Origin of the sequence: Crossiella sp. CA198 (assembly GCF_052078295.1) — a bacterium.
Lineage (GTDB): Bacteria > Actinomycetota > Actinomycetes > Mycobacteriales > Pseudonocardiaceae > Crossiella.
The window spans coordinates 57,672-113,688 of the sequence record NZ_JBQJIM010000011.1; the positions used below are offsets into that span (position 1 = coordinate 57,672).

The window sequence follows — 56,017 nt, forward strand, 5'->3', positions numbered from 1 at the left end:
CCGATCTGGACGGTGAGTTGGCCGATCTGGGACGCCACCTTGGCCGCTGTCGTACAGCGTGTTAGCCGAGGTGGGCCAGTATGGCTGCCCATCCCGGCGGGCCCGCCGGTGTGTGTTCCCGAACGGGAGGCCACGTTCGCGATCCGCCCGGCGGCCGTCGTGCCGGAGTCAGTGGCGGCCGGCCTGGTTGGCGAGCTGGCGGACGGCTTCGGTGACCGCGGCGCAGCGAGCCGAGCGGACCGCGTCGGAGAGCGGCTTCAGCGCCGCCGTGCGGGCGCGGGCGGCCGAGGCGGAAACCGCGCCGCCGTCCGGATCGCTCATCGCCGCCCGCACGATCGCGGCCACCTCCGCGGCCCGCTCCAGCACCCGCAGCGCACGGCCCGGCATGCCGGGCGGCCACGGGGTGCGCGGGCGAGCACGCAGGGCGGCGTCGATCTCGGTGCGCACGCCTGGGCGGTGCCGGGCCACGTCCAGCGACACCAGGGTCGCCGCGGCCGCGCGGACCGCCTCCGTCATGCCGTGTTCGGCCTCGCCGATGCCGATGTACTCCAGGTGCGGGGGAGTGGGCAGGGTGAACACCGACCACCGCACCACACCCTCGGCGACCTCCGCCGGCACCAGCCCCACCGCAGCCGAGGGCAGCACCACGGCCTCCCCGGCCCGCAACGCGGCCACCCCGAACGGCCCCGGCCCGCCAAGCCCACGAACGTCACCCGGCGCGGGCAGCACCAGCGCGCCGGTGCTCGCCCCGGACCGGCGCAGGCAGGCCAGCAGCAGGGCGGGCCCGACCGGGCGATCGCCGGGCAATGGCAGGTCGAACCGTTCGGCGGCGTGTTCGTCGCCCGCGGTGACCTCCTGGAGTTCGCCCCACGCCAGGAGGGCGTCGAGCACGTCATCGGAGGCCGCGGAACCGTTCAGCCACGCGGAGGTCCAGACCGCCATGGTCGCGGAGGCACAAGGCACCACAAAAGGTTACTAGGCCCTGGCCGGGCGGGTCGCCGCCCCGCGCACCCAGCATCCGGCGGCCCCGCTCGGCGCACCCGGCGGCCCGCCCGGCCCAGCCTCCGCCGACCCGCGCAGTCCTGACTCGCGCCGCCCCGACTGGCACCGTCCCGACTGGCGTCGCCCGGCCCGGCCAGCGCGGTCCCGACTCGCGCCGCGCCGCGCCGCCCCGACTCGCGCCGCGCCGCCCCGACTCGCGCCGCCCGGCCCGGCCAGCGCCGTCTAGCTCCGGTCAGCCCCGGCCCGACCCCGCTGGCCGCTCCGACCCACACCATCTTCCCGGCCCGCGTCTTCCCCGCCCCGCCCGCCGCTTCCTCTGCGGAACGCTTTTCGAGCCGAAAAGGTTGCCTTCCGCCCCGGACCATCTCACCAACCGCAGGTCACCGCCCCGCACCAGCCACAACCGCCGCAGATCACCGGCCCACACCGGCCCATCCACCGCAGTGTCAGGGGCCAGCAGTTCGCCGACCTACGCCAGGGCCCCGCCACCGCAGTTCACCGGCCCGCGCTGAGCCCACCCGCCGCAGTCCGCCGAGTCCATCCGCGTCGCGACTACCCTAGCGCCCGTGCGCTCCTCCCCATCCGATCCCTACGGACGTGACGTGCTCGCCGGCGGCCCCAAACGCCGCGCCGTCCCGGAAGTCCCCGCCGACCCGGACCTCGTCGTCGAGGATCCGGCCAGTGGCTTCTGTGGCGCCGTTCTCCGGGTCGAGGGCGCCAACGTCGTGCTGGAGGATCGGCATGGGCGGCAGCGGGTTTTCCCGCTTCGGCCTGCCGCTTTCCTCCTCGACGGGCAGCCGGTGACGCTGGTCAAGCCGGTCGCCGCGCCCGCCAAACCCGCCGCTTCCGCCTCCGGATCGGTCCGGGTCGACGGGTTGCGGGCGAAGACCGCTGCTGCCAGCCGGATCTGGGTCGAGGGCATCCACGACGCGGAACTGGTCGAGCGGGTGTGGGGGCATGACCTTCGGGTGGCGGGGGTGGTGGTCGAACCCCTTGGCGGGATTGACGAGTTGGCCGCGCGGGTGGCCGAGTTCGGGCCTGGGGGGCGGCGGCGGTTGGGGGTGTTGGTGGATCACCTTGTGGTGGGGAGCAAGGAATCTCGGATCGTCGCGGGGGCGGCTCACCCGGATGTGCTTGTCACTGGTCACCCGTACGTGGATATCTGGCAGGCGGTCAAGCCTGGCTCGGTGGGGATCCGGGAGTGGCCGGTGGTTCCCCGGGGACAGGACTGGAAGACCGGGGTGTGTGCTGAGCTGGGGTGGGGGGAACCGGCCGCGGGGTGGCGGCGGGTGCTGTCCGGGGTTCGGGGGTTTCGGGACTTGGAGACGCCGTTGGTCGGTGCGGTGGAACGGCTAATTGACTTCGTCACTGTGGGTTCGCGGGGGTGATCCCGGATCGGGTGAGAACTGTCGCCCGGTAGATCACACGTCGGTCACGGCGGCTGGTCACGGTCGGCAACGGGTGGCGCACTCTGCCACGATGGCGACATGGCCGCCCTGGTCTGGCTGGTAGCCGGAGTCCTGCTTCTGGCAGCGGAAGTGCTTTCTGGTGACTTCGTGCTGCTCATGATCGGCGTCGCGGCCCTGGCGGCCGCCGGATCCGCTGCGGTGATCGACGTGCTGTGGGTCGATGTCGCGGTGTTCGCGGTCAGTTCGGTCGTGTTGCTCGCGGCCGTCCGGCCCGCGCTGCGCCGCCGCATGCTGGCCGGGGACCATGTGAAAACCAACGTGGAAGCGCTGGTCGGCGGCAAGGCAGTAGTACTGTCCACTGTGGACGCCCACGGTGGACAGGTGAAACTCGGTGGCGAGATCTGGTCGGCCCGCGCCTACGACGAGACGCAGGTGATCGAGGTCGGACGGGCCGTCACCGTCATGGATATCGCTGGAGCGACCGCGGTCGTGTGGGCGGAAGGCTGAGGCGTTGGAGGCTGGAGTGGGCGCGGTTGTAGTCGTCGCCGTCATCGTCCTGCTGGTGCTGGTCGCTGTCGTCAAGGCAGTGCTGGTCATCCCGCAGGCGCAGGCGGCGGTCATCGAGCGGCTGGGCCGCTTCCGCACGGTCGCGGCCCCGGGGCTGAACATCCTGGTGCCCTTCCTGGACCGGGTGCGGGCCCGGATCGACCTGCGCGAGCAGGTCGTCTCCTTCCCGCCGCAGCCGGTGATCACCGAGGACAACCTCACGGTGTCCATCGACACGGTGGTCTACTTCCAGGTCACCGACCCGAGGGCGGCGGTCTACGAGATCTCCAACTACATCATCGGCGTCGAGCAGCTCACCACCACCACACTCCGCAACGTGGTCGGCGGCATGAGCCTGGAGCAGACGCTGACCTCGCGTGACTCCATCAACGGCCAGCTGCGCGGCGTGCTCGACGAGGCCACCGGCCGCTGGGGCATCCGGGTCGCCAGGGTCGAGCTGAAGGCGATCGACCCGCCGCCCTCCATCCAGGACTCGATGGAGAAGCAGATGCGCGCCGACCGGGAGAAGCGCGCCATGATCCTCACCGCCGAAGGCCAGCGCGAGTCCTCCATCAAGACCGCCGAAGGCCAGAAGCAGGCCCAGATCCTGGCCGCCGAGGGTGGCAAGCAGGCCGCGATCCTCTCCGCCGAGGGCGAGCGGCAGAGCCGCATCCTCAAGGCGCAGGGCGAGCGGGCCGCGCGCTACCTGCAGGCCCAGGGCCAGGCCAAGGCGATCGAGAAGGTCTTCGCCGCGGTCAAGGCTGGCAGGCCGACGCCGGAACTGCTGGCCTACCAGTACCTCCAGACGCTGCCGCAGATGGCCCAGGGCGACTCCAACACGGTGTGGATGGTGCCCAGCCAGTTCGGCGACGCGCTGCAGGGCTTCGCGAAGATGTTCGGCAGCAAGGGCGAGGACGGCGTCTTCCGCTACGAGGCCCCGCCGCCGGACACCGAGTCCAGGCCGGAGGAGGACGACGAGTCGATCGCCTCCTGGTTCGACACCGCGCCCGACCCGGAGATCGCCCGCGCGGTCAAGGAGGCCACCGCGGTCGCCCAGACCGATGTGCCGCCGCCCGGCCGCGCCTCGGTCGCCGTGGTGCCGCCGGTCATCCCGCCCGCGGTCGTCGACCCGGCGCCCGCGCCGGAACCCCCGGCCACACCGGGCGACTCGACCGAACTCAGCGACGGCGAGACCAAGTAGCGCCAGACCAGGTAATACCAGCCCAGGGACGCCGTCTCCGCGGCAGCGGAGGCGGCGTTTTCCGTTGTGCACCGTATGCACTCATCGCAATACCGCTAACTGTTTCCGACAAAAGTCGGGTACCGCCCACGGTCACGCCCGTTCGACACTCGCCGTGCAGCTGATCGCAACCCTGCGCGATCAGCCCGATCGGGAGGTCCGCGTGAAACTCCGACTCGTTCTCGGCTCGGTGACGGCCACCGCCGCACTGGTCGTCAGCGGCATCGCCGGCACCGCCACCGCGGCCGCGCCCGCCGCGCCGCCGACCATTCCCACCGCGAACATCCAGGCGCACCTCACCGAACTCGGCAAGATCGCCGCGGCCAACGGCGGCAACCGGGCACACGGGCGGCCTGGCTACAAGGCCTCGGTGGACTACGTCAAGGGCAAGCTCGACGCCGCCGGATTCCGCACCACCGTGCACACCTTCACCCAGAGCGGCGCCACCGGCTACAACCTGATCGCCGACTGGCCCGGCGGCGATGAGAACAACACCATCATGTTCGGCGGCCACCTCGACGGCGTCTCCGCGGGCGCGGGCATCAACGACAACGGCACCGGCTCCAGCGGCCTCCTGGAAGTCGCGCTGACCGTGGCCAAGCAGCAGCTCAAGACCACCAAGCACCTGCGTTTCGGCTGGTGGGGCGCGGAGGAACTCGGCCTCATCGGCTCCACCCGCTGGGTGGCCAGCCTGTCCGCGGCGCAGAAGGCCCAGATCAAGGCCTACCTCAACTTCGACATGATCGGCTCGCCCAACCCCGGCTACTTCGTCTACAGCAGCGCAGGCCAGCCCACCGGGTCCGCGGCGCTGACCACGTTGCTGGAGAACTACTTCCGCGGCGCCGGTGTGCAGACCGAGCAGACCAGCGTCGGCGGCCGGTCCGACCACGCCGCCTTCGCCCGCGCGGGCATCGCCACCGGTGGCACCTTCACCGGCGCCGAGGTCCGCAAGAGCGCGGCGCAGGCGCAGAAGTGGGGCGGCACCGCCGGTCAGGCGTTCGACCCGTGCTACCACCGCTCCTGCGACGGGGTGAACAACGTCAACGCGGCCGCGCTCTCCCGCAACACCAACGCGATCGCGCACGCGGTCTGGACGCTGACCGCGCCCGCCGCGCTGCGCTCGGCCGCCTAGTCGCACCTGATTGGGCCACCTGGTCGCATCCGCTGCGCTGAACGGGGTCAAGCCCGCGCGGGAGTGCTCACCCGTGCGGTTTCATCTCCTCGTGGCGGGCCGGGCAGGGGACGAGTTCCACGATGTGGCTGCACTGCGCAGCACCCTCCACGGCTCGCTGTCCCCGCCAGGGCACCAGGACGACACCGCGCACTGGCAACGGTTGCACCAGGTGGTCCAGTCCCTGCACGACCTCGTCTCCGACGGCCGCGCCCAGGAGGCCGTGCAGTTCGCCGAACAGGTCGTCGAGGTGCTCGCCGGGGCCGCGCACCAGGCAGGCGGCCACTGGGACGAACTGGCCGACCTGGCCCAGCGGGCCCTGGTCGCGCACGCCATCGCCTGCCGCCTGGTCCGCCCCGACCCCTACCGGCTGGCCGGCTGGCTGATCCGGCTGCAACTGGCCCACCCCGACGGCCCCGAGGTGCGGCTCACCGAGTACACCGACGCCCTGGGCGCCGCCGGACTCGCCTACTACCGGCAGGGCGCCGAAGCCGCCTGCCGCGGCCTGCCCACCGTGCGCTTCGGCCAGACCGGCCGCTACGACCGGCACCGCGCCGCCGTCACCCGCCTGGTGCACGAACTCGCCGAGCACACCGGCGATCCCGACCTCACCGTGCAGATCCTGGCCACCGACCTGTCCACCGCCTGGCAGTACCTGCGCATCGCCTCCGAACTCGAAGCCGCCGGCCGCAGCGAGCAAGCGCTGGCCTGGGTGGAACGCGGCCTGGTCGCCGCCAAGGGCACCGGCGCGGTGCCCCGCCTGGTCGACCTCGCCGTGGACCAGTGCGTCCGGCTGGGCAGGCTGGACCGCGCGGTCGAACTGCGCCGCACCGCCTTCCGCGCCCGCCCCGGCCTGGACGCCTACCTCCGGCTGCGCGCGGTCGCCGATCACGCCAAAGCCTGGGACCGCGAACGCCAGCGGGTGCTGCGCTGGCTGCGCCAGCCCGGCGAGGACGACCAGCGGCGCAACACCGTGCTGGTGGAGATCCTGCTCTGGGAGGGCGACCGGGACGCAGCCCGCCGCGCCGCCGCCGACCGCGGCTGCGACCCCGGGATCCTGGCCAGGCTCGACCGGCCCGAAGACTAGACACCCTTCTTAGGATGTCCGGCATGCCGCCACCGCTGTCCCGTCGCACGGTCCTGTGTGGACTGCTCGCCCTGGCCGGAACCACCGCCGCCTGCGGCAGCGGGAAACCGCCGCGCACCGGCGGCACCGGCACCGCCAGACCCGGCGCCGAACTGGCCAGGCTCTCCGCGCTGCCCGCCACCGGCGGCGCGCTGGTGGAGACCGAGGGCAACGGCATCCTGCTCATCGTGCGCACCAAGGACGGCACGGTGCGCGCCTTCGACCCGCGCTGCCCGCACCGGGGCAACCTGGTCAGCCCGCCGGTCGGCGGCGTGATCGACTGTCCGACGCACGGCAGCCTCTTCGACGGCGAGACCGGCGAGGTGCGCAAGGGCCCGGCCAAGGCGGGGCTCACCCAGATCCCGGTCAAGGTCGACGGGGAGCGGATCGTACTGATCTAAGCCGACCAGGCGATCCGCTGTCGGTGTGTCGCCGTAGGCTTACGGCGTGCCCGATCCGTCCACCTATCGTCCAGCGCCCGGAACCATCCCGGACTCCTTCGGCGTGTACAAGTTCCGCGACGGCACCGGACGGGTCATCTACGTCGGCAAGGCCAAGAGCCTGCGCAGCCGGCTCTCCTCCTACTTCGCCGACCTGGCAGGCCTGCACCCGCGCACCCGGCAGATGGTCACCACCGCCGCCTCGGTGGAGTGGACCGTGGTGTCCTCCGAGGTCGAGGCGCTGCAACTGGAGTACTCCTGGATCAAGGAGTTCGACCCGCGGTTCAACGTGCGCTACCGGGACGACAAGTCCTACCCGATGCTCGCGGTCACCGTCGGCGAGGAATTCCCGCGGCTCCAGGTCTACCGCGGCCCGCGGCGCAAGGGCGTGCGCTACTTCGGCCCGTACTCGCACGCCTGGGCCCTGCGCGAGACCATCGACCTGCTGCTGCGGGTCTTCCCCGCGCGCACCTGCACCAGCGGACTGTTCAAGCGGCACAGTCAGATCGGCCGCCCCTGCCTGCTCGGCTACATCGACAAATGCGCCGCGCCCTGCGTCGGCAAGGTCAGCGCCGAGGAACACCGGGAGATCGTCGAGGACTTCTGCGACTTCTTCTCCGGCCGCACCGACACCATGATGCGCCGCCTGGAGAAACAAATGCAGGCCGCCGCCGAGGAACTGGAGTTCGAGAAGGCCGCCCGGCTGCGCGATGACCTGGACGCGCTGCGCCGGGCCATGGAGAAACAGGCCGTGGTGCTCGGCGACGGCACCGACGCGGACGTGATCGCCTTCGCCCAGGACGAACTCGCCGCCGCCGTGCAGGTCTTCCACGTGCGCGGCGGCCGGGTCCGCGGCCAGCGCGGCTGGGTCATCGACAAGGTCGAGGAGGTCGACACCCCCGGCCTGGTCGAGCAGTTCCTCACCCAGTTCTACGGCGAACAGGACGAACTCGGCGAGGCGGCCGACGGCGGCGGGGCGGCCGAGGCGGTGCCGCGCGAGGTCCTGGTGCCCGAACTGCCCCCGGATGCCGAAGCGGTCACCGACTGGCTGTCCGGACTGCGCGGCTCCCGGGTGCAGCTGCGGGTGCCCCAGCGCGGGGACAAACGCGCGCTGGCCGAGACCGTGGCCCGCAACGCGGCCGAGGCATTCACCCAGTTCAAACTCCGCCGCTCCGGCGACCTCACGGCCCGATCCCTTGCCCTGCAAGAACTCCAGGACGCGCTCGGCCTGGAGACCGCGCCGCTGCGGATCGAATGCGTGGACGTCAGCCACATCCAGGGCACCGACGTGGTGGCCTCGCTGGTGGTCTTCGAGGACGGCCTGGCCCGCAAATCCGAGTTCCGGCACTTCGCCATCAAGGGCGACGCCGAGACCGGCGATGTCGGCGGCGACGTCGGCTCCATCGCCGAGGTGGTGCGCCGCCGCTTCGCCCGGCACCGCGCCGACGTCGAGGAGATCGCCCGCACCGCACCGGCCACCGGCGAGGTCGACGCCGAGACCGAGGCCAGGCCCGGCATCGATCCCACCACCGGACGACCGCGCCGCTTCGCCTACCCGCCCAACCTGCTCGTCATCGACGGCGGCGCGCCGCAGGTCAACGCCGCCGCCGAGGTGCTGACCCAGCTGGAGATCAGCGATGTCGCGGTGATCGGCATCGCCAAACGCCTGGAGGAGGTCTGGCTGCCCGCCGACCCCGATCCGGTGATCCTGGCCCGTAACAGCGCGGCGATGTACCTGTTGCAGGAGATTCGGGACAAGGCTCACGACTTCGCCATCCGCTACCACCGGCAGAAGCGGTCCAAGCGGATGACCACCTCGGCCCTGGACGAGGTGCCAGGGCTCGGCGAATCCCGCAAGGCCGCGCTGCTCAAGCACTTCGGCTCGGTGCGCAAGCTCCGCGCCGCCACCGTCGAGGCGCTCACCGAGGTGCCGGGGGTGGGCAGGCAGACCGCGCTGGCCGTGCTGGCGGCGTTGCAGGGCACGGAGAACAAGGCCACGCAGAAGACAACCACGGTGACCGAACCGGTCCCGGGACGGCAGGAGGACGGGTGACCGAGGAGAAGACCGGCGTCGAGGTGGCGGTGGTGACCGGCCTGTCCGGGGCCGGCCGCAGCACCGCCGCCAAATGCCTGGAGGACCTGGGCTGGTTCGTGGTGGACAACCTGCCGCCGGAACTGGTCGCCACCATGGTCGAACTGGGCGCCCAGGCCCAGGGCGTCATCTCCCGGGTCGCGGTGGTGATGGACGTGCGCAGCCGCGCGTTCACCGACGACCTGGCCGCGGTGATCAAGGACCTGGACGCCCGCGGCTACAAGCCCAAGGTGCTGTTCCTGGAAGCCACCGACGCGGTGCTGATCCGCCGCTTCGAGCACGTCCGGCGCGGCCACCCGCTGCAGGGCGACGGGCGGCTCTCCGACGGCATCGCCAACGAGCGTAGGCTGCTCACTCCGTTGCGGGAGGAGGCAGACCTGGTGCTGGACACCTCGGCCCTGTCCGTGCACCAGTTGCGCGCCAAGATCGAGGACGCCTTCGGCACCGAGACCTCGGCCAGCACCAGGGTGACCGTGCTGTCCTTCGGCTACAAGTACGGCCTGCCGATGGACGCCGACCTGGTGATGGACGTGCGGTTCCTGCCCAACCCGTTCTGGATCCCGGAACTGCGCGACTTCACCGGCCTGGACGAGGCGGTGCGCAACTACGTGCTCTCCCAGGAGGGCGCGGAGGAGTTCCTGGAGCGCTACCACGAGCTGCTGCGGCTCATCGGCGCCGGGTACCGCCGCGAAGGCAAGCGGTACCTGACCCTGGCGATCGGCTGCACGGGTGGTAAGCACCGCAGTGTGGCGATCTCCGAGCAGCTCGCCGGGTTGCTGGCCAAGGAGGACGGGATGGCGGTCAAGGTCGTGCACCGGGACCTGGGGCGGGAGTGACGCTGGTACCCAACGGAAATCCGGGCAGGCCGATGCGGGCCGTGGCACTGGGCGGCGGCCACGGCCTGCAGGCCACGCTGTCCGCGCTCAAGCGGCTGACCGACGACGTCACCGCCGTGGTCACGGTGGCCGACGACGGCGGCTCCTCCGGGCGGCTGCGCCGGGAACTGGGCCTGCTGCCACCGGGCGACCTGCGCAAGGCGCTGACCGCGCTGGCGGACCCGGACGAAGATCGTCTACTGTGGACGGACGTGTTCCAGCACCGCTTCGGCGGATCGGGCGCGCTGGCCGGGCACGCGGTGGGCAACCTCGTACTGGCCGGGCTCCTGGAAGTCCTCGGCGATCCGGTGGCGGTGCTGGACGAGGTGCGCAAACTGTTGGGAGTGCGTGGACGGGTGCTGCCGATGAGCCGGGTGCCGCTGGACATCGAGGCCGATGTGGTCGGTCTCGACGACGACCCGAAATCGGTGCGCCGGATCCGCGGCCAGGTCGCCGTGGCCAGCACCCCCGGCCGGGTCCAGCGAGTCCGGCTGCAAGGCGCCGCGCCAGGGGCCGAGGCGCCCAAGGCCTGCGAGGAGGCCGTCACCGCGGTCACCGAGGCCGACGTGGTGCTGCTCGGACCCGGCTCCTGGTTCACCAGCGTGCTGCCGCACCTGCTCGTGCCCGAACTGCACGAAGCCCTGGTCGACACCGCCGCGCGCAAGGTCGTCGTGCTCAACCTGGTGCCGCAGCCGGGGGAGACCGAGGGCTTCTCCCCGGAACAGCACCTGCATGTGCTGGCCGAGCACGCGCCGCGGCTGCGGGTGGACGCGGTGGTCGCCGACGTCGACTCGGTGTCCACCCCGGACCGGTTGCGCCGGGCCGCCGCCGCGCTCGGCGCGGTCACCACCCTGCGCAAGATCTGCCACCACGGCGCCCCGGACCGGCACGATCCGGCCGCGCTCGCGGTGAGTCTGCACGAAGCACTAGCCGAGATCCCCGGTCCGCGCGGACCGGGATCCGGCGCACTCAAGGAGGGCCAGCCATGGCGATGACCGCGTCGGTCAAGGACGAGCTGAGCCGTCTCGCTGTCACCAAGACCTGCTGCCGCCGGGCCGAGGTGTCCTCGCTGCTGCGTTTCGCCGGCGGCCTGCACATCGTGGCAGGCCGCGTCGTGGTGGAGGCCGAGATCGACACCGGGTCGGCCGCGCGCAGGCTGCGCAAGGAGATCCAGGAACTGTTCGGGCACATCAGCGACGTGCACGTGATCACCTCGGGGGGGCTGCGCAAGGGCACCCGGTACGTGGTCCGGGTGGTCAAGGACGGCGACGGCCTGGCCCGCCAGACCGGCCTCCTGGATCCCAGGGGCCGTCCGGTGCGTGGCCTGCCCGCGCACGTGGTCAGCGGCGGCACCTGCGACTCCGAGGCCGCCTGGCGGGGCGCCTTCCTCGCACACGGCTCGCTCACCGAACCCGGCCGCTCCTCCGCCCTGGAAGTCACCTGCCCCGGCCCCGAAGCGGCCCTGGCCCTGGTCGGCGCGGCCCGGCGGATGGGCATCCAGGCCAAATCCCGCGAGGTGCGCGGCGCCGACCGGGTCGTGGTCCGCGACGGCGACGCCATCGGCGCGCTGCTCACCCGGCTCGGCGCGCACTCCAGCGTGCTGGCCTGGGAGGAACGCCGGATGCGCCGCGAGGTCAGGGCCACCGCCAACCGGCTGGCCAACTTCGACGACGCCAACCTGCGCCGCTCCGCCCGCGCCGCCGTCGCCGCCGCCGCCAGGGTCGAACGCGCCCTGGACATCCTCGGCGCCGACGTCCCCGACCACCTGGTCGCCGCGGGCGCACTGCGCCTGGCACACCGTCAGGCGTCCCTGGAGGAGCTGGGCCAGCTCGCCGAACCCCCGATGACCAAGGACGCGGTGGCAGGCCGCATAAGGCGTCTCCTGGCGATGGCCGACAAGAAGGCCCGCGAACTCGGCGTCGGCGACACCGAGAGCGTCGTCACCGCGGACATGCTCGACGCCTGAGCAAACCTCGGTCGAGTTGGCCCAACCGGTACGCCCATTTGGGCCAACCGGGCGTACCGGTTGGCCCAACTCATGCTGGGTGGCGGTCCGCGCCGGTAGTGGCGGGCGGCAGTGTGGGTGAATCTTGGCGTGGGCTGTGTCTCTGTCTCGATCAAGCCAGTTCCCCGGGTGGCCGTGACCAGCGACATTCCCGCCCGCTAGGGTGAATGCGCAAACGCCGGTTAGCGCCCGGTCTTGGACGGCCGGGACGAACTTCGAGGAGACGCACCGTGACGGTTCGCGTGGGTGTGAACGGCTTTGGTCGGATCGGCCGCAACTTCTGGCGTGCCCTGGCCGCCAGTGGCCGGGACATCGAGATCGTGGCCTTCAACGACCTGGGTGACGTGGCCACGATGGCGCACCTGCTCAAGTACGACACGATCCTGGGCCGTCTCGACGCCGAGGTGCGGGTGACCGATGAGGGCATCTCGGTCAACGGCAAGGTCATCAAGGCCCTCGCCGAGCGCGACCCCGGCAAGCTGCCGTGGAAGGACCTGGGTGTCGACGTCGTCGTCGAGTCCACCGGGTTCTTCACCAACGCCGATGCCGCGCGCAAGCACATCGACGAGGGTGGCGCCAAGAAGGTCATCATCTCCGCCCCGGCCAAGGGCGAGGACCTGACCGTCGTGCTCGGCGCCAACGACCACCTCTACGACGGGTCGCAGAGCATCATCTCCAACGCCTCCTGCACCACCAACTGCCTGGCGCCGATGGCCAAGGTCCTCAACGACACCTTCGGGATCGAAAAGGGCCTGATGACCACCATCCACGCCTACACGCAGGACCAGAACCTGCAGGACGCCCCGCACTCGGACCTGCGCCGGGCCCGCGCCGCCGCGCTGAACATCGTGCCCACCGGCACCGGCGCGGCCAAGGCCATCGGCCTGGTGCTGCCGGAGCTGAAGGGCAAGCTGGACGGCTACGCGCTGCGCGTGCCGGTGCCCACCGGCTCGGCCACCGACCTCACCGTCGTGGTGGGCAGGGAGACCTCCGTCGAGGAGGTCAACGCCGCGGTCAAGGCGGCGGCCGACGGCCCGCTCAAGGGCATCCTGCGCTACAACACCGACCCGATCGTCTCCTCCGACATCGTCACCGACCCGGCGTCCTGCATCTTCGACGCGCCGCTGACCAAGGTCATCGGCAACCAGGTCAAGGTCGTCGGCTGGTACGACAACGAGTGGGGCTACTCCAACCGCCTGGTCGACCTGACCGCGCTGGTCGCCTCGAAGCTCTGACGGAGAGACAACTGTGAAGACCCTGGCAGATCTGCTCGCCGAGGGTGTTGCCGGTCGGCGCGTGCTGGTGCGCGCCGACCTCAACGTTCCTCTGGACGGCTCCGTCATCACCGACGACGGCCGGGTCCGCGCCTCGCTGCCCACCCTGCGGCAGCTGACCGAGGCCGGGGCCCGCGTGCTCGTCGCGGCACACCTGGGCCGCCCCAAGGGCGAGCCCGACCCCAAGTTCTCCCTCGCCCCGGTCGCGGCCCGGCTGGGCGAGCTGCTCGGCGCTGAGGTGGCCCTGGCCGCCGACGTGACCGGCCCGTCCGCCAAGTCCACTGTGGACGGGCTGACCGACGGCCAGGTGGCGCTGCTGGAGAACGTGCGCTTCGAGGCGCGGGAGACCAGCAAGGACGAGACCGAGCGGGCCGCCTTCGCCGCCGAACTCGCCGCGCTGCTCGGCGCCGACGGCGCGTTCGTCTCCGACGGTTTCGGTGTGGTGCACCGCAAGCAGGCCTCGGTCTACGACGTGGCCAAGCTGCTGCCGCACTACGCGGGCGGCCTGGTGCTGGCCGAGGTCGAGGTGCTGCGCAAGCTCACCACCGACACCGCGCGGCCCTACGTGGTCGTGCTCGGCGGGTCCAAGGTCTCGGACAAGCTCGGCGTGATCGCCAACCTGCTGGCCAAGGTGGACCGGCTGCTCATCGGCGGCGGCATGGCCTACACCTTCCTCAAGGCCCAGGGCCACGAGGTCGGCGACTCGCTGCTGCAGGAGGACCAGCTCGACACCGTGCGCGGCTTCCTCAAGGAGGCGGCCGAGCGCGGCGTGGAACTGGTGCTGCCGGTCGACGTGGCCACCGCCGAACGGTTCCCGGACTTCGGCGCCGCCACCCAGCCCGCCCCCGTGGTGGTGCCGGTGGACGGCATCCCGGCCGGGCGGATGGGCCTGGACATCGGCCCGGACACCGAAGCGCTCTTCGCCGCCAAGCTCGCCGACGCCCAGACCGTGTTCTGGAACGGGCCGATGGGCGTCTTCGAGGTCGCCGAGTACGCGGGCGGCACCCGCGCGGTGGCCCAGGCCCTGGTCGGCTCCTCGGCGTTCACCGTCGTCGGCGGCGGCGACTCCGCGGCCGCGGTGCGCCTGCTCGGCCTGCCGGAGGACGGTTTCTCGCACATCTCCACCGGTGGTGGAGCATCCCTGGAATTCCTTGAGGGCAAGGAACTCCCCGGCGTTTCCGTCCTGGAGGACTGATGGCGCGCAAGCCGTTCATCGCCGGCAACTGGAAGATGAACCTGAACCACCTGGAAGCCATCGCGCTGGTCCAGAAGTTCGCGTTCTCCCTGCCGGACAAGTACTACGACAAGGTCGATGTGGCGGTGCTGCCGCCGTTCGTGGACATCCGCAGCATCCAGACCCTCAAGGACGGCGACAAGCTGCTGCTCACCTATGGTGCGCAGGACCTCTCGCCGTCGGACTCCGGCGCCTACACCGGGGACATCTCGGGTCCGATGCTGGCCAAGCTCGGCTGTGCCTGGGTGGTCGTGGGCCACTCCGAGCGCCGGGAGATCCACGGCGAGACCGACGACCTGGTCAACAAGAAGGTCCGCGCGGCGCTCAAGCACGGTGTCGCGCCGATCTTCTGCATCGGCGAGAAGCTGGAGATCCGCGAGGCGGGCACGCACGTGGAGTACACCACTGACCAGCTCATCGCCGGCCTCAAGGGCCTCAAGGCCGAGCAGGTCCAGCAGGTCGTGGTGGCCTACGAGCCGGTGTGGGCCATCGGCACCGGGCGGGTGGCCAGCGCGGCCGACGCCCAGGAGGTGTGCGGGGCGATCCGGGCCAAGCTCGCGGAGAAGTACGGGCCCGAGGTGGCGGCCTCGGTGCGGGTGCTCTACGGCGGCTCGGTCAAGTCCGGCAACATCGCCGAACTGATCAAGCAGGAGGACATCGACGGCGCCCTGGTCGGCGGGGCCAGCCTGGACGCGGAGGAGTTCGCGAAACTCTGCGCCCTCGCCGCCGGCGGTCCGCTGCCGTAAGGCCGTGACCTGGCCATTACGTAGTGCAATCGCCATTACGTACGGCAATGATCCGGAGGGCGGTCCAAGTCGGCCGCCCTTACCGGTACTCTGTGACGTCTACCGCGGTACGGCGAGGATGAGATGAAGCTGACTCTTCAGATTGTGTTGATCGTGGCCAGCGTGGTGCTGGTGCTCCTGGTGCTGCTGCACCGTGGCCGGGGCGGCGGGCTTTCCTCGCTCTTCGGCGGCGGCATGCAGTCGAGCCTGTCCGGCTCAAGTGTGGTGGAGAAGAACCTGGACCGGCTCACGCTGTTCTTCGGCGCGGTCTGGTTGATCTCCATCATCGGTGTCGGCCTGTTGATGAAGCTCGCCCCAGCAGCGGCAACCTGAGCTGAGGGAACCGGATCCGGGCCTCGGCCGTTCCAACGGTTGACAGTCCGGATCCGGACTTGACAAGTGAACACAGGCACCAGGGGCAAATACATGACGGGGGAAGTGAGGGTCGATGGCTGGCGGTAACGCGATCCGCGGCACCCGAGTCGGTGCTGGCCCGATGGGCGAGTCCGAACGAGGTGAATCGGCGCCGAGGCAACGGGTGGCCTACTTCTGTGCCAACGGGCACGAGGTCCGGCCGTCCTTCGCCTTGGAGGCCGAGGTACCGGAGAGCTGGGACTGCCCGCGCTGCGGGCTCCCGGCAGGTCGCAACGAGCAGGCGCCTCCGGCCGCGCCGCGCAACGAGCCCTACAAGACTCACCTGGCCTACGTGAAGGAGCGCCGCTCCGACGCCGACGGCCAGGCGATCCTGGAGGAAGCCCTAGCGCGGCTGCGGGCCCAGCGCGGCGAGGCCTGACACTCGGCCTGAGAAGCAGCACGACTTGTGGTACGGCCGTGTGGGGCACGGCCGGTTCGAAGCAGGCCGCGATGTCGGAAGCGGCCGGTGGCAGGGGTCAGTAAGACGACCGGCCCGGAGGCCGCCCGCCTCCGGGCCGTCTGCCGTCCCGGGCTCGGTACCGTGCCTGCCATGGCCGAGCACCTGATCGTCACCACCACCCTGGACACCCCCGGGGCCGCGCACGCCCTGGCCGCCGCCGTGGTCGAGGCCCGGCTGGCGGCCTGCGTGCAGATCCTGCCCGTCACCAGCGTCTACCGCTGGCACGGCGCCATCCAGTCCGACCCCGAATGGCGCCTGGAGTGCAAGACCAGCGCCGACCGCCTGGACGCCCTGCTCGCCGAACTGCGGGCCCGGCACAGCTACGAGGAACCCGAACTCATCGCCACCCCCATCGTCGCCGGATCCCCGGGCTACCTGGACTGGGTGATCGCGGAAACCCGCTGAGCCGACCCGGTGAAGGCGGCCACCGCGCCGAAGAACGCGACCGGTTCCTCCAGGTGCCCGAAGTGGCCGCTGTGCTCCAGCAGCACCAGGTGCGCGGTGGGGATGCCGGCGGCCAGCTCCCTGGCCCAGCGCGGGCCGCAGATGAAATCGTGCCTGCCCACCAGGACCAGGGTCGGGGTGTGGATGACATCCAGGTCATCGCGCACGTCCCAGGTCTCCGGGCGGCGGTCCGGGTCGTGCGTGGCGTCCAGGGTGTCCAGCCAGCCGGAGAGGTCGATGGCCGGGTAGTCGGCGAAGTACAGCGGCAGGATGGCGGCCAGGTAGGCGCGGAAGGAGGCGTCGTCGGTGATGGCGGTCTGGCCGAAGGCCGCGGCGGCGCGCTCGGTGTAGCGGTCGCCGGGATGGGCGGCCAGGTGGGCCTGGACGCCCTGGGCGACCTCCGCGTCGAAGTCGGGGGTGTTCATGGTGGGGGCGCCGTCGTAGAGGATCAGCCCGGTCAGGCGTTCCGGGTGGTCCAGGGCGTATTGCAGGCCGACGAAGGCGCCGTGCGAATGGCCGAGGAAGTACACCTCGGGGCCGCCCAGGTGATCGATCACGCCGTCGACGAATTCGGCGTAGCGGCGCACGGTGTACCGGCCGCCGGGCAGCAGGTCGCTCCGGCCGGTGCCCACCGGCTCCAGGTAGACCACGGTCAGGTGGCGCTCCAGCTCGGGCATCCGCAGGTACTCCCAGTGGATGCCGGGTCCGCCGGAGTGCACCAGGCAGAGCGGGCCCGCGCCCGCCACGTGGTAGCGCAGGCGGATGCCGCCGACCTCGATCAGGTGCGATCCGGGGGACAGGACGTCGGTCATGGGCCCAAGCATGAGCCGACCGCGTGCCATCGGACCGCCCTGACCTGGGCTTGTCACCGCGAGGCAGGAATCCCTGCCCCCGTTGTCACTGTGCTGACAGGTGCAGTTCCGCTGGACTGGGTTCCCGCGGCCGGGGATGGCGCAGCATCGCCAGGTGCTCGGCCGAGGCCAGCGCGGACTGCCCGGTCGCGGCGGAATGGGTGCTCCGCCGGGCGGTGACCGGCAGGGGCGCCGGAGCCGCGGTGACCGGGGCCGACGGCGCGGGGCCGTCCGCCGGAGCAGCAGGGGAGGAGACCGGAACCGGGCCAGCGGGGGCCGGTGCGGCCAGGTTCTCCGCGGTGAGCGGGAAACTGGCGTGCACCACGTACCCGCCGTCCTCGGTCGGCTGCGCGGTGAGCGTGCCACCGAGCATCGCCGCCCGCTCGCGCAGGCCCATCAGCCCGTGCCCGCCAGGCGGCAGCGGCGCGAGACCGTCCGAACCACGCGGGCACGCGTTGCGCACCTCCACGTGCAGGCTGCCGCCCGCCAGGCCCAGGTGCACCGTGACCGGCGCGCCCGAGGCGTGTTTGCCGATGTTGGTCAGCGCCTCCTGCACGGTCCGGTACACCGCGCAGCCCAGCTGCGGGGACACCGGACCCGGCATCGGGCCCATGGTCAGCGTGGTCGGCAGGCCGCTGTCGGCGACCAGTTCCGGCACGTCCGCCAGGGTCGGCTGGGCCGCCTCGCAGTCCAGGGTGGAGGAGCGCAGCAGGCCGACCAGGTTGCGCAGTTCCTCCAGGGTGCGGTTGGACAGCCTGCGGATGGTCAGCGCGATCTCCCGGGAATCCGGGTCCTCGGCCACCACCTGCAGCGCGCCTGCCTGGATCGCGATCAGCGTGACCTGGTGCGAGACCACGTCGTGCATCTCGCGGGCCAGCCGGGTCCGCTCCTCGGCGCGCACCGCGTGGTCGTGCAGCTTCTGCTGCCGTTCCCGCCCGGCAGCCAGTTCGGTGAGCCTGCCGGTCAGCTCGCAGCGGGCCCGCACCAGCTGGCCCACCGCGATCGGCGCGCCAGCCAGCAACGCCGCGTACAGCGCGCGCAGGAACGCCTCGTGCACGGCGACATCCGGGAACAACTGCATCGGGCCCAGGGTCAGGCAACCGCCGAAGGCCAGCAGCCCGCAGCCGATGAGCTGCCAGTCCAGGCGACGTGCCCGCGCCACCGAGTACAGCGCCACCATCGCAGCCAGCACGGTGAAACCCACCACCAGGCCGGGAATGGTCAGCAGCAGCGCGGTGCGCGGGAACTCCCTGCGGAACAGCAGTGCCAGACAGGCCAGCACCGGCAGCAGGAACGTGTAGTGCGTCGAGGGTGTCGTGTTGACCACGACATCCAGTCCCGCCAGGGCGATCAGGGCCAGGTCGGTCAGTGTGCGCCGCAGGCAGCGCAGCCCGTCCGGCCCGCGGTCGCCGCGGGTCTCCATGCTCACGTTTGTCCCAGGGGCGGCCTGACGCAAGCCGAGCCCGGACAAGCTCTTCGTGACCAGAGCAGCACCTCCGAGTCACCCGTCCGATCGACCCCACCGTACGGCAGCCTGCTGCCAAAAAACAGGGCCAGTTGACAAGTCTGTCCAGCTTGTCATGATCCTGCTGCAACTGACTCCCCAGACAGCCTGCGGGGTTGTCAAAACTTGTCAGATTGACCGAGTCAGTCGTGACTACGCAGCGTGTTCCCAGTTCGGCCGCTCGACGGGATCGTTGCTCCGAACGTGGGCGTGTCATCAGTTTGACAACTTTGAACCATGTGTCCGGCCATCGAACGGTCCAGTCAAGCCCGCCGTTGACCGCCGAAATGGTACAGACCACTACATCCGGTGGCGGTGTCCGGGAAATTGCCACACAGTTACGGCCGTCCGAGGGAACCGGTAGGCCGCCTGCCCAGTCTGACCGGGGGAGGGCAAGGCAGGGGGGCGAGTGAAAGGTGAATGTTTGTGGACCCCGAAGCGTGGGTAGCGCGCATGGAACGCGAGAACCGTGCCCGGCTGGCGGCGGTGGACGCCGTTTCCGGTGAGCTGCAACAGCTCAGCGGGCGCGCCAGCACCCCTGACGGGAAAATCAGCGTCGAGGTGCACGTCAACGGGTCACTCAAGGACGTGCAGATCCACCCCTCGCTGGTGGACGCCTCGCTGCGCAACCTCGGCCAGCTGCTGGTGCAGCTCGCCCAGCAGGCCCAGGCGCAGGCGGGCAGGCAGCTGGAGGAGGTGGTAACACCGCTGTTCGGCGACGCCACCCAGACCATGGCCATGCTGCGCGGCTACCTGCCGCCCGCCGAGGACGAGGACGCCGCGACCCAACCGGGCCAGCAACGGCCGGAACCGAACACCCCGCCGCGCCCGTCCCAGCAACCGCGGCGGCGGCCGGGCGGGGATGACGACGAGGACGACTTCGGCGGCCCGATCCTGCGCTAACGGGATCGAGGACCGACGGCAGGCAGGGCGAGCACTGGGGAAGTGGGTTATGACGGCTGACAAGTTCACCACCAAGAGCGCGGAGCTGGAGCGGTACGCCGCCACCCTCGCGCGCATCGGCGAAGGCCTGTCCAGGCAAGCGGGCAACGCGGCGAACATCCAGCTCGGCCAGGAGGCCTACGGGATCATCGGCATGCGGTTCGCCGGAGACCTCAACAAGCAGGCCAGCGAGGCCAGGGCGAAGATCGAGGACGGCGCGCAGGGCCTGCAGGACGTGGCGAAATCGCTCAAGGACGCCGCGCTGACCTACCAGGACGCGGAGGACGCGGTGCGCGACTCCTTCGACGGGAAGAAGTGAACTGACCCATGGAGTGGTTTCCCAACTTCGACGGCGCGACCAAGTCCCTGGACGGCTCGGGCGCCATCGGCAGCACCGCGGAGACGGTCTCGGCGCTGGTGCAGGGCGAGTTCCCGGAGGCGGGCGCGTCCGCGGCCGGACTGGCCTTCGACGCGGTCGGCGTGGCCATGGACCCCTTCGGCTCGCTGCTGGAGGCGGGCATCGGCTGGGCCATGGAGCACATCGGCCCGCTCAAGGAATGCCTGGACTACATCAGCGGTGACGACGGCGAGGTCAAGAAGGGCGTGCTGGCCTGGCACAACGTGTCCAAGGACCTCACCGACCTGGCCACCGACACCCGCACCGAGCTGAACGCGCAGATCGGCGGCTGGAGCGGCGACGCGCAGCAGGCCTTCAGCGAGCAGATGACCATCGTCAACGACAGCCTGCTGGCCATCAGCGCCGAAGCCAAGGCCACCTCGGAGGCCGCGGGCGGCCTGGGCGAGGCGATGGCGATCGTGCGCGCGATCGTCCGCGACACCATCTCCATCGTGGTCGCCGAGATCATCAAGGCCATGGTCGCGGCCGGCCTGACCGCCTTCTTCACCTTCGGCGCCTCGATCGCGGCCGGGGTGTCCTGGGTGATCGCCAGGGTCGGCATGGCCGTCTCGAAGATCATGAAGTACTTCACCAAGTTCCTGCGCCTGTGCTCGGGCGTGAACCGGGTGCTCTCCACCATGATCCAGAACATGGCCAAGGCGGCCAGCAAGATCAAGGGCCTCGGCGGCCTCGGCAAATACAGCCGCAGTGGGTTCGACCTGTCCAAGAGCGTGAGCAAGACCAACCAGAGCATGCTGCGCGGACTCAGAGGCAACCGGGGCGACCAGATACCCAGGCTGGACGGGCTGAAGGACGACTACGGGCAGGCCGCCGACTATGGCAAACGAGTCGGCGCGGAGGCAGGCAAGGAATACCTGTGGCAGGCCCCGATCAAGGTGGGCCTGGAGGGCGGCAAGACCTGGGCGAAAGACGACTTCAACCCGGAGAACATCGAGGAGAACGAGAAGAAGGGCTGGTGGGAGAAGTAACTCCCACTGTGCTCTGGTGACCCGGTCCACACGGACCGGGTCACCGCTGGTCTCGCCCGTAGAACCGCCGCGCCCGCCGCCACCCGGCCGGGTTGATCCGCCGGGCCAGCGCGGGCCCGAACCGGCGCGAGCCGCCCAGCGCCAGCAGCAGCCCGCCGATCACCAAGAAGGCGATCCGCAGCCCCCACCGCGGACCCCGCGGCGCGGGCGGGGCGGTGGCGAGTTCGGTACGGCCCCAGAACCCGGGGAAAGGCTTGCGGCCCCACACCTCGATGCCCTGGGCGGCCTGGTCGCGTTCGGCGCGGGTCACGCTCAGCAGTGCGCGTTCGGCGCCGCGGTCATCCCAGGTCACGGTGACCGCGCAGACCCCGGAGGCGCAGGGTTCGGCCAGGGTGGCGCGGCCGTGCGCCGGGGCGGGTTCGGCGCGGAAGGTCAGCGCGCACAGGGCGAGCAGGGCCAGGCCGAGGACGCCGGCGAGCACCCGGCTGACGATGATGGTGACGTAGGCCAGCCGCGGGAAACGGCGGAACCGCTGTTCGTGGTCGGGATGCGCGCCCGGGTATCGCATGAGGACAACCCTGTCACGGCCGGTTCCTGGGGTGCTCTGGGGCGTAGGGTCGGGGCTGGCGGGGACGTCGCGCGCGCCGGCAACCGAGCCGGCGCCGTTTCCGGCGTACACCGACACCGGCCGCGCGCCGCGGCCGGAGACGGGACCACCGGCATGCGCTCGGACCTGAGTCACCATTCCCCGCTCACCCCCAGCGCCGCCCGGCGTGCGCTCCGGCTCCGGCTCAAGCCGCGGGAATCGGCGGTGGGTCTCCTGGACGGCGGCTGGTGGCCGCATACGGGGTGCCTGGCCGTGGAGTTGCCGCCGTTGCTGGAACTGCTCGCGGTGCGGCTGGGGCCGATCGGGCGGGTGGTGTTCAACCCGGAGGCGTTCCGGCCCGCGCCGCGGCGGGTGCTCGCCGGCGGCTGGCCGGTGGTGCTGCGGCGGTCGGCGACCCTGGACCCGGCGATGGTCCTGGTGCTGGGGCGGGCCGGGGGCGGGTTGCGGTTGCTGGTGGTGCCGCCCTCGGTGGCCGAGGAGGCCGGGCGGCGGGTGCTGCTGCGGGCGGCCGGGCGGGAGAACATCGACAGCCCGGCCGAGTTGCTGGCGCCGCGGGCCTGGCTGCGGCTGGTGGTGCCGAGGCAGCGCCAAGGCTGAGCGGACCGGGACGGCGGCGGGCGGCGCTGGCGGGCCTGGCATCGCGGGTCGGCGCGGCGCTGCTGGCCGACGGGTGGTCGCCGGGTGGCGAAGCGGGTCTGCGCGGCGGACTGGCGGGCGGATGCCGGGTGGCGAAGCCGATCGGTCGGCGGCGGTGCCGGATCAGCGGGTGGTGGCTGGGCGACAGCCCGGGTCAGACCTTCGGCGGCAGGAATCCGGCGGGCATCTGGGCGGCGGCGGCCGGGTCCAGCAGCCACAGCGTGCGCTCCGTGCCCCGGGCCCCGGCCGCCGGGATCGCCACCTCGTCGCCCTCGGCCAGGGCCTGCGCCACCGGGCCCGCTTTGCCGTCGCCGGTGGTCATCAGCCACACCTCGCGGGAAGTCCGGATCGCGGGCAGGGTGAGGCTGATCCGGGTGGGCGGGGGCTTGGGGCAGTCGCGGACCGCGACCACGGTGCGGCTGGCCTCCTGCACGGCGGGGGAATCCGGGAAAATCGACGCCGTGTGGCCCTCCTCGCCGACGCCGAGCAGGCACACGTCGAAGGCGGGCACCGCGCCGTAGGGCACCGCGTTCTTGGCCAGGATCTCGGCGTAGGCCTCGGCGGCGGCGTCCGGGTTGTCGCCGAAGCGGCCGTCGCTGGGTTCCATCGCGTGCACCCGGGCGGAGTCCAGGGGGATGTGGTCCAGCAGGGCGGTCCTGGCCTGGGTCTCGTTGCGGTCCGGGTGGCCCGCGGGCAGGAAACGCTCGTCGCCCCAGTACAGGTCCACCCGGCTCCAGTCGACGGCGTCGCGGGCCGGCAGGTCGCGCACGTGTTCCAGGACCGCGTTGCCGGTGCGGCCGCCGGTGAGCACCAGACTGGCGGCGCCCTGACCGGCCTGGGCGTCGACCAGGGCGGTGACCAGGCGGGCGGCGACCGCCGCGGCGAGCAGGTCCGGACTGGCGTGCACGACTACCCGCGGCTGGCTCATGGTCAGACATTCTGGCCTATCGGCCGGTGGCGCCGCCTGCCCGCTCGCCCTAGGCAGGACGCACAGTCTGTCTAGGAGGGACTTCGTCATGCGAGGACGAACCATCGTGCTGCTGACCGCCGCCGCCCTGCTGCTGGTCGGCCCGCAGAGCAGCGCCCTGCCCGAGCCGCCCGCGCCCGAACCCGCCGAGGTGGACGCGCGCGGACCGGCCCCGGACGCGCGGAACGTGGTGCTGGCCGTGCACGGCGGCGCGGGCGGCGGCCTGGTCCGCAAGGACACCAGCCCCGAGGTGGAGCGCGCCTACCGGGACGGCCTGACCGCGGCCTTGCGGGCCGGGCAGAAAGTGTTGCGGGACAAGGGGAACAGCGTGGACGCGGTGGAGGCCGCGGTGAAGGTCCTGGAAGACAACCCGTTGTTCAACGCGGGCAAGGGCGCGGTGTTCACCGAGGACGCCGGGCACGAGCTGGACGCCTCGATCATGCGCGGGAAGGACCTGGCCGCCGGGGCGGTCGCCGGGGTGCGCAGCGTGCGCAACCCGATCTCCGCGGCCCGCCTGGTGATGGAGAAGTCCAAGCACGTGCTGCTGTCCGGGGAGGGCGCGGACGATTTCGCCGCCCGCAATGGCCTGCCCACGGTCACCCAGGACTACTACTGGACCCAGGCCCGCTGGGACTCGCTGATGAAGGCCAAGAACCCGGCCACCCGCGACCTGGCCGACCCCCAAGCACACGGCACGGTCGGCGCGGTCGCCCTGGACCGGGCCCGCGACCTGGCCGCGGCGACCTCCACCGGCGGGCTGAACAACAAGATGACCGGCCGGATCGGCGACTCGCCGGTGATCGGCGCGGGCACCTACGCGCGCAACGACACCGCCGCGATCAGCGCGACCGGCGCCGGTGAGGTGTTCATCCGGGGCTCGGCCGCGGGCACCATCTCGAACCTGGTTGAGTTCGGGCGGCGTTCACTGGCCGAGTCCGCCTTCGAGGTGGTGGTCAAGCGGCTGCCCGCGCTCGGCGGCACCGGCGGCGTGATCGCGCTCAACCGGGCGGGCGAGTTCGACGCGCCGCACAGCACGCCGGGCATGCTGCACGGCTACCTGACCGCGGATGGCCGGGTCGTCACCAAGGTGTTCCTGGACGAGACCCCGGCCAACCGCTGAGTCAGGAGCTGATCAGGACCCGGCGCCCGGGGTGATCTTGATCAGGTCGACCACGAAGATCAGGGTCTCGTTCGGCCCGATGTCGCCCTTGCCCGCCGGGCCGTAACCCAGGTCCGGCGGGACCACCAGCACCCGGCGGGAGCCGGCCTTCTGGCCGATCATGCCCTGGTCCCAGCCCGGGATGACCCGGCCGGCGCCGATCGGCGTGCTGAAGCTCTGCCCGCCGTCGTAGGAGGACTGCTTGAAGGCGCGGTCGGAGAAGGTGGTCAGGTGGTAGTGCGCCTCGACCGTGTCACCGGCCTTCAGCCCGGCGCCGGCGCCAGGGGTGATGTCCTTGGACAGCAGGGTGGTGGGCGCCGAGCAGTCGGTCGGCACGGTCACCTTGGGCTTGGCGTTGGGCGCGCCCTCAAGCTTGAACGCGTCGATGGCGCAGGGCGCGCCCGCGGGCTTGCCCGCTGCGCTGGTGGCGGCCGCGGAGCTGGTGGCCGAGGCCGCGGACGGGGTCGTGTTGGCCTTGGCCAGCTCTTCCAGTCCGGCAGGCGCCTCGCTGGGGGTGCAGCCGGCGACCAGCAGGCCGAGCGCGGTCACCGCGCCCGCGGCCAGCAGGCGGGCCCGGGAGATCGTCAGAGAAAGGGACACGGCACGAAGCCTAGACGGCCCGGTGTGGTGCGCGCCGCCTACTCAGCCGACCAACTGCCGCAGTGCGTCCCCGACGGCGTTCGCCGAGGTCAGTCCCTTGATCAGGGTGCCGCCGGGGGCCACCACGGCGAGCAGTGGCGGTTCGGCCAGCGCGTAGCTACGGCCGATCGTCTGCTGCTGGTCGTCCTGCCCGACCGGGTAGGGCACCTGGTGTTTGTCCAGGTAGCCGCGCAGATCGGTTTCGGTGTCCCGGGCGGCCACGCCGAGGAAGACCACCTTGTCCTTGTACTGGGTGGCGAGTTCGGTGAGTTTGGCCTGCTCGCTGCCGCATTTGGCGCACCAGGAGCTGAAGAACACCACGACGAGTGGCCGGTCTTTCCACAGCGCCGAGGCGGTGACCTTGGTGCCGTCGGTGAGCGGCACGGTGAAGTCCGGCGCGGAGGAGGCTTCCCCGGGTGGTGCCCGGAAGGTCACCCCTGGGGGCAGCGGTCCGGGCAGCGCCGAGGACCCGCCGCGCACCGGGGCCGGTGGCGGAGCGGGGGTGCAGGCGGCCAGGAGCAGGGCGAGCAGCAGGACCAGGGGGGCTCTCACGTGGTCAATCCCACCAGGGGCGCCTGCTCGCCCAGGTTCGGGTCGCGGGCCAGTTCGATCGGCGGCAGGTCGCCGACGTGCAGCCGGTAGCCCGTGGCGGCCGGGACCGTCACGGTGAACTCCAGCTGGCAGAAGGTCGGTTCGCGGGGCACCTTCAGCGGTTCGTCGATGGCCTTGACCGCCTTGCCCGGCGGCAGTTTCCCGTCGGCGAGCTGCTTGCCCTCGGCGTCCAGGACCCGGAATCCGGCGTTGGGGTGGATGGCCTGGTAGGCGCCGGTGCCCGAGCAGTCGCCGCCGACCTCGCGCATCGCCCCGTCCCGGACCAGGAGTTTCACCGGCAGGCCGGTGGCGGCGGGCGTGCTCGCGCAGCCCGCCGCCACCAGCGCCGTGAGCAGGATCAGGACAGGACGGTGCACGTCGCCGTCGCGGTCTTGCCCGGGTCGGACTCGGACACCGCGGTCAGCTTCACCGTGGCGGCCTCGATCTGTTGCGCGGTGGTGCGTTCCACGTTCACCGCCACGTCGACCTTCTCGCCGAATTTGGCGGTGGCCAGGGAGTTGGGCAGCTGGACCTGCCAGCCCGCGCCGCTGACCTCGGCCTTGAGCCGGTAGACGTCCGAACGCAGGTGCGCGGCCGGGTTGCCACTGGCCTTGCCGGTGTTGGTCAGCGGGAAGGAGCAGGCGGTGGCGCCGCGGCGGCCGACCCAGCCGGTGCGCGCGTTGCCCAGGGCCACCCCTCGGGTGTGCGCGCCCGCGCCGTCCAGGGAACGGACCGCGACGGTGTAGGAGAGCACGCCCTTGTTGTCCCGCTTGATGTCCAGGACGTAGAAGTGCAGCCGGTTGTGCGTGTCGGTGTACTCATAGATCGACTTGGATCCGGTGCCCGCCTTGAGCAACGCGTCGGCGAGCTGGCGCGGGTCGCCGATGGTCACCTTCACCGGCGTGCCGTCCGGCTTGTAGTAGTCGACCAGGTTGATGTCCTGCGGGTTGGCGTCGACCACCCACTTGAACGGGGCGGCGTCGGCGTTCTTCGTCTTGGCCAGCAGCACACCGCTGTCCGGGGTGAAGGAGTCCGACCCCATCCGGTCCACGACCTCCAGGGTGTAGTTCTGGTAGCCGCGGCCGTCGCAGAGCGGATCACGGGCCTGACTGCACGCGGGGGCCTTGTCCCCACCCGGCATGACCACGTTGATCCCGGCCAGTCCGGTGGGGCCGGGCTGCACCGAGCGGGCGGTCACCGTGGCCACCGCCAGTCCGGAGGTGGTCAGTGTGCCCCGGTCCAGCCGCAGCACGTTGGCCTCGTCCACGATGCCGAGCTTCATCTTGTTGCGCAGCATGTGCTGCGCGCCCATGGACGCCCCGGCCATCGGCGGGATGAACCAGCGGGTGTGCGTGCCGCCTGGACCGTTGAAGGTGCCGCGGCTGAGCATGTCCCACGGTCCGCTGTAGGCGCGCACCGGCGGATTGCCGAACGGGTTGTTGTAGTTGTCGCCGATGCCCAGGATGTGGCTGAACTCGTGCGCGTACACGCTCTGCCCCGAGCTTTCCGCCTGGGTGGAGGAGCCGCCGCCGGCATTCGGCCAGATGGAGGCCGCGGCCTTCCACGAGGTCCACTCCACGTAACGGGTCTTGGCCCAGTTCGGCAGGTTGGGGTCGGGCGGACCGAAGGAGTCCGGCACGTCCTCCTTCTTCTCGAACATCATCGGCCCGAACTCCTGCCAGGTCCCGGACTCGTCCTGGCCCGCGGAGAGGAAGAAGACGAAGTCGAAGCCCTTGGGCACCTCGGTGCCGACATCCTTGCGCCAGGCCGCGCCCGCGTCGGTGCGCAGGTCCTTGTTACAGCTGGACCCGGCCGGGCAGGCCCCGGAACCCTGGAACTCCATCGCGTACTCGTAGGACTTGCCGGGCAGCCGGTACGCGCCGAAGGCCTTGAGGTCAACGCCGAAGCGCCCGCCGGAGTCCTCCATCCAGTACTCGTTGATGGTGTGCCCGTTGTTGACCTTGCCGGGCTTGTTGAGGAAGTCCTGGTAGAACTGCGCCACCTGGGCCCGCGGGATGTTGTTGGCCAGGTTGGTGGGGTTGCCGAACACGGTGGACTTCGGCGGCTGGGTGACCGCGAACTCCTGGTCCGGGTAGTCGACGAGGACGAGCGCGCCCTTGAACATCCGCTTGGTCGGCTTGAGCGCCGGGTTCGCCCAGTCGGTGCCCGGCGGCTTCTTGTAGTCCGACCACGTCATGTCAGCGGGGTTCTCCCACTGCTGCGGGTCGATCGGCGCGAGCGAGGCCGGTGCGCCCCAGTCCGCCGGTGCGGCGGAGGCCATGCCCGCCATGGACACCGACAGCGCGGCGGCCAGTGCGAGGGCCCCGGTGCGCGAGACCCGGAAACGGCGACGTAGCTGCATGACCTGGGATCCTAGGAACCCCGGCGGGCGCTACCCAGCCGCCGAAGGTACTGATCCACCCGGACGAGGTGTCCGGGCGACCCCGCCCGTGGAGGGTCGCGCTCCAGGGCGGGGCCGTCTCCGCGCCGCGCGCGGTCAGCCGAGCAGTCCGGCCCCGGGGGCATCGGGGTCGGAAGTGGTGAACATTTCCTGCAAGGCTGCCCGGAACTCGGCGTAGTCGATGACGCCGTCGCCGTTCTGATCAATTCGCTCGAACGCCGATTCCGCGATCTCGGCGCTCACCTCCGCCGAGGCGTACATGGCGATGTACTCCTCCCGGCTGATGTTTCCGTCGCCATCGCGGTCGAGCACCTCGAACACGGTTTCCGCGACCTTGGCGTAGGCCTCGTCGAGATAATCCGGATTGTCCGCCAGACCGCGTTCGGTGGCCGCGACGAACTCCTCCCGGCTGACCTGGCCGTCCCCGTCGGTGTCGGCGTCCCGTTCGATCTGCGCCCACCAGCCCAGGAACGCGGTCACGATGTCCTGCCTGCGGTGTTCCTCCGCGTCAGGCACCAGCTGGGCCGCCACCCCCTCGGCCAGCGCGGTGAAATCGGCCGCGGAGATGATCCCGTCCTTGGTGACGTCGAGAGCGTCGAAAACCTTGCCGATGTTGGCGTCCTGCAGAGATGAACCACTCGCCACGATGTGCCTCCCGGTAGCGGACCACTTCGGAGTAAACCGCTTCCGAACAGCGGCACACCAGGGTGATTCACGAGTGCACACATTCGGCCGAATGGCGGTGGATAAACTAGACAAATCGGCGGGACGGCCTAGTTTCCGGGCTTCCAGTCCGGGTGCCCCGGCATGGGCGGAGTGGTGGGGCTGTGCAGCCACTCGCGCAGTACCCCGGCCACCTCCGGACCGGCGACTTCGGCCACCACGCGCTCGAAGTCCGCGGTGTTCGCGGTGGCGTCCCGGTGCCGGTCCAGGAAGGCCCGCAGGATCCGCTGGAAGGTCTGCTCGCCCGCGGCCTGGCGCAGCGCGTAGACCACCAGCGCGCCCCCGGCCCTGGCCAGTCCGAAGATCCCCTTCGGTTCGTTGGAGACCACGATGGAGCCCAGTGCCGTCCGGGCCTCCTGGTCCGCACCGTAGATCCGGCGCAGGCTGTCCGGCACGGACGTGCCGCCGTGCTCCTCCTCCCACAGCTGGCCGAAGTAGGTGGCGAAACCCTCGCTGAGCCAGACGTCGTCGTAGGAGCGGAAGGAGATCGAGTTGCCGAACCACTGGTGCGCGGCCTCGTGCACCATCACCGGTTCGGTGTGTTTCAACTCGGTCAGCGACCGGGTCAGGAAGGTGGACAGGGTCGCGGTCTCCAGGGCGTCGGTCTGCGTTGGCCGGTTGCCGTCCAGGCCCAGCACGCCGTAGGCCTCCAGTGGGAACGGGCGGCCGATGCGCTGCTCCAGCCAGGCCAGGTGCCCGCTGATCCGGTCCAGCGCCGGCCGCACCTGCTCGACCTGGCCCGCGGTGACCGCGCTGCGCAGCGGCAGCCCGTGCGGTCCGGTGCCGGTGACCAGGTCGAACTTGCCGACGGCGAGCTGGGCGACCTGGCTGGTGATCGGGTGCCGGGTGCGGTGGGTGACCACGGTCCGGCCGCCCGCGGTGCGCTCAGCGGTGCGGATCCCGTTGGCCACCACGGTCCAGCCCTCGGGCGCGTCCACCCGGTAGGTGAACCGGGCCTTGTCCGAGGGGTGGTCGTTGACCGGGAAGAACAGGTGCGCCCGGTCCGGCTGCGACCACAGCGCGAACCCGCCGTCGGTGAGGTTGCTCCAGCCCGCGGTCTCATCCACCGGGGACGGCACCTTGGCGGCGCGGTCGGCGGTGTACTCGACCTCGACGGCGAAGTTCCGGCCCGCGCGCAGTGGCCGGGCCGGGGTGATCACCAGCTCCTCGCCCTCGGTGCGGAACTTGGCGCGGCGCCCGTCCACCCGAACCTGGTGCACCACGCCCCCGGCGAAGTCCAGGTTGAACCGGGACAGGTTCTGGGTGGCCTTCGCGGTCATCGCGGTGCGCCCGGCCATCGTGGACACGCCCGGTTCGAACCGGAAGTCCACTGTGTACTCCTCGGCGTCGTAACCACCGTTGCCCAGTCCCGGCAGCAGCCGGTCGCCGACGCCGGGGGAGCCGGGGGTGAAGGTGGGCGCGGCCGAGGCAGGCGCGACACCGATCGTCAGCGCCGAGGCGGTGACGAGCAGCAGTGCGGCGGCCCGGCGGGAACTGCCAGACATCAAGAACCCTTTCCAGCGGCGAACATGGCGTCGTCAGCCTGTTCGCCGCCGCCGGCGGCCACCTCGCCCGTTCGGCCACCAAGATCAGCCGTTCGGCCAAGCCTGCGCGCCCGCACCTCGCCGCCGTGTTGGCCGTTGTCGTACGCAGTCTTGGCCGAACCGGTACGCCAGTCGGCCAACACACCGTCCATAACGGCCAACACACCGTCCGCAACGGCCAAGACACCGTCCATAACGGCCAACACGGCGGCGTGGGTGCTTAGATCCGGCGGCGTAGGTGCAGTAGGTATTCCTTGCGGTCCAGGGGGTTGTGGTCGGTGCGTGGGCGGTCCGGGATGCGGCCGCGGACCGGGCGGTGGTCGGCGAAGGCGCAGTCCAGGACGCCTTCGCCGTGGGTGAGGCCGGGCAGTTGCCGTTGCAGCTCATGGACTCTGGCCGCCGGGATCTCCCCGACCAGGCGGTAGGTGGAGCCGTGCGTGCTGGTCTCGCGCGGCACCGCGTCCAGGCGGGCCAGCACCGGGCGGACCGTGGCGAGGGCGTCGGCCGGGAGGTCCAGCTCGAACCGGTGCAGGGGTTCGAGCACTGTGGTCCCGGCCTGGCGCAGTGCGGACATCAGCACCAGTGGGGTCAGCGACCGGAAATCCCCGGCGGTGCTGAACACGCTGGAGAACCCGGAGTGGGTCAGGGTGATCACGCAGTCGGTGACCGGCCAGCCGCGCAGGCCCTGGCCGAGGGTGGACAGCACGGTGTCCTCGATCGCGGTGAAGAAGGCCAGCGGCAGGGCGCCCAACTCGGTCTCGTAGCTGAAGCGCGGTCCGGAACCCGGTGGCGCGGGGTCGATCCGCAGGCCGACGGTGGCGAAGAACGGGTTGCCCGCGCCCATGACCTCCACGGCCGATCCGGTGCCGCGCACGCGTTCCAGGCAGAGCGTGGTGGTCTCCCGGAACTCCACCGCGAGCCCGGACTCGGCGGCCAGGGTGGCCTCGATGACCTCCTTCTGCACCTCGCCGTAGAGGGAGACCGCGATCTCCTGGCGGGTCTCGTCCCGGCGCAGGTTGATCAGCGGATCGGCCTCGGCGAGCCGGGTGAGCGCCTGGTGCAGCGCGCCCCGGTCGCGCGGATCCCTGGGCAGCACCACGGTTTCCAGGGTGGGCGGGGCGAACTGCGGCCGCAGCGCGGAACGCGGGTGCGGGCGGCCGACCGGGTCGCCGATGCGGATCTCGTCCAGGCCGCGCAGCAGTCCGATCCGGCCCGCGGTCACCGAATCCGCGGGTACGGCGGTGCCCTGCTCGAACACGCTGATCCCGGTGACCTTGCCCCGCCGGTCCCGGCCGAAGTCCAGGTGCTCCCGGACCCGGATGATCCCGGCGAACAGCCGCACATAGGCCAGTTTCTCCCCGGCCGGGCCGCGGTCGATCTTGAACACGGTCCCGGCGGCTGGCGCGGCCGGATCACCAGGGTCGGCGGGCAGCAGCTCGCGGATGCCTTCGATCAGCGCGTCCACGCCCGCGCCGGTGACCGCGGATCCGGCGTACACCGGGTGTACCTGGGCCTGCCGGGTCTGGGCGACCAGCGCGGTGCGCAACCGCTGATAGGGCACCGAGTCCGCATCGGCGACGAAGTCCGCGAGGAGGGTGTCGTCGTGGCCGGTGAGCAGGTCGAGCAGCCGGGTGCGGAACCCGGGATCGGTTGCGGCACAAGGCAGATAGTCGGCATCGTGGGCACCGGGCCGCTCGGCCGAGCCCATCGCCAGGACTGAGGGTGACAGCCGCTCGGTGATCTGCCGCAGCACCCGGTCCAGGCTCGCGCCACGCCGGTCGACCTTGTTGACGAAGATCAGCGTCGGGATGCCGAGCCGCCGCAGCGCACGCAGCAGCACCCGGGTCTGCGCCTGCACGCCCTCCACCGCCGAGACCACCAGCACGGCCCCGTCGAGCACGCACAGCACCCGCTCCACCTCGGCGATGAAATCCGGGTGACCGGGGGTGTCGATCAGGTTGACCGTGGACTCGCCCAGCGTGAAGGAGACCACCGCGGACTTGATGGTGATCCCGCGCTGGCGTTCCAGGGCGAGGGAGTCGGTCTGGGTGTCGCCGTCGTCGACCCGGCCGATCCGGTCGATGACCCCGGCGGCGTGCAGCAGCCGCTCGGTGAGGCTGGTCTTACCGGCGTCGACGTGCGCCAGGATGCCCAGGTTGATCGTGCGTGCCGACAAGTGTCGTGTCCTTGGGGTTGGGGGAGACTCCTTCCAGGGGGAACACGAACGTGCGGCGCATGATCATCTCCTTGTGGTGGCTCTAGGCTCGTCAGCAGAGCAGAGGCCCCGCCCGCCGGGCAACCGAATATCGAGGGAGACCATGAGCGAGGCGTTGCGCACCGCGGCCGAGATCGCCGACACCGTGCTGTTCCCGGCCGCGGCCGTCGTCGACGCCGCCGACCGGGTGCCGGTCAGTCACCTGGACCTGTTGGCGGAGCACGGGTTCTACGGACTGTCCACAGTGGACCTTCCAGATTATTCTTCGGTGCTGCGGCTGGTGGAGATCCTGGCGGGCGGTTGCCTGACCACCACGTTCGTCTGGATGCAGCACCACGGCCCGGTGATGACCCTGGCCCGCTCGGCCAACGAGCCGCTGCGGGAGAAGTGCCTCGACGACCTGATCGCCGGACGGCGGCGGGCCGGGGTAGCGGTGGGCGCGGCAGTGCGTCCCGGGCCGCCGCTGCTGCGGGCCGAACCCGTGGACGGCGGCTACCTCTTCGACGGCAGCGCGCCCTGGGTGTCCGGCTGGGACCTGATCGACACCCTGCACACCGCGGCCAGGGACACCCAGGACCTGCTGGTCTTCGCGCTGCTCGACGCCGTGGCGAGCGACTCCGTGTCGGTCGAGCCCCTGGACCTCCTGGCCGTGCAGGCCAGCCGGACCGTCACGCTCACCTTCACCCGGCACTTCGTGCCAGCGGAACGGATCGTGCACACCGTCCCGCAGGCCGAATACCTGACCGGGGACGCCGAAGCCCAGCGCTTCAACGGCGCACTCGCGCTGGGCGTCGCGGGCCGGGCGATCACCCTGCTCGGTGAGGCGGCAGGCGCCCTGCCCGCCCAACTCGACGCCGCCCGCACCCAGCTGCACACCGCCGCCCCCGAGGACGTCGCCCTGGCCCGCGCCACCGGGTCCGAGCTGGCGCTGCGGGCCGCGAACGCCTGCGCCGTGCACCAGGGCAGCCGCTCGCTGCTGCCCGGCTCCGACACCCAGCGCCTGGTCCGCGAGGCCACCTTCCTGCTGCTGTTCGGCTCCCGCCCGGCGATCCGCACCGCCCTGCTCACCAGGCTGACCGGCTGACTTAGCGCCGCCGGAAGTACCGCCTGCTCGAACCGGGCGCCCACAACAGGAACAGCACCACCGTGGACAACGCCCACCCGGTGGCCAGATCCGCCCTGACCTCCAGGGCTGGGTATGCCATCCAGATGAAGTACCGGCCGACGAACTGCCCGGCGAGCTGGATGGTGATCACAACCCGCCCCCAGTTGCGGCCCTGGTAGACCATCGCGGCCAGCCACAGGTAGAGCACCGCGCTGATCGGGTGGTAGATCGTGCCCGGGTTGAACCCGGCGGCGGCCGGGCTCTCGATCAGCCGCCACACGTCCTGCACCACCGTGCTGACGTGGTTGAACGCGTGCGTGGCGATCCCCGCGGCGGCCACCGCCACCCACGGCGGCGGGCTGACACGCGTGGCCGGAACCTGGCTGATCGTGGTCATCGGGACCTCCCCATCGAGCGCGGCACGATGCCGCCACCCCGAGGACGCCCACGGAGACCCGTCCGGCTGTGTGCACTGGCACACACCTCGGCGCCTCGGTCGACGCCGTCGGAAAGTTGAGGGCCGAAGCCGGTGATTTCCCGACATCCACCCGCATGAGTGGCAGTGCGTCACACCCGCAGGTGGTCTTGTGCCGGAACAGGCTGCCGCCGACCGGCAGCGGACACCCTGGGACGGCATCACATCGAATCACCGTTGAGAGGAACCATCAGCCATGCGTCTACGTGCCGCACTGCTCGCCGTGGCGAGTGTTTGCGCCCTTGGTCTCGCCCTACCGGGCACCGCCTCCGCCGCTGTAGGCGACTTCACCTACCGCTACTACGACGAGAACGAAGAGCTGCAGGTAGGTTCGCTGGTCGACCCGCCCAGCGGCGAATGCATCGAGATCCCGGAGATCGCGGACTGGGATGTGGACGCGTTCCGGCCGCGCAACGACACCGACTCGACCGCGGTGGTGTTCACGGACGACAACTGCGAGAGCGACAGGTACTTCAGTCTCCGGCCCTTTGGCGGCAAGGGCTCGGACCGGCTCAAGCTGAGGTCCGTCACCTTCTCCTGATCCGTCAGAACGGCAGGCCGAGCACCGGCAGCCCGATGGCCGAGTCCACGGCCAGCACCACGAACACCGCGGTCAGATAGGTGTTCGACATGTGGAACAGCTTCATCGGGTTCGCCGGTTCGCCGTCCCGCACCGCCTTGTACAGCCGGTGCGCCAGCAGCAGGAACCAGGCCCCGGCCAGCACCGCCGCCCCGGTGTAGAGCCAGCTGGTGGCGGGCGCGAGCAGCAGCGACCAGGCCACCATCACCCAGGAGTAGATGACGATCTGCTTGGCCACCTGCACCGGCGTGGCCACCACCGGCAGCATCGGCACCCCGGCCGCCGCGTAGTCGTCCTTGAACTTCATCGCCAGGGCCCAGAAGTGCGGCGGGGTCCAGAAGAAGATCACGCCGAACATCACGAAGGCGGGCCAGTCCACCGAGTTGGTCACCGCGGACCAGCCGATCACCACCGGCATGCACCCGGCCGCGCCGCCCCACACGATGTTCTGCGCCGTGCGGCGCTTGAGCACCATCGTGTAGACGAGCACATAGAACAGAATCGCCGCTACCGCCAGGATCGCGGAGAGCAGGTTCGTGGTGGCGTAGAGCCAGGCGAAGCTGGCCACGCCGAGCACGATGCCGAAGATCAGCGCGTTGCGGGTGGGCACCGCGTGCCGGGCCAGCGGCCGGGACTTGGTGCGCTTCATCACCGCGTCGATGTCCGCGTCGGCCACGCAGTTGAGCGCGTTCGCGCTGCCAGCGGCCATGGTGCCGCCGACCAGGGTGGTCAGCACCAGCCACACGCTCGGGATGCCGCGCTGGGCCAGCAGCATCGCCGGGATCGTGGTCACCAGCAGCAGTTCGATGATCCGCGGCTTTGTCAGGGCCACATAGGCCCCGACGGTGGTCTTGAACTTGCCTGGGGAGCGCTGCGCCGGCGCGTCGAGGGTGGCGCTCATCGAACCCTCTTGACCACGGTCACCGGCGGCATCTCGCTCCTCATCGGCCCGGCCGCATCGGTGGGTGGGGGCGGGCCGGGTAGATCCTCGTCAGCTTCGGGAGACCCAGCTTCAGGTCCCATCGGATGGTAGCCGCGCTACCTAAGCGGGGCGCGCACGGGGGTCCGGGCGCGCCAACAACTGGATCGAGTCCGGTGGGTCCGAGGCGGAAGGACTAGGCTGAGCCGAAAGAGGGAAAACAACGGTTCGGGGCTGGTCAGTCCGCCGGTTCCGCCGCTATGGCAACCAAGTTGGGAGCAGCGTCAAGTGTCCGGTTCAGAGGACTCCGTCAACATTTCCGCGTTGACCACCGCGCACCTTCCTGCCGACTGGACCGAGCTGGACAAGCGCGCGGTCGACACGGTCCGGGTACTCGCCGCGGACGCCGTGCAGAAGGTCGGCAACGGTCACCCCGGCACCGCGATGAGCCTGGCCCCCGCCGCGTACACGCTGTTCCAGCGGACCATGCGGCACGACCCCGCCGACCCGGACTGGCCGGGCCGGGACAGGTTCGTGCTCTCCTGCGGGCACTCCAGCCTCACCCTGTACATCCAGCTCTACCTCGCCGGCTACGGCCTGACCCTGGACGACCTCAAGGCGCTGCGCACCTGGGGTTCGGCCACGCCAGGGCACCCCGAGCACCGGCACACCAAGGGCGTGGAGATCACCACCGGCCCGCTGGGCCAGGGCCTGGCCTCCGCCGTCGGCATGGCCATGGCCGCCCGCCGCGAGCGCGGCCTGTTCGACCCCGAGGCCGCGCCAGGGACGAGCCCGTTCGACCACCACGTCTACGTGATCGCCTCCGACGGCGACATCGAGGAGGGCGTCACCTCCGAGGCCTCCTCCATCGCGGGCCACCAGCAGCTCGGCAACCTCGTGGTGATCTACGACGACAACCAGATCAGCATCGAGGACGACACCGCGATCGCGCTGTCGGAGGACGTGGCCAAGCGCTACGAGGCCTACGGCTGGCACGTGCAGACCGTGCTCGGCGGCGAGAACGTGGCGGGTCTCACCCAGGCCCTGGACGCGGCCAAGGCCGAGACCGGCAAGCCGTCGTTCATCCTGCTGCGCACCATCATCGGCTTCCCCGCGCCGACCAAGCAGAACACCGGCAAGATCCACGGCTCCGCGCTCGGCGAGGACGAGGTCGCCAAGGTCAAGGAGATCCTCGGCTTCGACCCGGCGCAGACCTTCCAGGTCGACGCCGAGGTGCTCGCGCACGCCCGCGAGGTGGTCAAGCGCGGCGAGGCGGCCAAGGCCGAGTGGCTCACCGGCTTCGACGCCTGGGCCGCGGCCAACCCCGATCGCAAGGCCCTCTACGACCGGCTGGTCCGCAAGGAACTGCCCGAGGGCTGGGCCGCCAAGCTGCCCAGCTGGCCGGTGGACGCCAAGGGCGTGGCCACCCGCAAGGCCTCCGGCGACACCCTGGCCGCGATCGGCGAGGTGCTGCCCGAGCTGTGGGGCGGCTCGGCCGACCTGGCCGAGAGCAACAACACCACCATCAAGGGCGCCGACTCCTTCGGCCCCGAGAGCAGCTCCACCAAGACCTGGACCGCCAACCCGTACGGCCGGACGCTGCACTTCGGCATCCGCGAGCACGCGATGGGCTCCATCCTCAACGGCATCGCGCTGCACGGCCCGACCCGCCCCTACGGCGGCACCTTCCTCGTCTTCAGCGACTACATGCGCCCCGCGGTGCGCCTGGCCGCGCTGATGAAGTCCCCGGTCATCTACGTGTGGACGCACGACTCCATCGGCCTCGGCGAGGACGGCCCGACCCACCAGCCGATCGAGCACCTGGCCGCGCTGCGCGCCATCCCCGGCCTGTCCGTGGTCCGCCCGGCCGACGCCAACGAGACCGCCTTCGCCTGGAAGAAGGTCCTGGAAACCCAGGACGGCCCCACCGGCCTCGCGCTGACCAGGCAGAACGTGCCCACCCTCGAAGGCACCGACGCCGAGGGCGTGGCCAAGGGTGGCTACGTGCTGGCCGAGGCCGAGGGCGGCGACGCCCAGGCCGTGCTGATCGCCACCGGCTCCGAGGTGCAGATCGCGGTCGCCGCGCGGAAGATCCTCCAGGACGGCGGCGTTCCCACCAGGGTGGTGTCCATGCCGTGCGTGGAGTGGTTCGACCAGCAGGACAAGAACTACCGCGATCAGGTGATCCCGCCCGCGGTCAAGGCGCGGGTGGTCATCGAGGCGGGTATCGCCCAGCCGTGGCACCGCTTCGTCGGCGACGCCGGGGAGATCGTCTCCATCGAGCACTTCGGCGCCTCGGCGGACTACCAGACGCTGTACCGCGAGTTCGGCCTGACCGATGACGCCGTGGTCGCCGCGGCGCAGCGCAGCATCGCGCGAGTGGAGGGAAACAAGTGACCGGCACCAACCCACTGGCCGCGCTGAGCGAGGCCGGCGTCTCCATCTGGCTCGACGACCTGTCCAGGGACCGGCTCAACACCGGCAACCTGGTGTCGCTGATCGAGAACCAGCACGTGGTGGGCGTGACCACCAACCCGACCATCTTCGCCGGCGCGCTGTCCAAGGGCACCGCCTACGACGAGCAGGTCGGCGAGCTGGCCGCCCGCGGCGCCGGCCTGGACCAGGCCGTGCGCGAGCTGACCACCACCGACGTGCGCAACGCCTGTGACGTCTTCCGCGGCGTCTACAGCGGCAGCGACGGCGTGGACGGCCGGGTCTCCATCGAGGTCGACCCGCGGCTGGCACACGACACCGAGCGCACCACCGCCGAGGCGCTCGACCTGTGGAAGACCGTGGACCGGCCCAACCTGATGGTCAAGATCCCGGCCACCGTCGAGGGTCTGCCCGCCATCACCAAGGCCCTGTCCGAGGGCGTCAGCGTCAACGTCACGCTGATCTTCTCGGTGGCCCGCTACCTCGACGTCATGGACGCCTACCTGGCCGGGCTGGAGCAGGCCAAGGCCAACGGCCACGACCTGTCCACGATCTCCTCGGTCGCCTCCTTCTTCGTCTCCCGGGTCGACTCCGAGATCGACAAGCGCCTCGAAGCCAAGGGCACCCCCGAGGCGCAGGCACTGCGCGGCCAGGCCGCCATCGCCAACGCCCGGCTCGCCTACGCCGCCTACGAGGACGTCTTCGGCTCCGAGCGCTGGCAGCGGCTGGAGCAGAACGGCGCCCGCCCGCAGCGGCCGCTCTGGGCCTCCACCGGGGTGAAGGACCCGAACTACTCCGACACCCAGTACGTGGACCAGCTGGTCGCGCCGAACGTGGTCAACACCATGCCGGAGAAGACCCTCTTCGCCGTGCAGGACCACGGGCAGATCATCGGCGACACCGTGCGCGGCACCGCCGAGCAGGCCCAGGAACTCTTCGACGCGCTCGCCGAGGCGGGCATCGACGTGGACGACGTCTACGCCGTGCTGGAGCGCGAGGGCGTGGAGAAGTTCGAGAAGTCCTGGGAAGAACTGCTGCAGACCGTCACCGACCAGCTCGCACGCGCGAAGGGCTGAGACCACACATGACCGAGCAGATCTCGGTTGAGATCGTCCACAGTGGACTGAACGCGGAAGCCGGACCCCTGGCGGCCCAGCTTGCCGAGGAGCAGGTCGCCAGCAAGCTCACCGCGCAGGACCCCACCCTGTGGGGCCCGGAGGCCGAGCCCGAGTCGGCGATCCGGCTGTCCTGGACCACGCTGCACGAGACCTCCCGGCCACTGGTCGCCGAGATCCTCGCGCTGCGCGCCGACCTGCACGCCGAGGGCGTGGACCGGGTGGTCCTCGCGGGCATGGGCGGCTCCTCGCTCGCGCCCGAGGTCATCTGCCAGACCGCGGGTGTCGCCCTGGTCGTGCTGGACACCACCGATCCGGGTCAGGTCGCCGACGCGCTCGCCGGCGACCTCTCCCGCACCGTGCTGGTGGTGTCCTCGAAGTCCGGTGGCACCGTGGAGACCGACAGCCACCGGCGGATCTTCGCCAAGGCCTTCGCCGCCAACGGCATCGAGGCCGCCCGGCGGATCGTCGTGGTCACCGACCCCGGCTCGCCGTTCGAGCAGCTGTCGGCCGAACAGGGCTACCGCAAGGTGTTCCTGGCCGACCCGCACGTCGGCGGCCGCTACTCCGCGCTGACCGCGTTCGGGCTCGTCCCGGCCGGTCTCGCGGGCGCGGACATCGGCGGACTGCTCGACGAGGCGGCCGCGGCGGCGACCGTGCTGTCCCAGGACAGCGCGGACAACCCGGCGCTGCGGCTGGCCGCAGCCTTCGGCGCGGCGCACGCCCGCGGCGCGGAGAAGGTCGTGCTCACCGACACCGGCTCCGGCATCAAGGGCTTCGGCGACTGGGCCGAGCAGCTGGTGGCCGAGTCCACCGGCAAGAACGGCACCGGCCTGCTGCCGGTGGCGGTGGAAAGTCCCGACGCGGCCGGCTTCGCCGATGCGGGCGAGGACGCCACCACCGTGGGCATCGCCCCCGGCACGCCGAACGCGCAGCTCACCACCTCCGGACCGCTCGGCGGGCTGTTCCTGCTGTGGGAGTACGCCACCGCGGTGGCCGGGCGGGTGCTCGGCATCAACCCGTTCGACCAGCCCGACGTGGAAGCGGCGAAGAAGGCGGCCCGCGCGCTGCTGGACGCGCCCACCTCCACGCCCGCTACGCCGTCCTTTGTGGATGGTGCGGTGGAGGTGCACGCCGCGGGGGACTGGCTGCCAGCCGAGGCGGCCACCGTCGCCGACGCGGTGCGCGCGCTGGTCGCCGCCCTGCCCAAGCACGGCTACCTGTCGGTGCAGGCCTACCTGGACCGCCTCGACGACGCCTCCGCCGTGGTGCTGCGCCCGGTGCTGGCCGTGGTCACCGGGGTGCAGACCACCTTCGGCTGGGGCCCCCGGTTCCTGCACTCCACCGGGCAGTACCACAAGGGCGGCCACCAGAACGGGGCCTTCCTGCAGCTCACCGGCGCCAACGAGCAGGACCTCGAAGTGCCGGACCGTCCGTACACGCTCAGCGTGCTCCAGCTCGCGCAGGCGCTGGGCGACGGCTCGGTGCTCGCCGAGCACGGCCGTCCGGTGCTGCGCCTGCACCTGACCGACCGCGCCGCCGGTCTGGCTCAGGTAGTCAAGGCCGTACAGGAGGTCGGCGAATGAGCAGCCGGCAGTGGCAGAACCCCTTGCGGGACCCCAGGGACAAGCGACTCCCGCGGATCGCCGGGCCCTGTGGCCTGGTGATCTTCGGCGTCACCGGTGACCTGTCCCGCAAGAAGCTCATGCCCGCCATCTACGACCTCGCCAACCGCGGCCTGCTGCCGCCCGGCTTCGCGCTCACCGGGTTCGCCCGCCGCGACTGGGCCAACCAGGACTTCGAGCAGGTCGTCTACGAGGCGGTCAAACAGCACGCGCGGACCCCGTTCCGGCAGTCCGTGTGGGACCAGCTCGCCGAAGGCTGCCGGTTCGTGCAGGGCACCTTCGACGACGACGAGTCCTTCGACCGGCTCGCCGGGACCATCAAGGAACTCGACGAACAGCGGGGGACCGGCGGCAACCACGCCTTCTACCTGTCCATCCCGCCCGGCGCGTTCCCCACGGTCTGCAAGCAGCTGGCCCGCTCCGGGCTGTCCGCGCCCGAGCCGGACCAGTGGCGGCGGGTGGTCATCGAGAAGCCGTTCGGCCACGACCTGGCCAGCGCGCGGCAGCTCAACAAGATCGTCAACGAGGTCTTCCCCGAGGAGTCGGTGTTCCGCATCGACCACTACCTCGGCAAGGAGACCGTGCAGAACATCATGGCTCTGCGCTTCGCGAACCAGTTGTTCGAGCCGATCTGGAACGCCAACTACGTCGACCACGTGCAGATCACCATGGCCGAGGACATCGGCCTCGGCGGCCGCGCCGGGTACTACGACGGCATCGGCGCCGCCCGCGACGTCATCCAGAACCACCTCCTCCAGTTGCTCGCCCTGACCGCGATGGAGGAGCCCAGCTCCTTCGCGCCCAAGGACCTGCGCGCGGAGAAGGCCAAGGTCCTGGCCGCCACCGCGCCGATGGCGCCCCTCGCGGAGACCACCGCGCGCGGGCAGTACGTCGGCGGCTGGCAGGGCGGCCAGAAGGTCCCCGGCCTCCTGGAAGAGGGCGGCTTCGCCGAGGACTCGATCACCGAGACCTACGCGGCGATGACCGTGGAGGTCAAGAACCGGCGCTGGGCCGGCGTGCCCTGGTACCTGCGCACCGGCAAGCGCCTCGGCCGCCGCGTCACCGAGATCGCGGTGGTGTTCAAGCGTGCCCCGCACCTGCCCTTCGACTCCACCTCCACCGAGGAACTGGGGCAGAACGCGCTGGTCATCCGGGTCCAGCCGGATGAGGGCATCACCATGCGGTTCGGCTCCAAGGTGCCAGGCACCTCGATGCAGATCCGCGACGTCACCATGGACTTCGGCTACGGCCACGCCTTCACCGAGTCCAGCCCCGAGGCCTACGAGCGGCTGCTGCTGGACGTGCTGCTCGGCGAGCCCTCGCTGTTCCCGGTCAACGACGAGGTCGAGACCTCGTGGGAGATCCTCGAACCAGTGCTGAAGTTCTGGGCCGGTCAGGGCAGGCCCGAGCCGTACCAGGCGGGCACCTGGGGCCCGGAGTCGGCCGACGAGATGATGGCCCGCACCGGACGTCACTGGAGGCGACCGTGATCATCGACCTGCCCTCCACCACCACCTCGGCGGTCAACAAGAAGCTGGTCGACCTGCGCGAGCAGGGCGGCGCGGTCGCGCTGGGCCGGGTGCTGACCCTCGTCATCGTCACCGACGACGGGGAGAGCACCGAGGAGGCCATCGACGCGGCCAACGACGCCAGCCGCGAACACCCCTGCCGGGTGATCGTGCTGGCCCGCGGCGCCCGCAAGGCCGCGCCGCGGCTGGACGCGCAGATCAGGGTCGGCGGCGACGCCGGGGCCAGCGAGGTCATCGTGCTGCGCCTCTACGGCGCGCTCGCCGAGGAAGGGGCCAGCTGCACCATCCCGCTGCTCCTGCCCGACGCGCCGGTGGTCGCCTGGTGGCCCTCGGCCGCCCCGGCGATCCCGGCCCAGGACCCGATCGGCAAACTCGCCCAGCGCCGGATCACCGACTCCGCCGCCGAGCGCCACCCGATCAAGGCACTGGAACAGCGCCGCAAGTCCTACACCGCGGGCGACACCGACCTGGCCTGGACCCGGCTGACCACCTGGCGGGCCGTGCTCGCCGCGGCCCTGGACCTGCCGCCGTACGAGAAGGTCACCGCGGCCACCGTCGCCGGCGCGGGCGACTCGCCGTCCACCGAACTGCTGGCTGCCTGGCTGGCCGCCAGCCTGAAGATCCCGGTGGAGCGGGCCAAGTCCCAGGACGGCCAGGGCATCTGCTCGGTCGTGCTGGAACGCCGCACCGGCAAGGTCGAACTCGTCCGGCCCGACGGCAAGGTCGGCGCGCTCACCCAGGCAGGCCAGCCCGAACGCCGGGTCGCGTTGCAGCGGCGCGAGGTCAGGGACTGCCTGGCCGAGGAACTGCGCAGGCTGGACCCGGACGAGATCTACGACGTCACGCTCAAGGGCCTGTCCAAGGTCGTCAAGTCCGCGGCCAAGCGGACCGTGACCAAGCCCAAGACCGAGGCGAAGCCCGCCGAGGCCAAGTCCGCCGAAGCCAAGGCCGAGGCCAAGTCGGCCGCGAAGTCCGCGGAAGCGAAGCCCGCAGCCAAGGCCGAAGCCAAGCCGGAGGCCAAGGCAGCGGCCAAGTCCGACGCCAAATCCGAGGCCAAGCCGAAGCGCGCGAAGAAGGCCGAAGCCTGATCCCGTTGTGCTGAAACAACTGTGGCGGTCCCGCACCTCGCGGGACCGCCACAGTGCTGTTGTCAGGCCGCGGATTCCTCCGCCAGCCGGTCCATCCCGCTCTGCGTCTTCAACGGGATCGCCCGCAGGAACACCACCGCCACGACCACCAGCAACGCGATCGGCGCGGAGATCAGGAACAGTTCACCGGTGGCCGACCCGTACGCCTCCTGCACCACCTGCCGGGCGGACTCGCTCAAATGCGCCAGGTTCGGCACCGCCTCCCCGCCGCCACCGGGCAGCGCGCTCGCGCCGAGCTTGCCCGCGACGTTGCTGGCCAGCACCGCGCCCAGCGCGCTGACCCCGATGGTGCCGCCCAGGCTGCGGAAGAAGGACAGCACCGAGGTCGCCGTGCCCAGATCCTTGGCGGGCACGTCGTTCTGCGCCGCCAGCACCAGGTTCTGCATCAGCATGCCCATGCCGACCCCGAGCAGCACCAGGCTGGTGTGCGCGTCGATGGTGCCCAGCAGCCCAAGGCCCACCGTCATCAGGGTGGCCCCGGCGACCAGGAAGTGCTTCCACCGCCCGGTTTTGCTGATCCGCTGACCGGCGAGGGTGGAGGAGACCAGCATGCCCACGATCATCGGCAGGCTGAGCAGTCCGGCCACCGTCGGCGTGTGTCCCAGCGCGAGCTGGAAGTACTGGGAGAGGAACACGGTGCCGCCGAACATGGACACGCCGACCAGGAAGCTGGCCACCGTGGTCAGGGTGACGGTGCGGTTGCGGAAGATGGTCAGCGGCACGATCGGCTCGGCCGCCCGCGATTCCACGAACACCGCCAGGGCCAGGATCAGCAGTCCGCCGCCGAGCAGGCCCAGGGTGGCCCCGGACATCCACTCGAACTGCTTGCCCACCAGCGAGGACCACACCAGGGTGAGCGAGACGCCCGCGGTGATCAGGAACGCGCCCAGGTAGTCGATCTTGACCTTGCGTCGGGCCACCGGCAGGTTCAGCGTGCGCTGCAACAGGATGATCGCGGCCACGGCCAGTGGCACGCCGATGAAGAAGCACCAGCGCCAGCCCAGCCAGGAGGTGTCCACCAGCACGCCGCCGATCAGCGGACCGGCCACCGTGCCGACCATGAACACCCCGCCGAACAGCCCGGAGTAGCGGCCCAGTTCCCGCGGCGAGAGGATCGCGGCCATGATCACCTGCGCCAGCGCGGTGAGCCCGCCGGCGCCGATGCCCTGCGCGATCCGGCTGGCGATGAGCACGTCCATGCTCTCGGCGAACCCGGCGACCAGGGAGCCGATCACGAACAGGCCCAGCGAGAGCTGGATCAGCAGTTTCTTGCTGTAGAGGTCGGAAAGCTTGCCCCACAACGGAACCGTGGCGGTCATGGCCAGCAGTTCGGTGGTCACCACCCAGGTGTAGCTGGCCTGCGAGCCGCCCAGTTCGGAGATGATCCGGGGTAACGCGTTGGCCACCACGGTCGAGGCCAGGATCGCGACGAACATGCCCATCATCAGGCCGGACAGCGCTTGCAGCACCGCGCTCTTGTTCGTCGCCACGGACGCCTGTGCCGGCGCCGCCGCGGTTGTAGTCATCGGTTTTTCCTCGGTTCCCAGTGGAGATCGGTCACGTGGTCGCGCCGCGCGGCGTTGCGTCGGCAGGCAGGGGAAGGCCGCGTGCCAAGGCGGCACAGGCGGTGTCGACGAGCGCGACCACCGATTCGGCGCCGTGCACGGCGTACCAGCGGCGCATGGCCGAGCGCACCGCGGCGCCGAAGGTGTAGAGCACCAGCGCCGGGTACTGGTCGTCGGCGGGTAGTCCGCACCAGCGCGCGATGGCCTCGGTCAGCTGCTGCTCACCGGCGGACTCCAGCACCGCGGTGCGGGCCAGCAGTTGCGGGTTGTCGGTGAACACGGTCATCCGCAGCAGCCATTCGTCCCGGTCGGCGTCGATCCGCGCCAGGTCCGGCCGGGCGATCGCCAGCAGCCCCGCCAGCGGATCCGGCCCTGCCGGTGTCTCCGCCAGCCGCTCCACCAGGCGGTCGATCCGGTGCCGGTGGTCGGGGTAGGGGGTGGACAGCGCGTCCTCTTTGGAGCCGAAGTAGTTGAAGAACGTGCGGGAGGAGACGCCGACCTCGCCGGCGATGTCCTCGACCGTCACGTGTTCCAGGCCGCGCTCGGCGATCAGGCGCAACGCGGTCAGCGCGATCGTGCGGTGGGTCTCCTGCCGCTTCCGCTCCCGCAGTCCGGGCGGCCGGTCGGTGGTGGTCACCTCACCAAGGAACCAGAAAACTTCACAACGTGCAAAGTTTCAGACTGTGAAGCAGACGACAACGCCCCCGGCCCAACCGGACCAGGGGGCGCTGTGCTGAAGTCGATCAGCCCACCAGCAGCACCTTCCCGGTGGTGCGCCGCCCCTGGAGGTCCTCATGCGCCTGCCGGGCTTCGCTGAGGGCGTACCGCGCGCCGACCCGGATGTTCAGCGACCCGTCGGCCACTCCGGAGAGCACCTCGGCGGAGCGCCACAGCAGCTCCTCACGGTTGGCGGTGTAGTGCCCGAGGCTGGGCCGGGTGACGTAGACCGATCCGGCCTGGTTGAGTCGTTGCAGGTCAACAGGCGGAACCTGCCCGCTGGCCGCGCCGTAGAGGGCGAGCACCCCCCGCGGCCGCAAACTGGCCAGACTGGCGTCGAAGGTCGTGGCCCCCACTCCGTCGTACACCACGGCCACCCCGCGCCCGCCGGTCAGCGCACGAGCCTGCTCAGTCACATCGGCCTCGGTGTACCGGATGATCTCGTCCGCCCCGGCCTCGCGGGCCAGTTTCTCCTTCGCCGCGGTGGACACGGTCCCGATCACCCGCCCACCCTTGGCCTTGACGAACTGGGTCAGCAGCAACCCCATGCCGCCCGCCGCCGCGTGCACCAGCACGTCATCCCCGGCCTGCACCGGATAGGTCGAGGTGGTCAGGTAATGCGCGGTCATCCCCTGCAACATCGAACTCGCCGCCACCACCAGGTCAACGCCGTCCGGCACCGGCACCACGGCCGAAGCGGGCACGGCGGCCAGCTCCGCGTAGGACCCGATCGCCGAGGCCCACGCCACCCGGGCCCCCACCCCGAACTCGGTCGCCCCGTCCCCGACCGCGACAACCTCACCCGCACCCTCAAGACCAGGCGTGAAGGGCAACGGCACCGGATACACCCCGGTCCGGTGGTAGGTGTCGATGTAGTTGACCCCGCTGGCCGCCACCCGCACCAGCAACTCCCCGGGACCGGCCACCGGATCGGCCACCTCGGCCGCCACCAGCACCTCGGGGCCACCGTATGCCTGCACCTGCACTGCGCGCATGAAACCCGCACCTCTCGCGTGATCTTCCCGGTCACTGTTGCCAACAGAACCGGTCACGGACGTGTTCCCACCGGCCGGATTTCCCGCCCAGGCCAGCTAGAGTGACCCGGGTGAGTGAGCCTTCGAAGGCCGCGGTCGCCGCCGCCACCGCGTTTGTCGCTGCCCACGGCAAGTCCGCCCGAGCCGTGGTGGAGAACATCGGCCGAGCCGGCGTCCGAGTAGTCCTGGTAGGCGACGACGGCGCCCTGGGCGACGTCATCGTCCCCGACATGGCCACTGGTGAGGCCCTGGTGGCCAAGGTCGAGGGCCTGGACGGCCACGACTGGGACCGCGAGACCATCGCCGCCACCAAGATCGGCCCCGCCCACCGCAAGAAGATGGCAGGCCCCCGAGCCCGCGGCTAGCTCCCCAGCCCGCCCCACCGGCGACGGCGGCCCACCCGCCGCCCTCGCCAAACCAAGCCGCCTCCAGCCGCCCGCCCAAGCCAACTCGCGCCCCGGCATGCTGCCACCCGGCCCCGCCGCGCGCGCCGGTATGCCGCTGCCCGGCCCCGCCGCGCGCCCCGCCGCGCCGCTGCCCGGCCTCCAGTTCGCGGTCCCCGGTCCCGGTCCCCGGCTCACGCTCTGCCTGCCGCCGCCCAGCTCCCGGCTGCGACTCCCGCCCTGGTTCCGTCGCCCGCAGTCCGCCGCCCGGCTCTTGCCCTCTCCCTGCCTTCTGCCCCCGGGCCTCTGGCTCACGGCCTCCGGCGCCCGGCTCGCTACTCGCGTGCCGAAGCCCGGCTCTCGCCCCGTCCCGGATCCCCGGCCCCCGGATCCCCGGTCCCCGGACCTCCGGCGCCTCCGCCTCCCAGCCGCCCGCTCCCTGGCCCCTGCCTCCTGGCCCCTGCCTCCGGGCCTCCCCTGCCCTCGGGCCTCTGGGGCGCCCGGCCCCGGCCGCAGTCAGCCGCCCCTCATGCCCAACCCCGCCACTATTCCCGCGATCACTTCCGCACACCCAGGCAGCTTCATTGCTACCATCTCTTCAGTTCCAACTGAAAGAGATATGGAGGTCCGCAGTGTCCGACGTCAGCCGTACCGGTGGTCGCCAGCCGTCCGATTGGATCGAATCGTTCGCGGCCAGGTTCGAAGCCCAGGAGGGCATGCCCCTCATCGCCGGCCGGATCCTGGGCTTCCTGCTGATCTGCGACCCGCCCGAGCGCACCGCCGCCGAACTCTCCGCCGCCCTCTCCGCCAGCAGCGGGTCGGTGAGCACCAACGTCCGGCTGCTCATGGCCCGCGGTCTGGTCAGCAAGACCACCCGCCGGGGCCGCGAGGCCGCGGTCTACGAGGTCCGCGCCCAGGCGTGGGCCGAGGTCATGCTCCGCCGCCTGGAGGCCGTCGCCGCGGTCAACGAACTGACCCACGAGGGCCTGCGCCTGCTCAGTGGTCAGGGCGACCGCGCCCAGCGGCTGCGCACCGTGGACGCCTACTACCGCTGGCTGGCCACCGAGGTCGCCGAACTCCCCGCCAAGTGGTCGGCCGCCAAACCGCGCTGACCGCGATCCCCGGTCGCCGCCCACATGTTCGCCATCCCCACCGTCACCAGCGCCGCGCCGAGCACGTGGAAGATCACCAGTACCTCGGGCACGCCCGTGAGGTACTGGATCATGCCCACCGATCCCTGCGCGAGCACCACGGCGATCAGCCACCAGTAAGCCCGCCACACCCCGCCCGGCGCCGACACCGCCCGCAACGCGAACGCGAACGCGATCAACAGCCCGAGGAAGAGGAACAGCAGGTCGGCGTGCGCCTGCGCCAGCCCGGACACCGAGGCGTTGAGCCGGGCGGTCGCGGCATCACCCGCGTGCGGACCGGCCCCGGTGAGCATGGTGCCCACCACCAGCACCCCGACCAGCACCACCGTGCTGACCACCAGCAACTGTCGCAACGCCGCCGGGATCAGCGGCTGCGCCGGTGCGTCGGTCTCCCGCTGCGACCGGACCAGCAGCACGGCCACCCACACCAGCACCATCGAGACCAGGAAGTGCCCGGCCACGGTCCACCACACCAGCCCGGCCAGCACGGTGATCCCGCCGATCACGCCCTGGCTGATGGTGCCCGCCAGGGTGTAGGCGGCCAGCCGGGTCAGGCGCCGCCGCCGCGGCCGGTGCAGCCAGGCCAGCACGAAGCAGGCCAGCGCGACCATGCCGACCACTCCGCTGAGCAGCCGGTTCCCGAACTCGATCCACTGGTGGAACCAGGCGAACTCGGGGTGCTCGATCGGCACCAGGCTGCCAGGGAAGCAGTTCGGCCAGGTAGGGCAACCCAATCCAGACCCGGTCACCCGCACCACCGACCCGGTGACCGCGATGACGACCTGCAACACCAGGTTCGTCACCAGGACGCCCCTGGTCAGCTTCTGCGACGGTCCCGACGCGGGTGCGGGGGTGTCGGTGGAGGGTTCGGCGGAGTTAGCGGCCACGGCCCCTGATGGTAGGCCGCCCCGCCCCGGCACCTGTCGCCGGGCTACGTAACCTGGTCAGGGCACCCAGCCCTCAGTGCCGCCGGAACCACCCGTTGGCGCTCGGCGTGAACATCAAGACGAGCGCCCCGAACACCGCCGCGATGTGCAACGCGCGCACCACCGCGAAAACCAGGAACCCGGCATCGGCCCCGGCGAACAGCGTCACTGGGTCGTTGCCCGCGGCCAGCCACGAGATCGGCTCCACCACCAGCGACAGCGTCCCCGCCACCCCCAGCAGCAAGGCCAGCGCTACCCGCGCCCAGCCCCGCCCCCGGCGGAAGGCCAGGATGAGCGGCACCAGGATCGCCGTCACCACCACCCGGATCCCCACCGGCACCACAGCTTCGTCCGCCGTCGGCTGGTGCTCGAGCACGCCGAGCACGGTCTCGGCCACCCCGGCGCCCACCGCGGCCAGCCACAACGCGGCGGAATACCGGACGGAGGTGGGTGCGACCCGTGAGTCGAGCAGCGGCTGTGTCATGCCCGGAACTCTGCTCCGCGAACCGCACGGAGTCAGGGGTCCCAGGCACCGCGCCGACGGGTGGAGAAAACCCCCGTGCGATCAGGGATTCTCGCCCACTGGCGCCTGCGCGATGCACAGGACACACGGCATCCCCACACTCCGAGGTTCCACCACGGTCGTCGGCGCCCGATGACCGCACAGCGCGGTCAACTCGGCAGGCGGCCGCCGCGGATCAAGCCCCCCGACAATGAAGGCATGCACCTGGCGGTCCCGCCAGGACCGCCACCACGCCAGGTCGTCCACGGTAACCACTGCCCTGCCTCCATTCGGTCGCCCGCCGATGTGACGACCGGAGGACACGCGAATGACGTTGCCTCCCAAGGTTCTCTAGGTGGCACGCGGCCACTGCCGGTCAGGAGCCGGTGCGGAGTCGGGTGGTCAGTTCGGTCCACCGGCGGGCTTCGGCGTGATCCGCCGGCGTGACCTCCAGGGGTAATCGCTTCTTCTTCGTGTAGGCCGACAGTCGGCCGGCCGGTGGCTGGGCCAGCAGGGCCAGGATCGGGGTGAGTGCCTGCTCCGGGGTGGGGGCCAGACGGAACAGGACCCGGGTGAGCGCGCGGTGGGCGGGGGAGAGGTCGCCGGAGAGGCTGCTGCGCACGAACAGCGGGTTGTAGAGGACGTACTTCAGCCTGGGCTCGGCCTTGGTGAGCGCCAGGCCGGAGAGTTCGTTGGCGCGACGGCTCTGCTGGTTGGCGGCGCGCCAGCTGTAGGCGTCGGCCAGGGTGAGATCGTCCCAGTGGATCGCGGTCCTGGGAGCGCCAGGGACCGCGGTGTTGATGATCACCGGGCGGGTGGCCGCGCTCAGCCGGGGGAGTAGCGCGGTGGCCAGGACGTGCCGGCTCAGGGCGTAGAGGGCCAGGTTGTGCTCGATGCCCTCGGTGGTCAGGGTGCGGCCGCGGACCACGTCGGCGGCCGCGAGGAACAGGGTGTCGATCCGCGGCTGCCGCTCGGCGATGTGCGCGGCGACCCGGTCGTTCTCCGCGATCAGTCGCAAATCGGCCTGGACGAAGTGCGCGCGGCCGGGCGCACTGGCCGCCAAGGTCTCGAACTTGCCCGCGTCCCGGCCGATCACCACGACTGTCTCGCCTGCTCGGAGCTGGTGCTCGGCCAGCGCCCTGCCCAGACCGTCGGTGCCGCCGGAGATCACTGTGGTGCCCATGTCCACCTCTCGTTTGCAATAGGAGCAGTTGCTCCGTATGGTCAAGGTAGCAGAGGCGGAGCAGACGTTCCAGTTGCCGACTAGAATGGAGTCATGAGTGCGGCGGACAGTGCGGGAGCCAAGCCACTTCGGGCCGACGCGGCGCGGAACCGGGCCCAGATCCTCGGCGCGGCCACGGAGGCGTTCCGGGACCGTGGGCTCGAGGTGGATGTTCGGGAGATCGCCCGGCTGGCTGATGTGGGCATGGGCACTCTGTATCGGCATTTCAGCACCAAGAAGTCGCTGGTCGAGGCGGCGCTGGAGGCGAAGATCGTGGAGTGGGAGCAGCGTGCCGCCGCTGCTCGTGCCTCGGCCGGTGCGTGGCAGGGACTTCGTGCCCTTATCGAGCACACCGTCGAGCTGATGGCCGCCAACCGGGCGTTCCTGGACGGCTTGGCGGTGGCGGAGTCCGCGGTCGAGGCGTGCCAGTCACACCTGCGGCAGTCCCTGGGTGACCTGGTCGATCGCGCGCACCGGGAAGGTTCGCTACGGGCCGATGTCAGCGCCGGCGACATCGGGTTGTTCGTGCTCTCCTTCGGGCCGATCGTGCTGGCCACCAAGGAATCCGAGCCGGAAGCCTGGCGTCGGCTGCTGGCGGTGTTGCTGGACGGCCTGCGGGTGACATGAGCGCCGGTTATGGCGGGCATGAGCACTAAGCGTTGGACTCATCGGCGGGCTGAGCTGAAGATCGTCCTATGAGCACACTGGGGAAGGTCGCACTGGTCGTCGGAGCCAACGGCGTCATCGGCGGCAACCTGGTCGAGCACCTGCTCGGACTGGGCGATTGGGAGGTCATCGGGCTGTCCCGGCGGGGCGGCGCCGATCGGGAGCGGCTGCGCTATCTCTCGGTTGATCTGCTGGATCCGGCGGACACCCGGGAGAAGCTGGCCGGGCTCGACTCGGTGACGCACGTCTTCTACGCCGCCTACCAGGACCGGCCGAGCTGGGCGGAACTGGTGGCGCCGAACCTGGCCATGCTGGTCAACGTCGTCGAGGCGATCGAGCCGGTCGCGACCGGTCTCGAGCACGTCAGCCTCATGCAGGGCTACAAGGTCTACGGCGCGCACCTCGGCCCGTTCAAGACCCCGGCCCGTGAGGACGACGCCGGCCACATGCCACCGGAGTTCAACGTGGACCAGCAGGACTTCCTGGTACGGCGCCAGGAAGGCAAGAGCTGGACCTGGTCGGCCATCCGCCCGTCGGTGGTCGCCGGAATCGGGCTCGGCAACCCGCTGAACCTGGCCATGGTGATCGCGGTGTACGCCTCGATCTCCAAGGAACTCGGTCTGCCACTGCGTTTCCCCGGCAAACCGGGCGCCTACGACGCGCTGCTGGAGATGACCGACGCGGGGTTGCTGGCCGAGGCAACCGTCTGGGCGGCAACGGATCCGGCCTGCGCCAACCAGGCATTCAACATCAACAACGGTGACCTGTTCCGGTGGAGCGAGCTGTGGCCGAAGATCGCCGAGTTCTTCGACCTGCCGGTCGCGCCGCCGCTGCGGATGTCGCTGGAAACGGTGATGGCGGACAAGGAACCGTTGTGGGACCGGATGACCGAGGCGCACGGTCTGGCCGGCCACAGCTACCGCGAGGTGTCCTCGTGGGCCTTCGGGGACTTCGTGTTCTCGTGGGACTACGACATGTTCGCCGACGGATCCAAGGCCCGCCGGTTCGGGTTCCACCGTTACGTGCAGACCGAGCACATGTTCTTTGACATCTTCACAGAGATGCGCAAGCGGCGGGTCATTCCGTGACCCGGCCGAAGTACTGGCCGGGCGGCACGCCGACCGCGGCCCGGAAGGCCGCCACGAAGGCGCTGACGCTCTCGTAGCCGACGCGTCTGGCCACAGTGGACACCGCGCTTCCGTGTGCCAGCAACGGAAGCGCGGCCTGGATCCGCAACTGGGTGCGCCGCCGGCCGAAGGGCAGGCCGGTCTCGGCCCGGAACAGCCGGGCCAGGGTCCGTTCGCTGGCGCCGACCTGGCGGCCCCAGCCCCGCAGGGTCCGCGGGTCGGCCGGATCGGCGGCCAGGGCCGCGGCGACGGCCCGGGTCCGCGGATCGCGTGGGCCGGGCACCGCCAGGGTGGTCACCGGCAGTGGCTCCAGCAGGTCGAACACCACGGCCTCGGCGCGGGCGCGGGCCCGCGGGGCCAGGGTTTCCTGGCCCAGGTAGGGAATCAGCTCACGCAGCAGTGGCGAGGCGGCGACCACCGTCGGCCTCGACCACCGCGCGGGCCAGCCCGGCGGGCACACCGCCGGGTCTAGGTAGAGGCTGCGCATGACCGCGCTGCCGATCGCGGCGGTGCTGTGCCCGATCCCGGCTGGCAGCCACAGCGCGCGGTTGGTCGGCAGCACCCAGGTGCCCTCCGGTGTCGTCACCGCCAGGACTCCGGTGGCGGCCCAGGCGAGTTGGTGCACCGGGTGCAGGTGCCAGTCGAAGCGGGTGCCCAGCCGCAGTTCGAAGCTGCCTACCAGCACCGCGCCCGAGGCGGGCACGAGCAGCGGCAGGGCCCGCTGCCCCGCGGGCTGTCCGGATGGCGACATCGGTTGTCAGGCTAGCTCGTAGCGGACATCGGCGACGGTTCCTAGGGTCGCGACCATGCCGATGAACCTGTGCCACCGTTGGTTGTGCCGTTCGGACCGATGGGCCCGGAGGGTGGCTCGCGACATCATCCCGTGGGCACTGGACGGCGTCGATCTGGGCGCCGATGTGCTCGAGATCGACCCCGGCTACGGCGCGACCACCGTGGCACTGGCCACCCGGACCCCCCGGCTGACCGCGGTGGAGATCGATCCGAGCTGGCACGCGGGCTGCGGGCGCGGCTGGGTGGCCAGGTGCGGGTGATCGAGGGCGACGGGACGGCGATCCCGTTGCCGGACAACAGCTTCACCGGGGTTGGCAGCTTCACCATGCTGCATCACGTGCCGTCGGTGGCGTTGCAGGACCGGCTCTTCGCCGAGGCGTGCCGGGTGCTGCGACCGGGTGGGACCTTCGCCGGGATAGACGGGGTGCCCAGCCTGGGCTTCCGGCTCGGCCACCGCTACGACACCTATGTCCCGGTCAACCCGGACACCCTGGCGCCACGGCTGCGGACCGCCGGGTTCACCGACATCTGGCTGACCGTGCTGCCCGGCCGCTCATTCCGGTTCCGCGCTCGCAAACCCTTGGCGTGACAGGTGTTTACGGCTGCCGGGGCAGTTCGCGGAATCCGGCGACCAGGGCGCGGACGCCGAACTCGAAGTAGCTCTCCGGGTCGGCGCTGGTGATCAGGTGCGCGGCCGCGGTCAGCCGGGGGTAGTCCTCGGTGGCCAGGGCCCGGTGCAGGGACTCGACATCGGCCGCCAGCCGGTCATCGCCGGCCTGTTCCTCCAGGGTGTGGCCGATGACGAAGCGGATGACGGTGAAGGAGGCCCGCACCGCGTCCTCCGTGGTGAAACCGGCCGCGGTCAGCACGCCGACGAAGGTGTCGGCGAAACCCAGGGTGTTGGAGCCGGTGGTCCGGGTGCCCGCGTAGACCCGCGCGCCATCGCGATGCCGTAGCAGCGCCAGACGCATCCGGCAGGCGAGTTCGGTGACCTGGGCCTGCCAGCCCGGACTGGTCGGCCAGGGCTCGGCGCAGCCGTGCAGCATCCGCTCGGCCATCGCGGTGAGCACGGCCGGTTTGTCGGCGAAGTAGCCGTAGAGGGTGCCGGCCTGCACGCCCAGGGCTGCTGCCAGGCGGCGCATGGTCAGGGCGTCCAGGCCCTCGGTGTCCAGCACCGCCAGCGCGGTGGTCACGGCCCGCTCCTGATCGATCCGCGGTGGCCGTCCGCGCGGTGTGCGGGCCGGGGCGGTGTTTGACGGACCGGTCATGGCGGAGCACACTAGCAACAGTTAAATGAACGTTGTTCAGAAATTGCTGCGGAGGTGTGCGAGTGGACGTCGACGTCGTGGTGGCCGGGGCGGGCCCGACCGGGTTGATGCTGGCCGGTGAACTGGCACTGGCTGGAGTCCGGGTGCTGGTGCTGGAACGCCGGGAGGCGCCGCAACGGGATTCGCGGGCGCTGAGCCTGCATCCGCGCAGTGTGGAGCTGATGGACCTGCGGGGCATCGCGGAGGGATTCCTGGCGCGTGGGCAGCCGGTGCCGGGCTGGCACTTCGCCGGATTGCCCACCGGGCTGAACTTCGCGGACCTGGACTCGCCGCACCCGTACTCGCTGTTCCTCGCCCAGTCCCACACCGAGGAACTGCTCGCGGCGCGAACCGCGGAACTCGGCGTGCGGCCGCGGCGCGGGCATGCCGTCACCGGGCTGCGGCAGGACGTCGACAGCGTGGAGGTCGAGGTGCGCGGGCCGGACGGGGACTACCTCGTGCGGGCCGGGTTCGTGGTGGGCTGTGACGGCGGGCGGAGCGTGGTGCGGCAGGCGGGTGGCATCGGATTCCCGGGCAGTGACAGCACGTTCTCCGCGATGCTCGGCGACTTCGCGGTGGCCGGGCCGGCGGCGGTGCGGCGGGCGGGCGAACACGGCGTGCTGGCCGCGCCGCTGGGCGACGGGGTGACCCGGTTCGTGCTGCCGGACGCCGAGCGGATGCGGGTCCCGGTGTCCGAACCGGTGACCGAGGCGGAGTTCCTGGCCGCGTTGCGGCGGGCGACCGGATCCACCCTCGGGGTGGCGCGACCGCGCTGGCTGTCCCGGTTCGGCAACGCCACCCGGCTGGCCGACCGGTACCGCCACGGGCGGGTGCTGGTGGCCGGGGACGCCGCGCACATCCACTTCCCGGCGGCGGGGCAGGGGCTCAACGTCGGGCTGCAGGACGCGATGAACCTGGGCTGGAAGCTGGCCGCCGAGATCAAGGGCTGGGCCCCGGCCGGGTTGCTGGACAGCTACCACGCCGAGCGGCATCCGGTGGGGCAGCGGGTCGTGG

58 protein-coding genes (1 of these 58 running past the window's edge) are annotated in these 56,017 nt (G+C 71.1%); 35 read left to right on the plus strand and 23 right to left on the minus strand.

Annotated features, from left to right (window positions below; all coding sequences use genetic code 11):
- Positions 1–168 precede the first annotated feature (168 nt).
- Positions 169–942, minus strand: coding sequence for a hypothetical protein (locus ACTOWY_RS19400; protein WP_441311274.1), 774 nt, complete (start codon positions 940–942; stop codon positions 169–171).
- A gap of 662 nt (positions 943–1,604) precedes the next feature.
- On the opposite strand from ACTOWY_RS19400, the gene ACTOWY_RS19405 reads away from it, so the two are divergent.
- The 16 genes from ACTOWY_RS19405 to cutA all read left to right on the plus strand — a co-directional run bounded on the left by ACTOWY_RS19405 (position 1,605) and on the right by cutA (position 16,478).
- On the plus strand, positions 1,605–2,390 hold the full coding sequence (locus tag ACTOWY_RS19405) for a DUF3097 domain-containing protein (RefSeq protein ID WP_441311056.1): 786 nt from the start codon (positions 1,605–1,607) through the stop codon (positions 2,388–2,390).
- 99 nt (positions 2,391–2,489) lie between these two features.
- Entirely contained in the window at positions 2,490–2,918 is a 429-nt protein-coding gene (locus tag ACTOWY_RS19410) for an NfeD family protein (RefSeq protein ID WP_441311057.1), read from the plus strand.
- Between the two features lie 16 nt (positions 2,919–2,934).
- Entirely contained in the window at positions 2,935–4,158 is a 1,224-nt protein-coding gene (locus ACTOWY_RS19415; RefSeq protein WP_441311058.1) for an SPFH domain-containing protein, read from the plus strand.
- Positions 4,159–4,360: 202 nt separating this feature from the next.
- Complete coding sequence (locus tag ACTOWY_RS19420; protein ID WP_247762798.1) at positions 4,361–5,329, plus strand: M28 family metallopeptidase; 969 nt, start codon at positions 4,361–4,363, stop codon at positions 5,327–5,329.
- 73 nt (positions 5,330–5,402) lie between these two features.
- Positions 5,403–6,455, plus strand: coding sequence for a hypothetical protein (locus ACTOWY_RS19425; protein ID WP_441311059.1), 1,053 nt, complete (start codon positions 5,403–5,405; stop codon positions 6,453–6,455).
- Between the two features lie 14 nt (positions 6,456–6,469).
- Entirely contained in the window at positions 6,470–6,895 is a 426-nt protein-coding gene (locus ACTOWY_RS19430) for a Rieske (2Fe-2S) protein (RefSeq protein WP_441311060.1), read from the plus strand.
- A gap of 46 nt (positions 6,896–6,941) precedes the next feature.
- Entirely contained in the window at positions 6,942–8,987 is a 2,046-nt protein-coding gene (gene uvrC, locus ACTOWY_RS19435) for an excinuclease ABC subunit UvrC (protein WP_441311061.1), read from the plus strand.
- The gene (gene rapZ / locus ACTOWY_RS19440) at positions 8,984–9,862 is read left to right on the plus strand and encodes an RNase adapter RapZ (protein ID WP_247762803.1); all 879 of its coding nucleotides are present in this window, start codon (positions 8,984–8,986) and stop codon (positions 9,860–9,862) included. Before uvrC ends, rapZ begins: the two co-directional genes overlap by 4 nt.
- A gap of 32 nt (positions 9,863–9,894) precedes the next feature.
- Entirely contained in the window at positions 9,895–10,896 is a 1,002-nt protein-coding gene (locus ACTOWY_RS19445) for a gluconeogenesis factor YvcK family protein (RefSeq protein WP_441311275.1), read from the plus strand.
- Complete coding sequence (gene whiA / locus ACTOWY_RS19450; RefSeq protein WP_247762810.1) at positions 10,887–11,867, plus strand: DNA-binding protein WhiA; 981 nt, start codon at positions 10,887–10,889, stop codon at positions 11,865–11,867. The genes ACTOWY_RS19445 and whiA overlap by 10 nt, the downstream gene beginning before the upstream one ends.
- Before the next feature lie 269 nt (positions 11,868–12,136).
- Positions 12,137–13,141, plus strand: coding sequence for a type I glyceraldehyde-3-phosphate dehydrogenase (gene gap / locus ACTOWY_RS19455; RefSeq protein WP_441311062.1), 1,005 nt, complete (start codon positions 12,137–12,139; stop codon positions 13,139–13,141).
- Between the two features lie 13 nt (positions 13,142–13,154).
- Positions 13,155–14,375, plus strand: coding sequence for a phosphoglycerate kinase (locus tag ACTOWY_RS19460; RefSeq protein WP_441311063.1), 1,221 nt, complete (start codon positions 13,155–13,157; stop codon positions 14,373–14,375).
- Positions 14,375–15,160, plus strand: coding sequence for a triose-phosphate isomerase (gene tpiA / locus ACTOWY_RS19465; protein ID WP_441311064.1), 786 nt, complete (start codon positions 14,375–14,377; stop codon positions 15,158–15,160). The genes ACTOWY_RS19460 and tpiA overlap by 1 nt, the downstream gene beginning before the upstream one ends.
- 123 nt (positions 15,161–15,283) lie before the next feature.
- Positions 15,284–15,532, plus strand: a complete 249-nt coding sequence (gene secG, locus ACTOWY_RS19470) for a preprotein translocase subunit SecG (protein WP_185003601.1) — start codon at positions 15,284–15,286, stop codon at positions 15,530–15,532.
- A 115-nt stretch (positions 15,533–15,647) separates the two neighbouring features.
- The gene (locus tag ACTOWY_RS19475; RefSeq protein ID WP_185003602.1) at positions 15,648–15,992 is read left to right on the plus strand and encodes an RNA polymerase-binding protein RbpA; all 345 of its coding nucleotides are present in this window, start codon (positions 15,648–15,650) and stop codon (positions 15,990–15,992) included.
- Between the two features lie 171 nt (positions 15,993–16,163).
- Entirely contained in the window at positions 16,164–16,478 is a 315-nt protein-coding gene (gene cutA / locus ACTOWY_RS19480; RefSeq protein WP_441311065.1) for a divalent-cation tolerance protein CutA, read from the plus strand.
- On the opposite strand, the gene ACTOWY_RS19485 is transcribed toward cutA, so the two are convergent.
- On the minus strand, positions 16,445–17,329 hold the full coding sequence (locus tag ACTOWY_RS19485; RefSeq protein WP_441311066.1) for an alpha/beta fold hydrolase: 885 nt from the start codon (positions 17,327–17,329) through the stop codon (positions 16,445–16,447). The genes cutA and ACTOWY_RS19485 overlap by 34 nt on opposite strands.
- 85 nt (positions 17,330–17,414) lie before the next feature.
- A complete protein-coding gene (locus tag ACTOWY_RS19490; protein WP_441311276.1) occupies positions 17,415–18,791 on the minus strand; it encodes a sensor histidine kinase in 1,377 nt (458 codons plus the stop codon).
- Positions 18,792–19,325: 534 nt separating this feature from the next.
- Between ACTOWY_RS19490 and ACTOWY_RS19495 the strand changes: the two genes are divergently transcribed.
- The 3 genes from ACTOWY_RS19495 to ACTOWY_RS19505 are packed head-to-tail and all read left to right on the plus strand — an operon-like array spanning position 19,326 to position 21,200.
- The gene (locus ACTOWY_RS19495) at positions 19,326–19,775 is read left to right on the plus strand and encodes a YbaB/EbfC family nucleoid-associated protein (RefSeq protein ID WP_441311067.1); all 450 of its coding nucleotides are present in this window, start codon (positions 19,326–19,328) and stop codon (positions 19,773–19,775) included.
- Between the two features lie 49 nt (positions 19,776–19,824).
- Entirely contained in the window at positions 19,825–20,133 is a 309-nt protein-coding gene (locus ACTOWY_RS19500) for a type VII secretion target (RefSeq protein WP_441311068.1), read from the plus strand.
- 8 nt (positions 20,134–20,141) lie between these two features.
- Complete coding sequence (locus ACTOWY_RS19505; RefSeq protein WP_441311069.1) at positions 20,142–21,200, plus strand: WXG100 family type VII secretion target; 1,059 nt, start codon at positions 20,142–20,144, stop codon at positions 21,198–21,200.
- A gap of 40 nt (positions 21,201–21,240) precedes the next feature.
- Here the strand turns inward: ACTOWY_RS19505 and ACTOWY_RS19510 are convergent, their stop codons facing one another.
- Positions 21,241–21,768: a hypothetical protein gene (locus ACTOWY_RS19510; RefSeq protein WP_441311070.1), complete on the minus strand. Its 528-nt coding sequence runs from the start codon at positions 21,766–21,768 to the stop codon at positions 21,241–21,243.
- Positions 21,769–21,921: 153 nt separating this feature from the next.
- On the opposite strand from ACTOWY_RS19510, the gene ACTOWY_RS19515 reads away from it, so the two are divergent.
- Entirely contained in the window at positions 21,922–22,404 is a 483-nt protein-coding gene (locus ACTOWY_RS19515) for a DUF5994 family protein (protein WP_441311071.1), read from the plus strand.
- Between the two features lie 193 nt (positions 22,405–22,597).
- On the opposite strand, the gene pgl is transcribed toward ACTOWY_RS19515, so the two are convergent.
- Positions 22,598–23,371: a 6-phosphogluconolactonase gene (pgl, locus tag ACTOWY_RS19520; protein ID WP_441311072.1), complete on the minus strand. Its 774-nt coding sequence runs from the start codon at positions 23,369–23,371 to the stop codon at positions 22,598–22,600.
- 88 nt (positions 23,372–23,459) lie between these two features.
- On the opposite strand from pgl, the gene ACTOWY_RS19525 reads away from it, so the two are divergent.
- Complete coding sequence (locus ACTOWY_RS19525; RefSeq protein WP_441311073.1) at positions 23,460–24,530, plus strand: isoaspartyl peptidase/L-asparaginase family protein; 1,071 nt, start codon at positions 23,460–23,462, stop codon at positions 24,528–24,530.
- A 12-nt stretch (positions 24,531–24,542) separates the two neighbouring features.
- On the opposite strand, the gene ACTOWY_RS19530 is transcribed toward ACTOWY_RS19525, so the two are convergent.
- The 8 genes from ACTOWY_RS19530 to ACTOWY_RS19565 all read right to left on the minus strand — a co-directional run bounded on the left by ACTOWY_RS19530 (position 24,543) and on the right by ACTOWY_RS19565 (position 32,643).
- Positions 24,543–25,169: an FKBP-type peptidyl-prolyl cis-trans isomerase gene (locus tag ACTOWY_RS19530; protein WP_441311074.1), complete on the minus strand. Its 627-nt coding sequence runs from the start codon at positions 25,167–25,169 to the stop codon at positions 24,543–24,545.
- A 42-nt stretch (positions 25,170–25,211) separates the two neighbouring features.
- Entirely contained in the window at positions 25,212–25,760 is a 549-nt protein-coding gene (locus ACTOWY_RS19535; protein ID WP_441311075.1) for a TlpA family protein disulfide reductase, read from the minus strand.
- Positions 25,757–26,176, minus strand: coding sequence for a hypothetical protein (locus ACTOWY_RS19540; RefSeq protein ID WP_247763407.1), 420 nt, complete (start codon positions 26,174–26,176; stop codon positions 25,757–25,759). Before ACTOWY_RS19540 ends, ACTOWY_RS19535 begins: the two co-directional genes overlap by 4 nt.
- Positions 26,158–28,161: a M6 family metalloprotease domain-containing protein gene (locus tag ACTOWY_RS19545; RefSeq protein ID WP_441311076.1), complete on the minus strand. Its 2,004-nt coding sequence runs from the start codon at positions 28,159–28,161 to the stop codon at positions 26,158–26,160. Before ACTOWY_RS19545 ends, ACTOWY_RS19540 begins: the two co-directional genes overlap by 19 nt.
- 135 nt (positions 28,162–28,296) lie before the next feature.
- Entirely contained in the window at positions 28,297–28,845 is a 549-nt protein-coding gene (locus tag ACTOWY_RS19550) for an EF-hand domain-containing protein (protein ID WP_441311077.1), read from the minus strand.
- 128 nt (positions 28,846–28,973) lie between these two features.
- The gene (locus ACTOWY_RS19555) at positions 28,974–30,428 is read right to left on the minus strand and encodes a M1 family metallopeptidase (protein WP_441311078.1); all 1,455 of its coding nucleotides are present in this window, start codon (positions 30,426–30,428) and stop codon (positions 28,974–28,976) included.
- Entirely contained in the window at positions 30,428–30,649 is a 222-nt protein-coding gene (locus ACTOWY_RS19560; RefSeq protein WP_441311079.1) for a hypothetical protein, read from the minus strand. The genes ACTOWY_RS19555 and ACTOWY_RS19560 overlap by 1 nt, the downstream gene beginning before the upstream one ends.
- 38 nt (positions 30,650–30,687) lie before the next feature.
- A complete protein-coding gene (locus ACTOWY_RS19565) occupies positions 30,688–32,643 on the minus strand; it encodes a GTP-binding protein (protein WP_441311080.1) in 1,956 nt (651 codons plus the stop codon).
- A 142-nt stretch (positions 32,644–32,785) separates the two neighbouring features.
- On the opposite strand from ACTOWY_RS19565, the gene ACTOWY_RS19570 reads away from it, so the two are divergent.
- On the plus strand, positions 32,786–33,766 hold the full coding sequence (locus ACTOWY_RS19570) for an acyl-CoA dehydrogenase family protein (protein ID WP_441311081.1): 981 nt from the start codon (positions 32,786–32,788) through the stop codon (positions 33,764–33,766).
- Position 33,767: 1 nt separating this feature from the next.
- Here the strand turns inward: ACTOWY_RS19570 and ACTOWY_RS19575 are convergent, their stop codons facing one another.
- The gene (locus tag ACTOWY_RS19575; RefSeq protein ID WP_441311082.1) at positions 33,768–34,184 is read right to left on the minus strand and encodes a hypothetical protein; all 417 of its coding nucleotides are present in this window, start codon (positions 34,182–34,184) and stop codon (positions 33,768–33,770) included.
- Positions 34,185–34,458: 274 nt separating this feature from the next.
- Between ACTOWY_RS19575 and ACTOWY_RS19580 the strand changes: the two genes are divergently transcribed.
- Entirely contained in the window at positions 34,459–34,803 is a 345-nt protein-coding gene (locus ACTOWY_RS19580; RefSeq protein WP_441311083.1) for a hypothetical protein, read from the plus strand.
- Positions 34,804–34,807: 4 nt separating this feature from the next.
- On the opposite strand, the gene ACTOWY_RS19585 is transcribed toward ACTOWY_RS19580, so the two are convergent.
- The gene (locus tag ACTOWY_RS19585) at positions 34,808–35,743 is read right to left on the minus strand and encodes a heme o synthase (protein WP_441311084.1); all 936 of its coding nucleotides are present in this window, start codon (positions 35,741–35,743) and stop codon (positions 34,808–34,810) included.
- A 342-nt stretch (positions 35,744–36,085) separates the two neighbouring features.
- Between ACTOWY_RS19585 and tkt the strand changes: the two genes are divergently transcribed.
- From tkt to opcA, 5 genes are read left to right on the plus strand one after another with little or no spacing between them, the layout of a single operon-like run.
- Positions 36,086–38,158: a transketolase gene (gene tkt / locus ACTOWY_RS19590; RefSeq protein WP_441311085.1), complete on the plus strand. Its 2,073-nt coding sequence runs from the start codon at positions 36,086–36,088 to the stop codon at positions 38,156–38,158.
- Entirely contained in the window at positions 38,155–39,270 is a 1,116-nt protein-coding gene (tal, locus tag ACTOWY_RS19595; protein ID WP_441311086.1) for a transaldolase, read from the plus strand. Before tkt ends, tal begins: the two co-directional genes overlap by 4 nt.
- An 8-nt stretch (positions 39,271–39,278) precedes the next feature.
- Entirely contained in the window at positions 39,279–40,895 is a 1,617-nt protein-coding gene (locus ACTOWY_RS19600; protein ID WP_441311087.1) for a glucose-6-phosphate isomerase, read from the plus strand.
- Positions 40,892–42,424 carry a glucose-6-phosphate dehydrogenase gene (zwf, locus tag ACTOWY_RS19605; RefSeq protein WP_247763418.1) on the plus strand — a complete coding sequence of 511 codons (1,533 nt, stop codon included), beginning with the start codon at positions 40,892–40,894 and terminating at the stop codon, positions 42,422–42,424. Before ACTOWY_RS19600 ends, zwf begins: the two co-directional genes overlap by 4 nt.
- Complete coding sequence (gene opcA, locus ACTOWY_RS19610) at positions 42,421–43,551, plus strand: glucose-6-phosphate dehydrogenase assembly protein OpcA (RefSeq protein WP_441311088.1); 1,131 nt, start codon at positions 42,421–42,423, stop codon at positions 43,549–43,551. Before zwf ends, opcA begins: the two co-directional genes overlap by 4 nt.
- Positions 43,552–43,613: 62 nt before the next feature.
- On the opposite strand, the gene ACTOWY_RS19615 is transcribed toward opcA, so the two are convergent.
- The 3 genes from ACTOWY_RS19615 to ACTOWY_RS19625 form a co-directional block, all read right to left on the minus strand.
- Complete coding sequence (locus ACTOWY_RS19615; protein WP_441311089.1) at positions 43,614–45,137, minus strand: MDR family MFS transporter; 1,524 nt, start codon at positions 45,135–45,137, stop codon at positions 43,614–43,616.
- 31 nt (positions 45,138–45,168) lie between these two features.
- On the minus strand, positions 45,169–45,813 hold the full coding sequence (locus ACTOWY_RS19620; RefSeq protein ID WP_441311090.1) for a TetR/AcrR family transcriptional regulator: 645 nt from the start codon (positions 45,811–45,813) through the stop codon (positions 45,169–45,171).
- Between the two features lie 106 nt (positions 45,814–45,919).
- The gene (locus tag ACTOWY_RS19625; RefSeq protein ID WP_441311091.1) at positions 45,920–46,888 is read right to left on the minus strand and encodes a quinone oxidoreductase family protein; all 969 of its coding nucleotides are present in this window, start codon (positions 46,886–46,888) and stop codon (positions 45,920–45,922) included.
- Between the two features lie 110 nt (positions 46,889–46,998).
- Here ACTOWY_RS19625 and ACTOWY_RS19630 point away from each other — a divergent pair, with 110 nt between their 5' ends.
- Together ACTOWY_RS19630 and ACTOWY_RS19635 are read left to right on the plus strand one after the other, a co-directional pair.
- On the plus strand, positions 46,999–47,292 hold the full coding sequence (locus tag ACTOWY_RS19630) for a hypothetical protein (RefSeq protein WP_247763423.1): 294 nt from the start codon (positions 46,999–47,001) through the stop codon (positions 47,290–47,292).
- Positions 47,293–48,026: 734 nt separating this feature from the next.
- Entirely contained in the window at positions 48,027–48,422 is a 396-nt protein-coding gene (locus tag ACTOWY_RS19635; RefSeq protein WP_247763424.1) for a MarR family transcriptional regulator, read from the plus strand.
- On the opposite strand, the gene ACTOWY_RS19640 is transcribed toward ACTOWY_RS19635, so the two are convergent.
- The 3 genes from ACTOWY_RS19640 to ACTOWY_RS19650 all read right to left on the minus strand — a co-directional run bounded on the left by ACTOWY_RS19640 (position 48,356) and on the right by ACTOWY_RS19650 (position 51,072).
- A complete protein-coding gene (locus ACTOWY_RS19640) occupies positions 48,356–49,348 on the minus strand; it encodes a COX15/CtaA family protein (RefSeq protein WP_441311092.1) in 993 nt (330 codons plus the stop codon). The two genes, ACTOWY_RS19635 and ACTOWY_RS19640, sit on opposite strands and share 67 nt — an antisense overlap.
- Before the next feature lie 73 nt (positions 49,349–49,421).
- Complete coding sequence (locus tag ACTOWY_RS19645; RefSeq protein WP_441311093.1) at positions 49,422–49,871, minus strand: hypothetical protein; 450 nt, start codon at positions 49,869–49,871, stop codon at positions 49,422–49,424.
- 394 nt (positions 49,872–50,265) lie between these two features.
- Positions 50,266–51,072, minus strand: coding sequence for an SDR family NAD(P)-dependent oxidoreductase (locus ACTOWY_RS19650; RefSeq protein WP_441311094.1), 807 nt, complete (start codon positions 51,070–51,072; stop codon positions 50,266–50,268).
- Between the two features lie 93 nt (positions 51,073–51,165).
- On the opposite strand from ACTOWY_RS19650, the gene ACTOWY_RS19655 reads away from it, so the two are divergent.
- Entirely contained in the window at positions 51,166–51,738 is a 573-nt protein-coding gene (locus ACTOWY_RS19655) for a TetR/AcrR family transcriptional regulator (RefSeq protein ID WP_441311095.1), read from the plus strand.
- 68 nt (positions 51,739–51,806) lie between these two features.
- On the plus strand, positions 51,807–52,865 hold the full coding sequence (locus tag ACTOWY_RS19660) for an SDR family oxidoreductase (protein WP_441311096.1): 1,059 nt from the start codon (positions 51,807–51,809) through the stop codon (positions 52,863–52,865).
- On the opposite strand, the gene ACTOWY_RS19665 is transcribed toward ACTOWY_RS19660, so the two are convergent.
- Entirely contained in the window at positions 52,855–53,655 is an 801-nt protein-coding gene (locus ACTOWY_RS19665) for an AraC family transcriptional regulator (protein WP_441311097.1), read from the minus strand. The two genes, ACTOWY_RS19660 and ACTOWY_RS19665, sit on opposite strands and share 11 nt — an antisense overlap.
- A 112-nt stretch (positions 53,656–53,767) precedes the next feature.
- On the opposite strand from ACTOWY_RS19665, the gene ACTOWY_RS19670 reads away from it, so the two are divergent.
- A complete protein-coding gene (locus ACTOWY_RS19670; RefSeq protein ID WP_441311098.1) occupies positions 53,768–53,956 on the plus strand; it encodes a hypothetical protein in 189 nt (62 codons plus the stop codon).
- Positions 53,947–54,285, plus strand: coding sequence for a class I SAM-dependent methyltransferase (locus tag ACTOWY_RS19675; protein ID WP_441311099.1), 339 nt, complete (start codon positions 53,947–53,949; stop codon positions 54,283–54,285). Before ACTOWY_RS19670 ends, ACTOWY_RS19675 begins: the two co-directional genes overlap by 10 nt.
- Positions 54,286–54,292: 7 nt before the next feature.
- Here the strand turns inward: ACTOWY_RS19675 and ACTOWY_RS19680 are convergent, their stop codons facing one another.
- The gene (locus ACTOWY_RS19680; protein WP_441311100.1) at positions 54,293–54,964 is read right to left on the minus strand and encodes a TetR/AcrR family transcriptional regulator C-terminal domain-containing protein; all 672 of its coding nucleotides are present in this window, start codon (positions 54,962–54,964) and stop codon (positions 54,293–54,295) included.
- A gap of 62 nt (positions 54,965–55,026) precedes the next feature.
- Here ACTOWY_RS19680 and ACTOWY_RS19685 point away from each other — a divergent pair, with 62 nt between their 5' ends.
- Positions 55,027–56,017 carry the 5' portion of an FAD-dependent monooxygenase gene (locus ACTOWY_RS19685; RefSeq protein WP_441311101.1) on the plus strand. It continues 479 nt past the right edge of the window, so the window shows 991 of its 1,470 coding nt (coding positions 1–991); the start codon lies at positions 55,027–55,029; the stop codon falls past the right edge of the window.

Bases quoted from the DNA above. Each gene is read 5' to 3' on its own strand.
- ACTOWY_RS19585 (WP_441311084.1), bottom strand. From the start codon at position 35,743: ATGAGCGCCACCCTCGACGCGCCGGCGCAGCGCTCCCCAGGCAAGTTC.
- ACTOWY_RS19615 (WP_441311089.1), bottom strand. From the start codon at position 45,137: ATGACTACAACCGCGGCGGCGCCGGCACAGGCGTCCGTGGCGACGAAC.
- tpiA (WP_441311064.1), top strand. From the start codon at position 14,375: ATGGCGCGCAAGCCGTTCATCGCCGGCAACTGGAAGATGAACCTGAAC.
- ACTOWY_RS19515 (WP_441311071.1), top strand. From the start codon at position 21,922: ATGCGCTCGGACCTGAGTCACCATTCCCCGCTCACCCCCAGCGCCGCC.
- cutA (WP_441311065.1), top strand. From the start codon at position 16,164: ATGGCCGAGCACCTGATCGTCACCACCACCCTGGACACCCCCGGGGCC.
- ACTOWY_RS19570 (WP_441311081.1), top strand. From the start codon at position 32,786: ATGAGCGAGGCGTTGCGCACCGCGGCCGAGATCGCCGACACCGTGCTG.
- ACTOWY_RS19400 (WP_441311274.1), bottom strand. From the start codon at position 942: ATGGCGGTCTGGACCTCCGCGTGGCTGAACGGTTCCGCGGCCTCCGAT.
- whiA (WP_247762810.1), top strand. From the start codon at position 10,887: ATGGCGATGACCGCGTCGGTCAAGGACGAGCTGAGCCGTCTCGCTGTC.
- ACTOWY_RS19555 (WP_441311078.1), bottom strand. From the start codon at position 30,428: ATGTCTGGCAGTTCCCGCCGGGCCGCCGCACTGCTGCTCGTCACCGCC.
- ACTOWY_RS19575 (WP_441311082.1), bottom strand. From the start codon at position 34,184: ATGACCACGATCAGCCAGGTTCCGGCCACGCGTGTCAGCCCGCCGCCG.
- ACTOWY_RS19545 (WP_441311076.1), bottom strand. From the start codon at position 28,161: ATGCAGCTACGTCGCCGTTTCCGGGTCTCGCGCACCGGGGCCCTCGCA.
- ACTOWY_RS19600 (WP_441311087.1), top strand. From the start codon at position 39,279: ATGACCGAGCAGATCTCGGTTGAGATCGTCCACAGTGGACTGAACGCG.
- zwf (WP_247763418.1), top strand. From the start codon at position 40,892: ATGAGCAGCCGGCAGTGGCAGAACCCCTTGCGGGACCCCAGGGACAAG.
- ACTOWY_RS19505 (WP_441311069.1), top strand. From the start codon at position 20,142: ATGGAGTGGTTTCCCAACTTCGACGGCGCGACCAAGTCCCTGGACGGC.
- pgl (WP_441311072.1), bottom strand. From the start codon at position 23,371: ATGAGCCAGCCGCGGGTAGTCGTGCACGCCAGTCCGGACCTGCTCGCC.
- ACTOWY_RS19645 (WP_441311093.1), bottom strand. From the start codon at position 49,871: ATGACACAGCCGCTGCTCGACTCACGGGTCGCACCCACCTCCGTCCGG.
- ACTOWY_RS19525 (WP_441311073.1), top strand. From the start codon at position 23,460: ATGCGAGGACGAACCATCGTGCTGCTGACCGCCGCCGCCCTGCTGCTG.
- ACTOWY_RS19475 (WP_185003602.1), top strand. From the start codon at position 15,648: ATGGCTGGCGGTAACGCGATCCGCGGCACCCGAGTCGGTGCTGGCCCG.
- ACTOWY_RS19510 (WP_441311070.1), bottom strand. From the start codon at position 21,768: ATGCGATACCCGGGCGCGCATCCCGACCACGAACAGCGGTTCCGCCGT.
- ACTOWY_RS19410 (WP_441311057.1), top strand. From the start codon at position 2,490: ATGGCCGCCCTGGTCTGGCTGGTAGCCGGAGTCCTGCTTCTGGCAGCG.
- ACTOWY_RS19580 (WP_441311083.1), top strand. From the start codon at position 34,459: ATGCGTCTACGTGCCGCACTGCTCGCCGTGGCGAGTGTTTGCGCCCTT.
- ACTOWY_RS19655 (WP_441311095.1), top strand. From the start codon at position 51,166: ATGAGTGCGGCGGACAGTGCGGGAGCCAAGCCACTTCGGGCCGACGCG.
- ACTOWY_RS19635 (WP_247763424.1), top strand. From the start codon at position 48,027: ATGCCCCTCATCGCCGGCCGGATCCTGGGCTTCCTGCTGATCTGCGAC.
- ACTOWY_RS19485 (WP_441311066.1), bottom strand. From the start codon at position 17,329: ATGACCGACGTCCTGTCCCCCGGATCGCACCTGATCGAGGTCGGCGGC.
- ACTOWY_RS19495 (WP_441311067.1), top strand. From the start codon at position 19,326: ATGGAACGCGAGAACCGTGCCCGGCTGGCGGCGGTGGACGCCGTTTCC.
- ACTOWY_RS19500 (WP_441311068.1), top strand. From the start codon at position 19,825: ATGACGGCTGACAAGTTCACCACCAAGAGCGCGGAGCTGGAGCGGTAC.
- ACTOWY_RS19625 (WP_441311091.1), bottom strand. From the start codon at position 46,888: ATGCGCGCAGTGCAGGTGCAGGCATACGGTGGCCCCGAGGTGCTGGTG.
- ACTOWY_RS19650 (WP_441311094.1), bottom strand. From the start codon at position 51,072: ATGGGCACCACAGTGATCTCCGGCGGCACCGACGGTCTGGGCAGGGCG.
- ACTOWY_RS19665 (WP_441311097.1), bottom strand. From the start codon at position 53,655: ATGTCGCCATCCGGACAGCCCGCGGGGCAGCGGGCCCTGCCGCTGCTC.
- ACTOWY_RS19490 (WP_441311276.1), bottom strand. From the start codon at position 18,791: ATGGAGACCCGCGGCGACCGCGGGCCGGACGGGCTGCGCTGCCTGCGG.
- ACTOWY_RS19660 (WP_441311096.1), top strand. From the start codon at position 51,807: ATGAGCACACTGGGGAAGGTCGCACTGGTCGTCGGAGCCAACGGCGTC.
- secG (WP_185003601.1), top strand. From the start codon at position 15,284: ATGAAGCTGACTCTTCAGATTGTGTTGATCGTGGCCAGCGTGGTGCTG.
- ACTOWY_RS19445 (WP_441311275.1), top strand. From the start codon at position 9,895: ATGCGGGCCGTGGCACTGGGCGGCGGCCACGGCCTGCAGGCCACGCTG.
- ACTOWY_RS19430 (WP_441311060.1), top strand. From the start codon at position 6,470: ATGTCCGGCATGCCGCCACCGCTGTCCCGTCGCACGGTCCTGTGTGGA.
- ACTOWY_RS19680 (WP_441311100.1), bottom strand. From the start codon at position 54,964: ATGACCGGTCCGTCAAACACCGCCCCGGCCCGCACACCGCGCGGACGG.